Source organism: Pseudoalteromonas sp. BZK2, from assembly GCF_014349195.1.
Classification (GTDB): Bacteria; Pseudomonadota; Gammaproteobacteria; order Enterobacterales; family Alteromonadaceae; genus Pseudoalteromonas; species Pseudoalteromonas simplex.
On sequence record NZ_JACSOG010000021.1, the window covers coordinates 1 to 57,671 of the forward strand.

Consider the following 57,671-nt stretch of genomic DNA (forward strand, 5'->3'; position numbering starts at 1 on the left):
AACCTGTCGCTACCTGCGTTAAAAATTTCTGATTTAGAACAACTAAATAACGAAATTTTTGCCTTGTTATCAACGAGGTTTTATTGCCTCAAAATAGACCACTTAATTAAGCTAATTGGTATTATTTGTATATACAAGTAAAAAGGTAGTTCTTTTAATTAAAAATAAACCCCGCATTGCTGCGGAGTTTTTTGTTTTTTAACAACCAGTTAAGTATTAAAAGTCAGTCGGTGCTGGTGGCACGGTGAGTGGCTTTTTCGGGTTGTCTTTTAGCTCTTTTAAAAGCTCTTCTACGGCACGTTCAATCGATGGATCTTTACCTTGGTAGATTAACTCTGGGCGATCAACCACCTTGATATCTGGGGTTACACCTTCGTTTTCGATGATCCAGTTGCCATCGTTATCTAAAATGCGGAATGTTGCCGCGATAACTTGGCCGCCATCGACAAGGCTTGGGTTACCTGAAATACCAATTAATCCACCCCAAGTACGGGTACCAATAAGCTTACCTAACCCTGCTTGGCGGAAGTAGTAAGGAATAGCGTCACCGCCTGAACTTGAGTAACCATTGATCAGCATGGCTTTTGGACCATCATGAGCAAATTGTGGTGTTTTCGTTGGCTCAACACCGCGACGCTTCCAATAGTTAAGCGGCTTACGAGCAAGCCAAGTGATCATGTGCTCAGGAATAAAGCCGCCGCCATTGTATCGGTCATCAATAATCATGGCGTCTTTGGTGGTTTGCGGCATGTAGTTTTTGAACATGGCGCGGTTACCCTCAAACGCTGTATTTGGTAAGTGAACATAACCAATACGGCCATTTGATAGCTTATCAACGTAGGCTGCACGAGAGTTAACCCAGTCTAAATAACGCAAACCTTGCTCGCTGGAGACAGGCTTAACGGTAACTTGCCATGCACCTTTGCTGCGCGGTTTACTGTTAAGGACTAGCTCAACTTGCTCACCTTGAGTGTTCTCTAGTAATTCGTAGAAGTTAGCGACGTCTTTTACTGAGCGGCCATTTACGGCAATGATGTAGTCGCCGTTATGTGCTTTTACCCCTGTTGTGCCAAGTGGTGAGCGGAAGTCTTCATGCCAGTTTTCACCTTGGAATATTTTCTCAATTTTTACGTATCCAGATGGATCGCTGGCAAGTTTTGCACCCAATAAGCCGTGCTTTTTACGCTCTGCTTTTGGCATATCACCCGACTGCACATAAATGTGGCCTGCGTTAATTTCACCTGCGATTTCACTGAGAATGTAATCTAGGTCACTACGGTGTGAGATAGCGTCAGCCATAGGTTGATACTTGGCTAAAATAGCGTCCCAATCTTGGCCGTGATGGTTTTCGTCGTAGAACCAATCACGTAATGTACGCCAGCCTTCAACATACATTTGCTGCCATTCAATTTGTGGCTCAATTTTTAAGGTCATGTTACTAAGATCAAGCTTATTCGCTGCTAGGTCTTGTTTTGCTTTAGGCTCAATTAAGCTGTAATCGTTACCCGCATGCACTAACAGGTGCTCACCGTTGCTCGAAATAGTATAACTACGAACCCCTTTAGCCACGGTTTCAAGCTCGCTGTCGTGAGCTGTGCCTATCAATTGTAGGCCACCATTAGCCAGTGTTAGCACGCCACCTTTTACTGCCGTTAAACCACGATAATCTCCAGCTGGCGCATTTAAAGCGGTTACACGCTGCATAAAGTCACTGCTTTGCAGGCTATTTTTCGCTTTCTTGTCGTCATCTTTTTGTTTATCGCTGACGATCGCTGTTTCATCACTTTGTAGTGCGATAAGTGGTTTGATGCTGTCATTTACGGCTGCGGCATAAATACGCGTTGCACGATTAAACATGTAGTCAAACTCGTAGCTGCTAAAGGCTAAGTTAAAGTCGCGCTCAGAACTAAAATACAGGTATTGACCATCAGGAGAGAAAGTTGGGTTTTGCTCATTGGTCATTTCATCCGTTAAGCGAGTCACTTTCTTTTTATCAACATTGTAGTGCCACAGTGAGGCATAGCGGTTTTCATTGTTTTTCACATACACAATGTCTTCGCTATTTGGCGACCAAGCATATTGGCGAATGCCTTCTTCATCGTAGATGCTGGTATCAATTTTGTGTTGTTTTCCTGACTTTGCATCTATCCACCAAAGTGTGTGGTTTTTATCTGCAAATAATAGTTTTGAGCTATCTGGTGACCAAATAGGTGTAAAACGCCAAATAGTGCCGTTGCTGGTTAGCTGCTTGGTGGCATTATTTTTACTGCGGTCTTTTAAGTAAATTTCGTATTCGCCACTTTCATCGCTCATATAAGCAATATAACGGCCATTTGGCGACCAACTTGCGTCAATTTCGCGGCCTTTTGCTGTGTAAGATAAGTTACGTGTTGGGCCTTGTTTAACCGGTACGCTAAATAGCTCACCGCGGGCAGTAAAGAGTGCACGCTTACCATCATGAGAAATCGACATTGAGTCGATAAAGTCACTCACATTTTTTGTGTACGGCATTGCGTATTGACGCACACCAGCAATGTTAATGCTCAGCTTGCTGCTTTTTTGAGTTTTTGGATCAAAGCGGTAAAGGTAACCACCGTTTTCATAAACAACGGCATTTGGGCCAGCTGATGGCCACAGTACATCAAAGTCTTTATGGTTGGTCAGCTTCTTAGGCTCAGCGCCTTTTTGGTATTGATACAAGTTAAGGGTGTAATCACGGTCAGATACAAAGTAAATGTTGTCGCCAACCCAAGTTGGTTGCTGATCGGTAGCGCGGTTAGTGGTTAGCTGCTCTGAGGTATTGTTTTTTAGATCGTAAACCCAGACATCTTGTGCGCGACCGCCACGGGTGCGCTTCCAAGTACGAAATTCACGGTCAATTGGCGTGTAAACATATTTACTACCATCTGGCGAAAGCATGCCGCCACCGGTTTCTGGAATAGCCAGAGGTTGCTCAAGGCCACCGTCAGCAGGCACCATGTATGGACGACCCATACGTTTACCCCACGGTGTGCGGTTAGCACGAAATACCACATTTTTGCCATCTGGTGTCCAATCGAGAACACGATAATCAAAACCGCCGCGTGGTGGCATTGGGCCAACATCGTTGTAGTAAGTCAGTTGCTTTAAGCCAGAACCATCGCTGTTAATTACATAAATTTGGCGGCTGCCATTGTACTCGGCTGCAAAGGCAATGCGTTTACCATCAGGTGAAAACTTAGGGAAGGTTTCAAAGCCAATATGGTCGGTTAAGCGTTTGCTCTCGCCTGTTTGCGTATTAGCAATGTAAATATCGCCACCATACACAAATGTAACGTTTTGGTTATGAATATCTGGAAAGCGCAGTAAGCGCGTGTCTTTTGTTTCGTAAGCTGATGCCCAAGGTGCCAGTGTCGCAGCCATGGCCAGTGCCAACGTTGTTAGTTTTTTCATGGGATTACATCCTATTTTGGGAACTGTTACATCATAACTATTCAGTTTTAAATAGCGATGCAGTTGCGATGAAAGTCTGTTACAAAATATGAATAAAAAAAGGTTGGCACTAAATGCCAACCTTTGCGAGCTATGTCATACCATAAAACATAACTTCTTAGTGGTCGTGATCGTCAGTTTCTTCTGCAATACCTAACCAAGTGATAGCGCTTGGTGCAAAAGTCAGTTCAAGATCACCTTCAATTTCAAGATCTTCGATATGTACTTTTAGTACGTGCTGAGCGATAGGGTCAGCAACGTAAGCAAACTCACTATTTTGTGACACAGTCATGCTGAAGTTCATGCCTTCTGGCATCGTTGTTACGTCTTCTTCAGTGATATCTACTTTACCGGCAAGTTCCCAGTGCATGTGGCCGTCGTGCTCATGGGCTTCAAGCACGTTTAAAAAGCCTAAGCTATCAAGTACTAAAAAGTGCTCACCGCTTGCTGAGAATGAGTAAGATACAGCACTTGCGCCTTCATCAAGTTGCCACTCAAGTACTTCCATTTCAGCTTCACTTGGGTTGATACTTACAAATACACCCGATGCAATTGCAATGAAGCTTTCGCTACCCTCATGGCCATATAATGTGCCGATACGTGTATCACCTAGCGCATCAATATTTGCGATTTTTTCTGCATGGTATTCATCATCATGCTGGTGAGCTATTAGTACACCGTCGCCACAACCAAATGCTACATAATCATGGTTTTGCGCTGCACCGTGTAAGTCAGGGCAGGTAACTTCAAATGTTTGTTCAAGCTCATATTCACCGTCATGAAGGTGAAAAACACCCACTTGATCTGGCAGGATTTTAGCGTTTGAAGTGCTTTCGCTATCAGCACGACGCAATGTTGCAACTAGGTGCTCGCCACGAGGCTCTGCAACACCATGCATATTGATGTCGTACTGAATACCTGCAAGCGTCTCTGTTTCGTTTGTAATATCGTTATCGGTTAACACTTCTACAGAGGCAACTGTACCTGCGTCGGCATTACCATCGTAAAACACGGCCATTTGGCCATCATGTTTAACGATGTGAGTAGGGCGGCTGCCAGTTGTTAGCTCGTAGTCACTAAATGCAGGGCCTTGTTTATAGTCATGTAAATGTTCGCCATGATCTTCACGCCATAAACCGCCATCAATAAAACCTAAGTAATCTTGGTTACGGTTAGCAATAACCGCATAACGGTAGCTTGGTGAAACATTTAGTGAGCTTGATTCATGAGTAAGCGAAAACGTTTCTAGTAACGAGTCGTCATCTAAATCAAAAATATTCGCTTCGTTGCTATCTGCTGCTAAAACCGCTAAACGACCCATTGAGTCAATGGTATAGCCATCGTCATGATCGTGATCATGGTCATCACCACCGTCGTCTGGAACCTCGATAGGGTCTTTCTCAACAATATTTGTTTCTGCATCACCACATGCGGTGATCAGAGTGCTACTAATTGCCAGTGCTAATAGTTTTAATCTAAATAAGTGTGTCATGTAGGTTTCCTTTATTTGTAATTTTGTTTTAGAAGTAGCCGCGAACACCAAGCGCAAAACTGCGCCCAGGACGTGGTGCAATATCTTTTAAGAATGAGCTATGAACGCGGGCTTCTGTGTCCGTTAAGTTAGTGCCTTTTAGGTAAAGTGAGACGTCTTGGTTCAATACAGATAAGTCATAAGAAATACTGGCATCAACAAGGGTGTAGCCGTCTGTTGTGGTTTCTTCTTGTGCTATGCGGTCTTGCTCTTGGTAGCGCGTAACGTGAATATTTGCCGTTAGGTTTTCGGTTTGATAGCTAAACTCAGTACCAAAACGCAGTGGTGGAGTACGCGGTAAATCTCCGCCGTCTTTTAGGCGAGCGCGTACATAATCAGAGAATAAGTCGACTTTAAATTCGTCGGTTAACTGCCACGCAACTTGCGCTTCAAAACCATGTAAAACCACGTCATCTGTTTTAAATAAATAAACAGGTAGCTCAGATGAATGATCGTGCTCATCTTCGTGAGCATGTTCATCGCCATGGTCGTGATCATGGCCACTTTCTGCGTATAGACCTGTGTTGATCTGGTAATAATAGTTATCTACTTGGTTGTAAAACGCATTGAAGATAAAGCCAATATCACCTTCGGTTTTACGGAATGTCAGGTCGATATTATTTGCCGTTTCTAAATCGATAGCGTCTTCTGAAAGCTCAAAATGACCATCATGAGTGTCGAATAGCGCACCAACTTCATAAGTTGCAGTACCAATGTGTGGGCCAAAAGATAACAGCTCAGAAGCAGATGGAGCACGCTCAGAACGCGATACCGATATACCTAGGTTATAACCCGGTGTAAAATCCCATACCACCCCTGTTGATAAGCTTACCGGTGTAAACTCTTGGGCAACATCAAATACACGTGTGTAGTTTGATTCTTCGTGGTCATGATCATGGTCGTGGTCATCACCGTCTTCATCATGTGCATGGGCGTCGATCTCAGGTAACAGCACATTATTAGCATCAATAGTAACTCGCTCAACACGGCCACCTAATTGCACTAAAAAATCGCCAAAATGCTTTTCTTCCATAATTGCAAAAGCAATACTTTCAGTAACCGACGGAGGAGTGAAGGCTTCAGAGCCTTGTGCTTCTACATCACTTTTTTTGTAATGAAAGCTAACGCCACCATTCCACTCATCAAATTGGCTATGCAGAATGTCAACGCGCAGCTCATTGGTTTCATTTTTGAAAGTTGTGCCTACTGCGCCGTGTTCGATTTCAGCGTGTTCGTAGTCAGTGTGGCCCGCACGTAAGTTAATTTTGCTTAGCCATTCACTGTCGATATTGTATTCACCAAGCAGCTGAACTTTGGTTTGTTCAAGATCAGCAAAAACGGCTTCTTCTTCGCTGTGCTCCTCTTCATGGTCATGTCCTTCATGCTCTTCTTCTTCACCATGAGTATGGCCAGGAATACCGTATTGGCGGTTAAATTGCTCAACCGCAACACCAAGGTAACCTTGCTTAAATAAATAGCTAGTGCCTAAAGTAAAGCCATCTGAGTCTTCATTACTGTTTTCTACTACGTACTTTGAGCTGCGCTCTGTGTCGTCAATATCGGCGGCAACAGGTACTTCGTAATCGTCTGATTCACGCCAGAATGCATCAGCATAAAAGGCAAATGACTCTGTCCCTGTGGTGGCATTAAACGAAGCAACTTTTTGCTCATCTACAGAGTTATGTTCTAGGTTCCACTCACCGCGTGTTGTGCTATCTGTTGGTACGCGACTATCAACTACGTTGACGACACCACCAATTGCACCGCTGCCATAAAATAGAGTTGCTGGGCCACGTAATACTTCAATTTGCTGTGCCGTTGATGCTTCAGATGCCACTGAGTGATCAGGGCCAACACGTGACACATCACTTACATCTAAGCCATTTTGCGTAATTAAAACACGTGGGCCGCTCAAACCACGGATCACAGGCGTACTGGCAACCTTGGCATGAAAGTTTGTGTTAACGCCCGGCAGCTTTTCGAGGCTATCGCCAAGCGTTGATGCTTGTTGGCGTCTTAATTGTTCGCCAGATAACACACTAACAGGTGAGGCAGATTCCATTGCCGACATATGAATCGGCGTTGCTTCAACATCAATCACTTCAATCGGTGAGCGCTTTAGATTAAAGGTTGCGCTGTGGTCTTGGTCATTGGCAAGTGTGATATCTCGATGTAAGTGAGCATAACCTGGCGCTGAAATATGTAGCTCTTTTAAGCCGTTATTTAAGCCGCTGATTTCAAACTCACCTTTGTCGTTAGTTGTTACTTTTTGATCAGAGCCTTCAAGGTCAACTGTGGCATTTGCAACCGCTTTACCTTGGTTATTTAACACAACGCCTTTGATTGATTGCGCCAAGACACTGGCTGGTAATAACGTCGCTATGACGACAGCTATTTTTGATATGTTATTCATTAGTTACCACTCTTTTAGTACGTTATAATGTATCAATTGTGCTTTAATTGTTATAATGTATCAAGTGTGAATCGATGAATGAGTTTTATTCTTTTTTGTAACAGCATATTTATAGTGAGGTAAATGGAGTGGTTCGGGTTATGAAAGCAGCAAAGTTGGCAGTGATATGCTTTATGGTTGGATGTATTTTTTCAGCTCAAGGGCATCAACACCATCATCATTCACATGGTGAGGGAGTGCTTTTTGTGGTTCATGATCAAGACAAGTGGCAGGTTAAGTTCATTTTACCGGCTGGAGATATTTTTGGCTTTGAACATCAACCCGAAACAGCTGAACAAAAGCAGGTCATTAAACAAACGTTAGCCCAATTAGCAAATTCACAGCAGCTAGTGACATTTAACGCCGAATGTAAGCTTATTCATGCTAAATTTGAAAACCCATTTGAGCATCACACTCATCATGCACATCAAGATTTAGAAGTTGAATACTCATTTAGCTGTGATAAGCCCGTTTCTAAAGTCACTGTTACTTTATTTGCATGGGCTGAAGCGATATCTGTTATCGAAGCGCAGTGGATCACAGAGCAAGCGCAAGGGATAGCAGAGCTGACAGCAACAAAACCTTATATTGAGTGGCCGCTATGAATAAACAGCGATTAACCAGCACACTTAATAAAGCAAAGCAGGTATGCCTTGAGAATGGCAGAAAGTTCACCATTCAGCGCAAGCAAATACTGCAAATATTACTAACCACAGACGTGCCGTTATCGGCCTATGAATTGGCTAGTTGTTACAAGCTGCGCACAAGCTCTAGTGTATCTGTTATGTCTGTTTATCGAATCTTGAGCTTTTTGGAGTCGGTAAACCTTGTTCGCAGGCTTAATAGTGCTAACAAATATATCGCTTACGGTACCGACAGTGAGGTTTTTAAGCGTGAGATTTCTTTATTTTTGATTTGCCGTCATTGCCAAAAAGTTGAGACTTTAGCGGTTTCACAAAGTGATGTTGCAAAGCTTTTCCCTCACTTTGCTGATGTGGGCTTTACCTCACAAACAAAGCAATTTGAAATGATGGGAGTATGCAGTGAGTGCCAAGCTAAACTTGCTTGATGCACTTTTTATAATTCATGTGTTCTATTTTTTTAGGAATTTTTCAGTGAAATTACAATTAATGATGGATAAGTTTGCCATAGGGTTATCAGCTATGTGTGCGATTCACTGCTTAGCTGTGCCAGTATTATTAGTTTTATTACCAAGTGCCGCTGCACTGGGTTTAGGTAACGAGCAATTTCATTTTTGGATGTTAGCGGCGGTGATCCCAAGTAGTTTGCTTGCTCTATTTTTAGGATGCAAAAAGCACAAGCGTTACCGATTACTTATATTAGGCGTTGTGGGTCTGGCATTATTATTGTCGGCTGTATTGTTAGGTGAAAATGTTATCGGTGAAGCAGGCGAGAAAGTGTTAACTTTATTAGGGTCGTTATTTGTGATTGCAGGGCATTGGCTTAACTTTCGTTTATGTAATACAAAAGTAGATGAACACTGCCCTTGTCCTAGCGAACAGTGATAGGTTGCAGAATAAAATTGAGTAATGAGTGTTTAACTGATGACTTTAATTGGAGAGCTTTTTAATCGGCAGATACTTGAATTAGTGCTGATGATAACGATTGCAGCGGTGATCACCGCCTTTATTCCCGCAATAGAAGCTTATAAGCAGGCCCTACATACAAGCTTGTCGGCCAATAAGTGATTGACCAACACGCTTGTTCAGTAAAACTGATTTACTTGTAGAATACTTCTACAGTCCCTTTTACTTTTAATAGTAAAGGTTGGCCACGGCGATCAAGCGCTTTTGGTGAAGCGATTTTGATCCAGCCTTCGCTGATATTGTATTCTTCAACGTCAAAACGCTCTTTGCCGTTAAGTTTTACACCAATTTCATGCTCGAAAACTTCTTCCACATAAAATTTACTACGTGGGTTGATAGAAAGTTGGTTTGGTAATTCTGGTTTTTGTGTATCAGTCATAGTCGCGATCTGCATTGAATAAATTGTGCGCCATTGTAGGCAATAGCTGGCATTGGCTCAAGTATCTACATGGCAATTTTATTGTTTACTCGCAGGCTTGTTCTGAATGCTCTTCACGCATGGCTATGGCTTCACTCTTTTGTCGAAGTCGTATGTTGAGCAGTAGTCAAAATGACGGGTTAAAAATTAGCAATAAAATGCATTGTTATACTATAACCCATTTTTTATTTGTGTTATTTTATAACAAATCATTTTGCTTAATTTCTACAATCAGACCTTATGAAGTACTCAACACTAAGTTTAGCCTTAGCTGCGGCGTTTGCAGCGAATACACATGCAGCTGATAACAGCGATATCGAAACAATCACCATTGAACACAAACAGGCGTTTCGTGGTGATATTCCAACAAAAGATTTACCGCAGTCGATCACCACATTAAGTAAAGACATGATGACTGATAACGGTATTACTAAGTTTCGTGATGCACTGGATTTTTCTGCCAGCATTACTCGCAAGAATAATGGTGGCGCGCTGTGGGATAGCTATTCAATCCGTGGTTTATCAGGTAACGAAAATATGCCGTCTGGGTATTTAGTTAACGGTTTTAGTGGTGGTCGCGGCTTTGCAGGTCCGCGTGATGTATCAAATATTGAATACATTGAAGTATTAAAAGGACCTGGCTCAGCACTCTATGGCCGCTCAGAGCCGGGCGGTACCGTAAACATTATTACTAAAAAGCCACAGTTTTATCAGCAAGGGCAACTTCAAGCTGAGTTCGGTAGCGATGATCACAAGCGTATTCAAGGTGATTTCACTAACGGTCTAAGCGATGATTTAGCGTTTCGTATTAATGGTGCATGGCAAGATAGCGACAGCTTCAGAGACTATGTACACCACGACAAATTCGTGATTACGCCTTCGTTTTATTATCAAATCAACGATAACTCATCGCTGACTTATGAGTTTGAGTATGTTGACCAACAGCAAATGTATGACCGCGGTATTGTGGTGTTAAATGGTGATTTTGATACCGTGCCTGAGTCACGTTTTTTAGGTAACCCAAATGATGCACCAACTAAGGTGCACTCGCGCGGCCATCAATTAAATTACAGCAACGATCTAAACCAAGATTGGAGCGTGTTATTAGGTGCGAGTTATCGTACTGCAACGTTAACGGGTTATTCGTCAGATGCTGAGCTGTCACCATCGCGCCAGTCATTATTTGATGATGGCAGAACCTTAACTCGCCAACACAGATACCGTGACTATGAATCTGATGATTTATCGTTGCGCTTTGAATTAAGCGGTCACTTTGATGTTGCCGGTATTACTAACCATGTACTGATTGGTGTTGATGGTTACGACTATGAGCTGCGCACTGGGCTTTATCGCTACCGTGGTGGTAATGGCACTTACACTATTGATATTTATGAGCCAGAGTACAGCACTACTGAAGGCCCTGAAGTGGGCATGCAGTACGAAAATAACGAACAGCAAAATGCGTACGGTATTTACCTGCAAGACCAACTAGATCTAACCGATAACTTAAAAGTGATGTTAGGTCTGCGTTTTGATGAAATTGAACAAGATATTTTTGAGACTAAGTCTGGTGTGGCATCAAACAGCAAAGAAAACCGCATTAGTCCACGTTTTGGTGTGGTTTACGCACTTAATGACGACATTAACCTTTACTCAAGCTATTCAGAAGGCTTTTTACCACTGAGTGGCACTGATGCCGAAGGTAATCCATTCGGTTTTGAAGAAAGTGACTCGTTTGAAGTGGGTGTTAAATTTAGCTACGCCAATATCAGCGGTACGCTTGCTTATTTTGATGCAAGCAAGAGCAACATGCTGGTGGCAGATCCAGTAAATGTGGGTTATTCAACACCTGTAGGTAAAGCAAATAGCACAGGCTTTGAGTTAGATTTAACAGGTTCATTGGGTGACAATACCGAGTACACCCTATCTTATGCCTATGTGGATGCCGAGACTGCAACAGACAGCCTAAATGTTGATTGGTTAGTGCCAATTCCTAAGGGCAGTCCACTTGTGAACGTACCAAAGAATAACCTTTCGATTGGCTTAAACCATGATCTGAGTATATTCGCACAAGAAATAAAGATTGGTGGTCATTATCAATATGTGTCTGACCGTTTGGGCGACCCAGCTGATCTCACCTTCCGATTACCGAGTTACCAAACGGTTGGTTTATTTGCTAAATGGCGAGCGACAGAACGTACGACAGTATCACTGAATGTCGATAACGTGTTTGATGAGCAGTATATTGCCAGTTCTTACAATGCATTGTGGGCCTACCCGGGTGCGCCGACGCAATTTAAACTTGGCGTAAGCTATGACTTCTGAGCAAGTTAAAAGCCGTATTCATAGTATCGACATCATGCGTGGTGTCGTTATTCTGCTGATGTTACTTGATCATGTGCGAGAGCGGTTTTTCTTGCACATGCAGGTGGCCGATCCCATGGTGGTTGATACCACTTCGCCGGGGCTTTTTTGGAGCCGCTTTGCTGCACACTTTTGTGCGCCAACCTTTATCTTCTTAACTGGTTTGTCGGCGTGGCTTTATAGTCACCCAGCAAGTGGCGTGGCGCGTTCAGCACGCAGCTTTTTAATCAAGCGAGGGCTTTTTTTAATCGCCCTTGAAGTGACCCTAATTTGTTTTTCGTGGATGGGTTACTACCACACTATTTGGCTGCAAGTGATGTGGGCGATAGGCCTGTGTATGCTGGTGTTAGCAGTATTGATTAAGCTGCCACGCAATCTATTGCTGGTACTTGGTTTGGTTATTGTATTTGGTCACAACTTACTGACGCCAATCAGCTTTACGCCCGATGAGTTTGGTTATTCGCTGTGGACGATTTTGCATGACCGAGGCTATCTATCACAAGGTGGTTTAATTGACGTCAAAATTAGCTACCCAGTGCTGCCTTGGATTGGTGTTATCTTATTGGGTTACTGTGCAGGTCCTTTATATGCGCATACTCAATCGGCGGATTCACGTAAACGAGCATTGCTGATGTTAGCGCTGTTATGTGTGGGGTTATTTGCGCTGCTGCGTGGGTTTAATATCTATGGTGAAACTTTGCCATGGCAAACGTTTAGCACCACAACCGAAACCGTGATGTCGGTGTTTAATGTGACTAAGTACCCACCGTCACTGAGCTTTTTGTTGATCACGTTAGCAGGCATGTTTGTAGGCTTGTGGTTATTTGAAAGACCACTCAACCGCTTTACTAATGCGCTACGTGTATATGGCTCTGTGCCTATGTTCTTTTATATTTTCCACCTCTATGTACTGCTATTTATGTATCAAATAGGCATGCTGATCTGGGGGGCAAATCAAGGGCAATATTTAGGAGTCAGTGATATATCTGGTATTTGGTTTATTACTTTATTGTTGGCAATAGGGCTTTATTGGCCAACCAAGAAGTTTAGTGAATACAAGCGTAAGGCTAACAAGCCTTGGTTAAAGTATTTATAACGAAAAATGCCGATATGTTAAACATATCGGCATTACTTAACTATCCTAATTAACTCGTCCTTAGTTAATCTGAGATCTTTTACGACGAAGTGCCATCAGTGGTGCAACTGCTAGTAGTAACCAGCCGAATGAACCGCTTGATGATTTCTTGTCTTTTTCAATTTCTGTCTCTGGGATTACTGCCTCAGGGAAAGTACAGCTACCATTGTCAGTATTGGCGTTTTCATCATAGTTAGTTGCTGAGCTATCAGTACAGCCAAGCTCTTCACCATCAGACATCACTGATAATACAAATGAGCTCATTGCTGCATCAGTTGGGCTAACGTTGTCGCTAACCTTTACTGTTACATCAATATCACCATGGAAGTGCGCCGCAGGTGTAATAGTCACAGTGCTACCTGAAGTGTGACCAGATACTTCATAAGTGAAGTTTTCACCTAACACCTCGATTTGGTTGCTCACTTGGTTTTCGTCAGCATAAAGCACGTCAAAACTAATCGTTTCGTTCTCTGCGACCGACATATTAGTTAAGCCTGCCATTTCTAGGTTACCGATAACTTCAAGCTCAAGGGTGATGGTTTCATCATCTGCACCTTCTAAGCCGTTCACTAAGGTTAGTTGGTGAGTTTGGTTTGCTGCTTGTTCACCAATATAAGCCTGGAATTTTACGTCAAACTTAGAGATTTCAGGGCCTGTGTAGTCAAGACACACAACTAGGTCGTCGTGTAAGACTTCATCCATATTATTAAAGCCTAGCTTGTTACCGATATTTAAATCGATGGGTATGTCACCACTTATGAAGGCTCTGCCATCAGCGGCTTTTAGGCCAATAGAGCCCTGAGCATCGGCTAGATTAATATTGTCATACGCAAATAGTAGCTCATACTCACCTGGTTCATAATCAATCCCCATTCGCATAAACATCTCTACATCAATAAGTTGACCTTCGGTGTTGCTGCGTTGAATGTTATCCCATTCAAGTACTAACCACTCACGTGAAACTGTGTAAGTAGGGGTAATACCTGCATTGGCATCATAGTTACCATAACCACCGTCCACACGCTCTGGGATCATGTTGTCACCAACCCAGAAAGGAGCGATAAGGTATGGCGGCGGAGGCGGCTGAGTGTAACCTTCTGGTAGGTCAACATGAAATGGTGATGTGCGACCTTGCGAACCAAATGTTACTAAGCCTGCGGGGTTGAGCTTTATAGCATCAAAGTGATACTTATTAAAAAATGGAAATGACACATCTAGATCTGTGTTCATTAGTTCTTTAAACGAGTACTCAAACTCATTGTAATATTGACCTTCAACTCCCTCAAGTGTTCGCCAGCCAAGTTCTCTTAGCTCTAAATAGTGAGGATCAGGCGAATGAGCCGCGGTTAATGAGCACATTTCATCGGTGATATTGGTAGTAATATTATAATTTCGGCCTACATCTTTAGTGGTTTCTTGTATGCCTACTAACGAAAGCATATTGTTATCTAACACTGGTTCAACAGGCGTTGAGTGTGTTGCAACAAGGCTATCAGGTATAATATTGATCCCATTAGGGAATTCTGTATTGAGCGCAAATTGACGTGCTTCATCCTCATTATTGGCAATGACACTAATTTCAAAGTCGACTAAATCACCGACAAATGTTTTTTCTTTGCTCGCCTTAAAAGTAACGTCCTTATCAACTTGCTCGATGATCACTGGTACAAAACCAAGATTGCCAATATCTTCTGGATTACTACCGATATCAAAGCCACCGAAGTAGATATCTCCTACTTCCATATCAGGTAAATTGTATGCAAGGTCAAGCTCAAAGTTATCGTAACCTGCTACGCTACTTGGTCCTGTAACAGTAAGTGAGCCATTGTCAGAGGTTGTAATTGCGGTTGCAAATGAAACTTCTATTCCTTCATCTACTTCATCGTAATCGTAGTTTTGCAAGTTCATATACAGAGTAAAATATTCACCTGCTTCAGGGTCTACAATGTTACAGAAGTTAGTTAGGGTGTAGCTAGTTGACATACATAGCGTTTCTTCAAAAGACGCAATGCCATCACCATTACTATCTTTACCCATAAATACCAATACGCGAGATTGTTCATTCATAACACTGGCGCTCAGCATTTTTGCGTCTTCTGGTACATTGGTCCACTGAATGTGGTTGTTGTTTACAGCTTCACCGTCGACATCAACGCTATCGAATGGGTCGCCTGGTGTGGTGTCGTTGAATAGGTGTACGGTTTCAACTTGGCCTTTTACTAAGCCGTACGATTGTGTGGTTAGGTTGCTGATTTCACCCGTATTGAAAGGTCCTACTTTCATTGTCGCAGAGCGTCGGTGTGCGTCAATTTGAATAAATTCAGGTAAACCGGTGTCACCGGCAAATGTCCACACTGGCATCTCTAGAATCGGTGACTCAGGGTTATTAGAAGTCATGATGACTTGACCTTGATTGCCCGTGTAATCAATTAACTCTTGCGGCGTTGCTTGTTGGCTTGCTTCCACAGTAACAATGATACTTTGTGTTTCGCCAGCCCTGATATCAAAGCTGCTTGGCTCCACCGTTATTTTGCTGTTACCAATCCAATTTTCGGTATGTAGAGTCCAGCTTGCGTCTTCAGTTGCTGTAAAGGTTCTGATAAATGTACATTTAAAGCCGCAGTCATTATCAACCATGTAAGCCGTGTTTAATGCTTTTTCGCGGCCACCAAGACTTGGGTTTGCAGCAGCCATGTTAGCAATACTTTCATCAAGCAATAAGCCTGTTTTATCTGCTCGCTCAACTTGCATTTTACCCGCACCCATTTCAGCAAGTGCCGCATCAAAGCCATCGTCTGCATAGTTGTTTAAGTATTGAGCAACTCCTAGCTGATTATTTGCAGTTAACATCAATGCAGATTGAATTTGCATTGGCGACCAGTCAGGATGAGATTGTTTTAACAATGCTGCCGCGCCTGCAACGTGTGGGCTCGCCATTGATGTACCAGACATAGATTGCCAATCTGAAGTTGCAGGATTATTTGTAAACGGTTGATCGTCTGATGATGGTGCGTAAATATCGACCCCAGGGGCTGCTACATCAACGAGTAAAGTATCAAAGCCAAAGTATGATGGACCACGACCAGAGAAATAAGCAATGCGGTCTTTATCCACAGCGTCTACGGTGCCCTCGGTTGCTTCAATGGTGCCTACGTGGCTGTCGCCTACGCTCAACCATTCTAGTAAGCTTGTACCATCAACATTTTTTATATGTATTGTAGGGATTGGGTAGGAAATAGAAGGAATAGTATAGCGATCATAAAAGGCACTTTGGTTATACACGATGAGGCCTTCAGCACCGCCCGCTTGTACATTTAATGATTTAGAATATAACGGATAAGAGCTGCGCTTACATACCACAATGACATCTTGTGCGCTTTCGTCAATAGCGGTTGCAGGATCATCAACTAAATCAAATGTACCTTCAGGGAATGGTTTGTCACAGTTAGCAAGTGCATAGCTAGAACTTTCATTCGGATTTTCAAAATCAGTCGCAGCAACAATTAAACCTGTTAACTCGTTAAAGTTGACACCAGCACCTTCAAAAGGACCAGGCGCTGAATTATCACCACCAGTTAAGTTTTTAAGTTGTTTATTGCCAAAGTTAACTTTGCTTGCAGGACTATATGCTGCAACAGTGGTAACCCAAGGAGAAGAGTGATCGGCTGTTGAATACTCAGGGCCGCTGTTACCTGCCGCTACAGCGACAAATACACCACTTTCGGCTGCATTCATGAACGCTTGCTCAATTGGATCGCTCCATGGATCTTCTTCAAGACCGCCTAATGAAGCATTAAGTACATCAACATTATCAATAGCAGCTTGTTCAACGGCAGCTAAAATAGCGCTTGTTGGACAGCCTGCGTATGGGTCGCCAGAATTACCCGGCCAACATACTTGATATGAAATGATATTGGCATGGGGTGCCATACCTGATACTTGCGGGAAAGTTACATTGGTTTCTAAACCTGGTGATTGGCTTTCATACTCAGTCAGTTTGTAAGGAATATCGTATAGGATATTACCCGCTGCTGTACCAGCAACGTGTGAGCCATGGCTATGATAGTCTTCACCATTTTCTGGGCGAGTCTCTTCAAATACCGAATCCACATAAGCTGCGGTGATCTCGGGATAAGAATAAACACCAATTAGCTTGTCGTTACACAGATCAGCAAATTCAGCGGTTGCACAGTCACCTAGGTACTTGTCTCCTAGAGGGTTGGTGTGAGTGTAGCCATCGCCGCCTACTGCTGCGAATGATGGGTGATCGGTATTGATACCCGTATCGATGATACCGACAACCGTGCCTTCACCTTTGTTGCTGCTCGGGTTGCTAGCACTTGTGCTCCACAGTGCAGAAGCACCGGTTTGCTCAATGGTATTAAACGTATTTAGGCTGTAGATTTTTGAGCGAGTGATCTTCTTAACACCAGCCACTTTAGCAAGGCGCTTCGCTTCATCTTGTGTCATTTGGGTGGTGAAACCGTTTAATGTCACATTAAATGTGCGCTCAACATTTAGCTGTAAGCCTTGCTGACTCATCGCAGTACTCAGTACTGATTGGCGCTTACTTGCTAGGTGGTTAGCGTAAGTTGCGATAGCAGGCTGCGCCATATTAAGCGTTGAGCGCGTTGCTGCTTGTTGCGTCTGCATTACCACATCTTTAGTGCTCGCAAGCCCTTTAACACCACCTTGGTAAGTTGAAATTGGTGCATCGTCCAGTTGCACGATATAAGTTTGAATACCACTAATATCTTTCTCTGGTGTGAAAACGCGGCTTTGCTTTTTAACTGTGTTATTAACCTTGTCTTCCCACACAAATTCATTGGTAACGGTTTGCTTTGGCGCATAGCCTGCTGGCTGTTCTGGCCATGCTTGGTCATTTAGCGCAGCAGCAGACGTACCTACACCTAAGTAAAGTGCAGATGCGACCATCACTGATACTTTTTTCATATTGAACATGTGATCTAACTTCCCATGGATTTTATTTTTTTGGGGCAATTCCTAGCGGAATAGCAAGTTGGCTTGTAGTTATATGAATTGAAATACAAACTAAATGTTATGGTATAACAAATCTTTTTTAGCCAACAAACGAGCGGTTTTGGCGAAAAGCTATAAACATTGGGTTTTTCGCTTAAAAACCTTGCTGAATGGTTAAATATGTATGTGTTTTCATCAATAAAACGTGAATAAATGGTTCACTTTGATACAGATTGATACATTTCTATAAAGGAGAGATGGGCCTAAATAGGATACTCGCTCTTGCTCCGCTTAAGGTTTGTGCGTTATCTAAGCTAAATTTTGCGTTATTCCACAGGCATAGCTGCTTAACGATTGATAAGCCTAGGCCAACACCTTGGTAGCCTGTTTGGTGCACCGAAGCGGTTTTTGAAAATGGCTGCATGAGGCTGGCGCGCATGTGTTCTGGGATCCCTGGACCATCATCTTCAATCACTAACAAAGTGCCGTTTTCGCATTGTGAAAGCCTGATATGAATTTGCGTTTTAGCAAAGCGAACCGCGTTGCCGAGTAAGTTTTGCAATAAGCGTTGAAAGCTTTGTTTATCAACGCAAATGGCTGTTAATTCGCAGTCAAGGCGAATAGCCAAAGGGCTATAGCTTTGAAACTTAGTAATGCAGGGCTGTAATAGTTCGTCTGGGCAGTAGTCTTTCACTAGCAAGGCGGGTTCACATTGTTCAAGCTCGGCATAGGTTAAAAACTCTTCGACTAATAGCTCAAGTTCAATAATGTCTTGCAACACACTGTGCCGATAAGCATTGTTATCAACGACTGCTTCGAGGGCGAATTTAGCTCGCGATATAGGCGTTAAAAAGTCATGGGAAACAGCATTGATTAATTCACGCTGGCTTTGATTACGGTTATGAAGCGCTAATGCCATGTTATCGAAAGTATCGCCAATGCTCTTTAGCAGGCTAAAACGTGTGAAGTGCACTTGTGCTGTAAAGTCGGCGTTAGATATTTTACTACTGGCTTTGCGTAGCTTATTTAAGTCAAACAGCAGTGGACCTGTAAAAATCACCACAGCTAAGGCAAGGCTAGAGTAAAACAGTAGGCTCACTAAAGACTGATAACCCTGATCAGCAGGCTGGCTGTAGGGGCCAATGCTTAATAAGGTGTGCCTGTCATCAGCTAACTTATGAAAGTAAAGGTTGCTATTGGCATCGTTAACACTAATTACCTGACCTGCTAAAAGTGATGCCTGTAGTTGTTCACCAAGGTAAAAGTTTGCAAGAGGTGTGTGTTTAATAGCAGGATTATTGGGCGTAAGGCTTAAGATGCTTTCTGCTAATTGCTGTTCTGTACTGTAGCTCGGTGGGCTTGGAAAATAGGTTTCTAGTAACCAAGCGGCACTCCCTAGACAAACTGCTAGCGTTAAATACAAATAGCAAAATAGGCGTAGCAAACTGCATTACCCCCATGCTTGTGGAGAAAAAATATATCCTTTACCCCAAACAGTTACAATTTTTTGTGCTGGCACCGCTTCGTCACCGAGCTTTTTGCGTAAGCGGCTAATGCGGCCATCGATAGTGCGGCTTTGACCATCGTATTTACGGCCAATGGTGCCATCAAATAATTGGTCTCGACTGACCAACTGACCAGCTGATTGAGCTAGTTGGATCAGTATTTCGAACTCTGCACTGGTTAGTTCAAGTGGTTGGCTATACAAGTAAGCCTCGCGCTGAATGGTATTAATGCTTAAAGAACCAAAGCGAATGTTATGGGCGTTGTGAGTGGTACTTGTTGGCTTTACAGCTAGGCTGCGGCGAATGGTATTGTTAATTCGCGCTAATAAAATTGACGGGGAAACGGGTTTGGTTAGGTAATCATCGGCGCCTAGTTCAAGGCCAGTGATATGATCGACTTGGCTCTGCCTTGCAGTCATAAAAATAATTGGCGTATCTTGGACTTGTTTTAGTTCTTTAAATACCTCAAAACCATCTTCTGAACCTAATCCAATATCTAGCAAAATTAAATCGTATTTCTTACTGCTTGCTTGGTAACAAGCATGGCAACCACTGTCAAAATGTTCAATGATATAACCATGATTACTTAAATAATTAGAAACTAGCTGGGCAAGTTTTAAATCATCTTCAATGTATAAAATAGTATGCTGGCTCATCAAAAAATACTCCATGCGATATCACGACGACGTTTTTTTACGTGCTGGTGGAATAAACTAATTTCAGTGCTTTCTAAGGGTTCGAGCTGTTCGCTGAGTAGCTCTAACACAATGTTGCGATTGTTTTGCACTGTGATTGCAAAGTTCTGTCCTTGGCTTGGTTTATGGCAGAATAGTCTAATTTGTTGATCAGTAACGCGAATGCACACTGTTTTGCTGACTTCGGTGTACCAATTAATCGAGACATCCATCACACAGTCTTGCTCTGCCGTCACACAGTTTTCTGGTGATACTTCAATGTAGCCTGCTTTTGCGAATGTGCTGTCGATATATACGAGGCTACAGATGAGTAAAAATGAGAGAAGCTTGCTAAGTAACATCATTAGAAATTCCATGCAAAGCCAGCATAAAAAGACAGTAAGTTGCTGTCATTGATAAGGGGGCTATCGGCGATACCTGATGATAAGCGTTGGTATTTTATATCGCTTATAAATTGCCATTGTTGATTAAATTGATATTGGTAACTGGCTTTAAGGCTATATTTTTGACTAGAGCGACCTAAATAAGGGCTAAATCCAGCGCCCATTTCTTGCAACGCACTACCATAGTAGTAATCCACTAAACCAGCACTTAAATGCTGTAACTCTACGCCGAGCAAAACCAGATGTTGATCAAATAAAAACAAGCGCTGTGCAGACAATGCGCCTTGTAACCCTTTGTGATAGTTGGTGAGTTCCATTGACCAATACGCGCTAAAACGCCAGTTTTGCCAGTCAACGATTGCTTCAATACCGCTCATGGCCGACAGTTTACGTTTTGATATTTTAGTAATATCACCGCGGCGTTTTATCACCACTGGTGTTTCGACACCTGAACCGGGTGGTGGTGGCGTCATTGAGGGGCGACCGCTAGCTGTTCTAACCGCGGCTAATATAGCTGAATGCTTAGTAAAATATAGGCCATCCTCATTAAGTTGGGTGAATAACGACACTTGATAGTTATTGCCCCACACGGGGGTCCAAGCAAACTGAGTATTTGCAAATGAAAAGTCACCGGCGAATACCTCAATACGCGGTAGGGCATAAAGAGGAATGTCGTCTTTTTTATAAACCGGGTTGGCGAGCTGACCATAGCCTAAGCTTACACCAAGGCTTACTCCTTCATCTGCTAAATACGCAGAATCAGTGCTACTTGCCGTTGGTGAAAGGAAAAATGCACTAATTAGAAATAAAACTCGTAGCCCAAGCGAGCAACTACCTAGAACAGTCACAAATAAACAACCTAAATGAAAAGTCTCGTTAACATTAAGTCGTTATTAATGGCTTGAACAATGAAATAATGTACCAAATTGTAGCAAGGTCTGGCTCTTGTAATCTAAATTAGTTAAGGGAATTACTTGATAAATAAGCATATTTCACTACTTTTGCTTGGTTATTTTGAGCGGTGTTTTCATTTCTTTAGTTAGAAAAAGTTATTAACAATAAAATGGTGTTAAAACCTGCGCTTAGCGGTACAAAATGGGCCTAAATACACGTCATTACTGGCATAGCGCTTTATTAAGTTGCTATTTGGGTGAGTTTTTGCGATATTATTTATATTATAATATTAACAGGAAGCTAATAAGATGACTCTGCCTAGTTCTCAATCTGCAAATGCTATTCGCATACTTGCTGTCGATGCCGTTCAACAAGCTAACTCAGGCCACCCTGGTGCGCCGATGGGTATGGCTGATATTGCAGCTGTATTGTGGCAAAACTTTCACCGTCATAACCCATTAAACCCAGACTGGTCTAACCGTGACCGCTTTGTGTTATCGAATGGCCATGGTTCAATGCTGCAATATGCATTGTTACACCTTAGCGGTTACGACGTAAGTATTGAAGATATTAAGCAATTCCGTCAGCTTCACTCTAAAACACCGGGTCACCCAGAATATGGTTACACACCGGGTGTTGAAACAACGACAGGCCCATTAGGTTCTGGTATTGCTAACGCAGTTGGTATGGCAATCGCTGAAAAAACCTTAGCAGCGCAATTCAATAAGCCACAATTTGATATTGTTGATCACTTTACTTACTGCTTTATGGGTGATGGCTGTTTAATGGAAGGTATCTCGCACGAAGCATGTTCGCTGGCAGGTACATTAGGCCTAGGCAAGCTAATCGCATTTTGGGATGACAATGGCATCTCTATCGATGGTGAAGTAGAAGGGTGGTTTACCGACGATACACCTGCACGTTTTGAATCTTACGGTTGGCAAGTTATCCGTGATGTTGATGGTCACGATATGAATGCAATTGCGGGTGCAATCGAAGCGGCACAAAGCAATACTACGCAACCAACACTAATCTGTTGTAAAACAGTGATTGGTTTTGGCTCGCCAAACAAATCAGGCAGCCACGACTGTCACGGTGCACCACTGGGTCACGACGAAATCGCTGCAGTACGTGAGCAGCTAAATTGGCCACACCCAGCATTTGAAGTTCCTCAAGAGGTTTATAACGAGTGGAATAATCAAGCGAAAGGCCAAGAGCTTGAAGGTGCATGGCAGCAAAAGTTTGCAGCTTATAGCAAAGCACACCCTGAACTAGCAAAAGAATACACACGTCGTGTTCTTGAAAAAGCATTACCAGCTAACTTCGCTGAATTAGCTGATGAGTACATTGCTAAATGCCAAGCCGACATGCAAAACATTGCGACACGTAAAGCATCACAAAATGCGATCACTTTCTTTGCTAACCAGCTTCCAGAATTAATGGGTGGCTCTGCTGACCTTGCCGGTTCTAACTTGACCTTATGGCCAGAAGCAAAAGGTTTACAAGATGCAGCTGATGGTAACTACGTATTCTATGGCGTACGTGAGTTTGGTATGAGCGCAATCATGAATGGTATTGCATTACATGGTGGTTTCATTCCATTTGGCGCAACCTTCTTAATGTTTATGGAATACGCACGTAATGCTGTACGTATGGCAGCATTGATGAAAGCACAGAGCATTTTTGTGTATACCCATGACTCAATCGGTCAAGGTGAAGATGGTCCAACTCACCAGCCAATCGAGCAAATCGCTAACCTTCGCATGACACCAAATATGACTGCATGGCGTCCGTGTGATGAAACTGAAGCTGCGGTAGCTTGGCGCCAAGCGTTATTAAAAGAAACAGGCCCAAGTTCACTGATCTTCAGCCGTCAGGGTACAAAAGCGATGGCACGTGATGCACAGCAAGTTGCTGACATTGCTAAAGGGGGTTATGTACTTGTTGATAGCGAACAAGCTGCAGAGCTTATCCTTATTGCAACGGGTTCTGAGGTAGAACTAGCTGTGAATGCTGCTGCTGAATTAACAGCACAAGGCAAGCAAGTTCGCGTGGTATCTATGCCATCAACGAATCAGTTTGACAGCCAAGACAAAGCATACCGTCAAAGCGTGCTACCAGCGGGTACACCAAAGATTGCTGTTGAAGCTGCACACCGTGACTTCTGGTTCAAGTATGTTGGCCAAGATGGTGATGTACTAGGTATGGACACATTTGGTGAGTCAGCGCCTGGCGCAGTACTGCTTGAGCACTTTGGTTTCACAGTGGCAAACCTAGTTGCAAAAGCAAACGCATTACTTGCTGAATAATGTGACTGGCTAAAAATTATCGTAATCGCAACACGATAAGCCTGCCTTTGTGATGATGTGCAGGCAATAAAAAAGCCCGCAAACTTTGGTTTGCGGGCTTTTTGCTGCTTAAACAATCGGTTTAAACTAATTCGCTTAAGATTGACTCTAGTTTCTCTTGGTCAATTGCGAACTGACGAATACCTTGGCTTAGCTTTTCAGTTGCCATGGCATCTTCATTCATTTCCCAGCGGAAAGCCTGCTCGGTCATGGCTGCTGGCGCGTCTGCTTTTTCTGTTGCTGGTAATAGCTTTTGAGTTAATGGTGCGTCAGTTGCAGCTAGTTCAGCAAGTAATTTAGGGCTGATAGTTAAACGGTCACAACCTGCTAGTTCTTGGATTTCACCGATGTTACGGAAGCTTGCGCCCATTACAATCGTGTCGTAGCCGTGCTTTTTGAAGTAGTTGTAGATATGCGTGACTGACTTAACGCCTGGATCGTTAGCGCCGTCGAAATCAGCGCTTGCATCTTGTGCTTTGTACCAGTCAAGAATACGACCAACGAATGGTGAAATTAGGTAAGCACCTACTTCGGCACAAGCGCGTGCTTGAGCAAATGCAAATACCAGCGTTAGGTTACAACGGATACCTTGCGCTTCAAGTACTTTAGCCGCTTGAATACCTTCCCATGTTGAAGCAATTTTGATTAACACGCGCAATGTGTCGATACCTTGCTCTTTATATAGAGCAACAAGCTCAAGTGCTTTATCAATGGTTGCTTGAGTATCAAATGATAAACGCGCATCCACTTCTGTTGAAACTAAACCCGGCACTTGCTCCATTAATTTAGAGCCAATTAATACCGCTAGCTTGTCAGCTGCTTTTGTTACAACTTCAGCTGCGTCACTGCTTTGTGCTTTTGCCCATGATACGGCTTCGGCAGCAAGTGGGCGATATTTCTCAATTTGAATCGCGTTTAAGATTAGTGATGGGTTCGTTGTTGCATCTTGCGGTTTATATTCGTTGATTGCTTCAAAATCACCCGTGTCAGCAACAACGGTTGTCACTGCTTTAAGTTGTTCTAATTGACTAGACATAGTTATCCCATTCTTATCATACAAAAGTTAATGTAGTGGCTTTAACCTATTATTTGTGCTGAAAAAACAATCTAATCTTCCAGAGAAACTGCGCAATAAATCGCCCGCCAGCAGCAAATAATCCTGTTAATAATATTTTTATAATACCTTTACAATCTGGTATTGTTGATATTATCATACAAATAAAGATAATGACTAACAATGTTAGTAAGCAATTAGTGAAAGGTAATTATGTCTCGTTATACGTTGGGATTAGACTACGGGTCAGACTCGGTAAGAGCATTACTCGTTGATGTTGCGACTGGTGAAGAACTTGCCAGCCATTTAGTAAACTATCCGCGCTGGGCACAAGGTTTATATTGTGACCCAAGTAAAGATCAGTTTCGTCAGCATCCACAAGATTATATTGATAGCCTTGTAGAAGTAGTTAATGGTCTTTGGTCACAAGTTCCAGCAGGTACTGCAGACAAAGTAGTGGGTATGAGCTTTGATACGACAGGCTCAACACCTGTAGCAATTAATAGCCAAGGTACACCACTGGCATTAACTGAAGAATTTGCAGAAAACCCAAATGCGATGTTCATTTTGTGGAAAGACCACACGTCTATTAAAGAAGCAAATAAAATCACTGCAGCTGCAACTAACAACGATGTGAACTACCTTTCACATATGGGCGGTATCTACTCTTCTGAGTGGTACTGGGCCAAAGCATTACATATATTCCGCGTTGATAGCAGTGTTAAAGCAGCCACTTATTCATGGGTTGAGCACTGCGATTGGATGACCGCGCTAATGTGCGGCACAACACACCCTGAAGCATTAAAGTTAGGTCGTTGTGCAACGGGCCACAAACAAATGTGGAACGAGCAGTGGGGCGGTTTCCCACCAAACAGTTTCTTCAGCAATATCGATCCACTATTAGATGGTGTTGTTGATACGTTAAATGCAACGACAGAGCCAAGCGACCAAGTTGCTGGCAACTTAACTGCAGAGTGGGCCGAGAAGCTAGGTTTACCACAAGGTATCGTAATTGGTTACGGTGCATTTGACTGTCACATGGGCGCAGTAGCAGCCAATGTTCGCCCTGGTGTTCTAACCAAAGTAATGGGTACTTCAACCTGTGACATCACAGTAACGTCTAAAGAACAACTAGGTGATACTTGCGTTAAAGGTATTTGTGGTCAAGTTGATGGCTCAGTGATCCCTGGAATGGTTGGCTTAGAAGCCGGTCAATCTGCGTTTGGTGATTTATACGCATGGTTCAAAAACCTAGTACTTTGGCCAACTCGCCAACTTACAAATCTATCTGACGCTGAACAAGCGTTAGTTAACAAGCTAGAAGATTCAATCTTAGTTGATCTATCAAAAGCGGCGGCAGCACTGCCTGTAACAAGCAACGATGTAACTGCGCTTGATTGGGTAAATGGTCGTCGTACGCCAGATGCTGACCAAAGCGTTGCCATGGCATTAACAGGCTTAAAAATGGGCACTGATGCACCTAAGTTCTTCAAAGCGCTTGTTGAAGCAACAGCCTTTGGCGCACGTGCTATCACTGAGCGTTTCCGTAGCGAAGGCGTGCCAATCGAGTCAGTGGTTGTTATCGGCGGTATTTCTAAAAAATCAGACTACGTAATGCAAACTTGTGCTGATGTTTGGAACTGTCCAATCGACGTTTTAGAAAGTGAGCAAAGCTGTGCATTGGGTGCGGCAATTATGGCTGCGGTTGCTGCGGGTGAGCACGCAACAGTAGCAGATGCTCAAAAAGTTATGGCGTCGTCTGTATGTCATCAGTATTTACCAAACCCTGAGCGCGTTGCTGTGTATGACGAGCTTTATGCCAACTACCAAGCACTTGCAAGCTATGTAAACGGAGACAAAGCATGAGTTTTACAGAACTAAAACGTGAAGTCTATGAAGCGAACATGGAGCTTAAGCGTCGTGGCTTAGTAATTTATACCTTTGGTAACGTATCGCAAATCGACCGCGACAAAGGCGTTATTGCGATTAAACCAAGTGGTGTATCGTACGACCAAATGAAAGCCGACGACATGGTGATCGTCGACCTTGAAAACAACATTGTTGAAGGGTCTATGCGTCCGTCTTCTGACACTAAAACGCATGTTCATTTATATCGCCACTTCGATGCAATTGGCGGTGTAACACACACGCATTCGACCTATGCAACCGCATGGGCGCAAGCAAAACAAAGCATTCCTTGCCTTGGCACAACTCACGCTGACTATGTACACGGTGATATCACCTGTACTCGTGAGCTAACCGATGAGCAAGTGAATGGCGATTATGAATTAGAAACCGGTATTCAAATTACTGATGCGTATCAAGACCGCGATCCGAAAGCTGCACCTATGGTGATTGTTGCGGGTCATGCGCCTTTCACGTGGGGTAAAGATGCCGCTCAGTCTGTATACCATGCCGCGCTACTCGAAGAGATTGCACGCATGGCGTATTTAACACGCACTTTAGATCCACACGCAGCTGAACTTAAAAAAGCAGTGATGGATAAACATTATCTACGTAAGCACGGTAAAAACGCGTATTACGGTCAGAGCAAATAGCAAGAATTTAGAGGATTATTAACATGACGACGATGACGAAAGAAGTCTGGTTTGTTACCGGCTCACAACATCTTTATGGTCCTAAGGTGTTAGAAACGGTTGCCAAAGACAGCGAAGCAATTGTAGCGGGCTTAAACAGCGAAGCGAACCTACCAGTAAACTTGGTATGTAAGCCTACCGTTAAGTCACCTGAAGAAATTCACGCTGTTTGCCAAGCGGCAAATACGGATCCTAACTGTGTTGGTTTAGTATTATGGATGCACACTTTCTCACCTGCGAAAATGTGGATTGCTGGCCTAAGCGAATTACGTAAGCCTTGGTTACACCTTCATACTCAGTTCAATGCAGCCCTTCCTTGGTCTGACATCAACATGAACTACATGAATACGCACCAAAGTGCACACGGTGACCGTGAGTTCGGTTTCATCGGTACTGTAATGCGTAAAGAGCGTAAAGTGGTTGCAGGTCACTGGCAACGTGCTGACGTACAACAGCAGTTAGATGACTGGTGTCGTGCGGCAAAAGGTTGGGCAGAAAGCCAAACACTTAAAGTTGCGCGTTTTGGCGACAACATGCGTCAAGTTGCAGTTACTGAAGGTAACAAGGTTTCAGCGCAAATTACTTTTGGTTATGAAGTACACGCGTTTGGTGTCGCTGAGCTTGTAAAAGTGGTTGATACAATCACAGAAGACGAAATCGATGCACAGTTAGAGCTATATAAGCAAGACTACGTAATTGCTGACGAAACTCTACAAGACGATTACGCAGTGAAAATGCTACGTAACGAAGCACGTTTAGAGCTTGGTATGGAGCGTTTCTTAGAGAAAGGCGGCTTTAAAGCATTCACAAACTGTTTTGAAGACTTATCAGGTCTTTCTGGTCTTCCGGGTCTTGCTACACAGCGCCTAATGTCGAAAGGCTATGGTTACGGTGGTGAGGGTGACTGGAAAACAGCTGCTATGGTTCGCATCATGAAAGTAATGGGTGAAGGCCGTGACGGCGGTTGTTCATTCATGGAAGATTACACTTACAACATGGGTGAGACTGACCAAGTACTTGGCGCGCACATGTTAGAAGTGTGTCCTTCAATTGCAGCGCAAAAACCACGTCTTGAAGTTCACCAGCACACTATTGGTGTGAAATGTGATGTAGGTCGTTTATTGTTTACTGCAAAACCAGGTGCTGCAATCAACGTATCACCAATTGATATGGGTAACCGTTTCCGTATTCTAATTAACGAAGTAGACACAGTGGCTCCGCCAGCTGATTTACCTCACTTACCTGTTGCTTCAGCGCTTTGGGAACCAAAACCAAATCTATCTGTAGCATCAGCTGCATGGATCCACGCCGGTGGTGCACACCACACTGCATACAGCCAAGCAGTAACAACCGATATGATTATCGATTTTGCTGAAATGGCTGGCGTTGAAACGATGATCATCGATAACGATACGACGATCCGTGGTTTCAAAACAGAGCTTCGTCATAACGCAGCTTACTACATGCTAAAACGTGGCCTGTAAGAATTAGTACTCTATGTACTAGAACGTGCTGTGTGTGAGCACGTTCACCCCAAATTTTGTTGTCGATTAAGCCAGTGATGAGCCACGCTCTTCGCTGGCTTATGCTATTGTGAAGCGAAACTTTTTAGGAGTAGATATGATCGATTTAAGCGCCTACCAAGGCATTATTTTTGATATGGATGGCACCTTGATTGACTCAATGGGCAGTCACTTACAGGCATGGCAAAAAGCTTGCGAAGCCTATGGCTACCCATTCGATTACGACTATATGTACAGCTTAGGTGGCATTCCGACCGTTAAAACAATTGAAATGCTTAACGAAAAATTTGGTTTAGAACACGACCCTCTAGTTGTGGCAAAAGATAAACACCAGTTTTGGGTTGATTTACAGCACCAACCACTGGTGATTGACGAAACCGTCGCAGTACTTGAAAAGTACCATGGTGTATTGCCAATGGGCGTGGGCACGGGGGCTGATCGCGAACATGCAATTGATCATCTAACAGATACGAATTTAATTAATAAAATTGGTGCCTTAGTGACTGCCAGTGATGTTAGTAAAGGTAAGCCGAACCCAGAAACATTCTTAAAAGTGGCAGCGCTTTTAGGTGTTGAACCAAGTCAATGTGTGGTGTTTGAAGACACGCAAATTGGCTACCAAGCCGCCAAAAGTGCGGGGATGGATTGCATCATGGTGAAAGACGGCAAAATCCAACTTTAGCGATTAAATTTGCAATGACACCTGTATTTGTATTATAAAACTATAAATACAATTACAAAAAGGTTATTCATATGTCATTGCAATGTGTTTTCCAAGGTTTAAAAACAACTCATCAAACAGCCAGTTCGAACACGAAAAAGTCGCGCGGGCTTTATGCATTGTTGGTGACATGTGGGATTGCCCTTACACCAGCGTGTGCTCATCAAGGAGACAATATGACGACTTCCCCTTCAGCATCAATGACGGCCTATGGCGTACTTGCTGATCAGACCCCAGTTAATCAAGTAACGTTGACTAACAGCAATGGTATTAGCGTTGATGTAATTAACTACGGCGGCATTATCACGCGTATTGAAACGCCAGATGCAAAAGGCGAAATGGGTAATATTGTACTGGGTTTAGATAACCTAGAAGCATACACAAAGGCGACAACTTACTACGGTGCAATCATCGGTCGTTTTGGTAACCGTATCGCAAACGGTAAATTCACCTTAAACGGCACTGAATACCAATTAGCAACCAACGACGGTGACAACCACTTACATGGTGGTGTGCAAGGTTTCGACAAAAAAGTGTGGAACATGACACCTTTCACGACGCAAAACAGCGCTGGCGTTACTTTAAGTTTAGTGAGCCCTGATGGTGACCAAGGTTACCCGGGTGAAGTGACCACAGAAGTGACTTACACGCTAACGAACAACAACACGCTAGATATGCAGTTTATTGCTACAACAAGCAAGCCTACCATAATCAATATGACGCAACACAGCTACTTCAACCTAGCGGGTAAAGGCGACATTCTTGATCACCAAATGCAAATTAACGCAAAAGCAATTACCCCTGTCGATGGCGGCTTGATCCCAACTGGTGAGTTGATGGATGTGGCTGGCACACCGTTTGACTTCCGTACTGCTAAAGCAATCGGTCAAGATATCAAAGCAAGCAACGAACAACTGAAACTTGGTAAAGGTTATGATCATAACTTTGTGCTTAAAGACACGCCAAGCAATGAGCTTGTAGAAGCTGCGACGGTTTACGAAGCAAACTCAGGCCGTACGTTAACAGTTTACACAGAAGAGCCTGCAGTACAGTTTTATTCAGGTAACTTCTTAGATGGTAGTACTCAGCAAGCGTCTGGCTTAGTGCATAATTTCAGAAGTGGTTTTTGTTTAGAGCCACAGCATTTCCCTGATGCACCTAATCAGCCAACGTTCCCAAGCACAACATTACTGCCAGGTGACGTGTATTCAACACGCATCGTGTACGAATTTGGTACAAAATAAAGGAACACAATCGTGAAAACAACAAAGCTTAAAAGCGCAATGCAAAAGGCTGGCTTAGCCAGCGTATTTGCCTTGTCGTTTGGCGCTCTGACGGGCTGTCAGACTACGGCTGAAGACAACACAGCCAAAGCAGATATCGCAGCCACAGCAAAAGCGCCAATCCAAGATAATGGTATTTTTACTAATCCTCTTTTCCCAAATGGCGCCGATCCATGGCTTGAGTATTGGGATGGTAACTATTACCTAACTACAACAACATGGACTTCTGAGTTAGTGATGCGTAAATCACCAACATTAGCGGGCCTTGCTGATGCAACACCTATCAATGTTTGGTCTGATGCAAACCCTGAGCGTTGCTGTAACTTCTGGGCGTTTGAATTCCATCGTCTAAAAGGGCCAAACGGCTACCGTTGGTACATGATGTACACAGCCGGTACTGATGGCACTTTAGATAACCAACACTTAAACGTACTAGAAAGTGCCGGTGACGATCCTATGGGTCCATACGAATACAAGGGCGCATTAATGCCTAACGTATGGAACATCGACGGTAACTACCTAACGTACAAAGATAAGTTGTATGTGATCTACTCACAATGGCAGGGTGATCAGCAATTAAACATTATTGCTGAAATGGAAAACCCATGGACTCTGAAGAAGAACTCACCGCATACGGTGATCACGCGTCCTGAGTTAGATTGGGAAATCAGTGGTCGCAAAGTAACTGAAGGCGCTGAAATTTTACAGCACAATGGCCGTACGTTTATGACGTACTCAGCGAGCTTCTGTAATACTCCTGATTACAAACTAGGTATGCTTGAGCTTGTTGGTGACGATCCGCTTAAAGCGAGCAGCTGGAAAAAATACGACAAACCAGTATTTGAGCGTACAGAAGAAGTGTTTGGCCCAGGTCACAACGGCTTTTTCACATCGCCAGACGGCACAGAAGATTGGTTAGTTTATCACGGTAATGATTCGGTAGAGCACGGTTGTAGTGCGACTCGTTCGTTACGTGCGCAAAAATTCACTTGGAACGACGATGGCGCACCAAGCTTTGGTAAACCATTAACACCAGGCGTTGAAGTAGCTCCGCCATCAGGTGAATACGGCCCACTGGTAACGCGAGTGCAAGGTCAACGTTACCAATTAGTGAATGCAACAAGCGGTTTATGTTTAGACATTGCAGCTGATCCACAAGATGCACGTGCAGTTCAACGTCAGTGTGCAAGCACCAATGGTCAATGGGTTATTGATGCAACAACAGATGGTTTTGTTCGTTTAGCTAACCGTGAAGACAGCAAGTTCTTAGAGCTTGAAAGCTGTAATGACGCAGATAACGCTAAAGTACAATCTGCAGCATGGCGTAATAACTTCTGCCAGCAATGGAAAGTAGCACCAAGTACAGATGGTAATGTCTCTATTACCAACCGTTACACAGGCAAGCCATTAGCGGTTGCTGGTTGTTCTGCCGCACAAAACCAAGCGGTTTTACAGCAAAGCGACGCAACAGCGTGTGGCGACTGGCAATTACGCCCTATGGGCAGTGTTGTAGTATTAAGCCAACAAAGTGGTAAAGCACTTAGTGTGGCTGGTACGGTTAAAGCGGGTACCAATGTTGAGCAACAAGCTTACACGCATAAAGATGCACAGCAATGGTTCTTCACACCAACAGATACAGGCTATGTAAGCCTTAAACAAAGCGCTGACAGCGATTTCTGTGCTGCGGTGGCTGATAACGCCTTAGTACCCGGTGCCAACGTAGAGATGGCTTCTTGTGCGGCGAAAACAGCACAGTGGCGCATTGCTCCAGTAGAAGGTGGTGGTGTGATGCTCATCAACCGCTACACAAAACAAGCGCTTGGTTTAAGTAACTGTGGTTTAGCTGAAAACACTAACTTCGCACAACAACCTGATTTAGGTAACAAGTGCCAAGTGTTCCATCTGCGTGAACCAAATTAAGTTATAAGTAAAAAATCGACTCAACCAAAGCCACTTCATTTATGAGTGGCTTTTTTGTGGCTGTCAGCCTTCAGCTGTCAGTTTTTAGCTGAGCGGTGGGGTATGTTGGTGATATGTTTGTCTGCTCGTAGGGTATTGCTTTCATGACGTGCCAAGCAAGCGTGACGCCTACCATATTACTCGCCCTACTCATTCTTCGGGTAGGTTGGTTTGAGCGAAGCGAAACCCAACATAATCCATCTCAACCTTTACAAACTCCTAATTAATAAAATAACCTAAAGGTTGCCACTGGCCATTATTTTTACTCAAACTGATTGTTTCCATGGCACTGTCTTGATTAATGAATTCGGTTTTAAATTTAATAACTAAATACTCGCCATCAGGTAATCCCGAAAGTGATGAATACTCTGAAGTGGAAAAGTAAGTTCTAGACATCACTCTACCAAGAGGAACTCGCGCGTAATCTAATGCTTTAAGCCATTTTGTTTGTGGAGTCTTTGCTTTAAATTGTGGATCAGTTTGTTCCCAGCTTTTTATATATTCAGCATTGTCCACTAAAGTTAACCATGATCTTGCGGTAAGAATTGGGTTTGTTTCATCGGCTGTGGCAAAAAAGCACATCCAAAGACATGTCATTAATAAAAACCTTTGTAGCGTAAATCCATTTACAGAAAGTAATAAAATTTGACGCATAACACGCCCTCACTTCGTTGATAGGGGGAGTCCATAGTACGATTGAGTTGGCTAATTTCTATACTAATAAAGTATTGCTCAGCGGGGTTTTGATAAGGTTAAGCTTTGATTTAATTCTAGGAGAGCTTTAATTTCGAACTTATTAGAAGGTTAAATCTTTTGTTTTCTTAATGTTATGGCTTTGATTTTAAAGTTAAATGTTTAACTTTTCTCTATTGTGGTAGTGTGCCTGGATGACAGATGAGATAACTGATTTTAGCCGCAAAGGAAGTTTCGTATTTCCGCACTCGATATTTCAGAGCCCGCATATTCACTGGGTTTTGACTCGCTTTTGGGTGTTATATGAGGAGTGAGCAAGGGGAAAGTTGCAAGAGCAAATCTTGAGACTTAAAGCTCAAAGCCTTCATCAAACTAACACACTCATTAGCACTCCGGGATCGCTAATACCAGCTTCTTTTAGCGCATCGCTAATTGATTGGCTAAGAGACATTATTTGCGTTTGGATTTCCATAACCATCTTGGTCTGTGTTTCAACTTGCACTTTTACAGTTTCATCTTCTTGGTTTTTGAGTGCTTGCAGTTTGGCTAATTGCTCTTTGGCAAGTTCGAGTTGTTCTTTGAGCTTTTCAAGTTGTTCAACCATTTTGCGAATATGTGCGGGGAGTTCGCTAGATACTTCTTCTTTTTGAGCGGGCTCTACTTCACGACCAGAGAGCTTATTCATTTCTTGGTTGCTGAGTTTGTAGCCTACTTTTGAGTTGGTATTACTGCTTGCTGTATCTGCGTTTGAGTTAGTTAACGCACTTGCTAATGAGTTAATAGCCATAATGAGAGCGATGAAAGTGAATGATATGTATGTATCGGCAAAAGGTACTAAAGCTTTAGAAAAAAGCCGGGTTTTCACCCGGCCTTTCCAGACAACAAATAGTTGAGGTGAGGCAGCTCACCTCACTTTGTTACTCTTGTGCAGCAGCTGCATCAAAGAGTGCTTTTATTTCTTCAGCGCTAATCGCACCGTTGAAAATTTTCAGTTCATCGATAGCACCGTGGTATGGCGTATCCCAGTAGTTAACACCTAGAGCAAACTCATTTGTTTCACCAGGAACCGTGAATACACGTGGGAAGCCATCGGTTTCTAGCTGTAGTTCACCATTAACATACATCTTCAGTACATCACCGTTCGTACCATCAACAGTGAATGCAACATGTGTCCATTCTTTTGCTGGAATACGGCTATCTAGTTCTGCATTATCGAAGAAGGCACCGTTATTTGCCCATAAACGCGTTAGCGCTGAGCCTGCCATCGATGGTACATAACTTAACCATGCGTTTGCACTTGCGCCGGCAAAGAACGCTGTTGTGTAATCTGTGAAGCTTTCTGGTTTAAGCCACATAGATACAGAGTAGTCATTAGTCGTGATTAGGTTATCCGGTAAACGAACACCTGAACCTTCTAGGAATACTGCTTGACCAATTACACCGTCAACATAGCTTACGCTACCGCCTGTATTATTGATGAAACCACCCGTTGATTTACCCGCTGCATACGCACCGTTTAATGCAGTTAGGTCACCTTCGAAGCTGTATTCAGCAGGTGCAAGTGATTTTAAGGTTACATCGAATGACTTAGTATCCGTAAAGTCTTTGTACTTAATGGTTGCAGTTAATGTTACAACTTGGTCGCCAGCAGATGCGCTAGGTTGTGTAACAACAGCTGTGCCATTAACCGGTTTTAAGTACTCTTCGTTGTTTGACGTCCAGCTAATACCAGATACAAATGGACCTACTCGTGGTAATTCAAAGCTATCACGTACTGCAGAAACATCACCTAAATCAAGCGCATCAGTAATGAAGCTCTCGAATTTAGTTGGATCTGTCAGGTTATTGATAGCCGCACCATTAATATCTAGGCCGTTTAGCGCGTAGTCATAGACGATAAACTCATCAATTTGACCTTGGAAAGGTAAGTCCCAACCGTAGTTCACACCCAGCGCAAAGTTACCTGTTTGTGTGCTAAAAAAATCAGGGCGAGGCATAGTACCAGAAAGGACACCATCACGATAAAGTGTTGCTGTGCCATTAGCATAAGTGATGGCAATATGATTCCAATCCATTACCGCTGGTGAGTCAGAGATGATTTGGTTCCACATATCTGTGCCATCATCAGCTAAATAGCGGCTCCAAAGCATTGGTGTTGTTGTAAAGTGTGTACTACCTGGGATCAAGCTCATCCAACGTGCATCAGACGTTGATGCGAAGAATGTAGGCGTGAAGTTAGTCAGTACTATTGGCTTAAACCAGTACGAAATAGTGTACTCATCACCTGTTACTAACTCATCAGGTAAACGTACGCCCGTTGCACCGTCAAAGTTAAATGCTTTACCTGTTTTACCTTCTGCGTATGCAGCTGTACCAGCACCCACATTTAATAGGTTGTTATCTGTTACACCCGCATCATCCAGGTTACCTAAACCATCACTGAGTGAGTCTTCAAATGCATAGTGTGCAATCGCATTTTTAAATTCTGGGCGCGCTTCTAGGTTTACATTAAATGTTTTGGTTGTGCTCTCGCCGTTTAAAGAGATATTAGCCGTTAAAGTAACCGCTTTATCACCGCGATCTGGGGTTGGAATGAATACTGAGCCTTCACTGGTGATGTAGTATTCATCACTACTTTCCCAGTTAATTGCAGCACCGTCTTTACCTTTGGTTGGTAATGAGTAGCCTTCGTCAGCGATTGATAATTCAGTTTTGATATCAAGTGCTTCTTGAACAGTGCCCAGAACGTTTGCTGTATCTGTGATTTCATCTCGTTTACTTGCCCAAATGGTAGCGCCTTCGCTTGATGTAGCTGATACAGTAACAGCCATTGCTTTAGTTGCATCATCCCATTGCCATTTAGCCACGCCAAAGTAAGTACCTGAATCTAACTCAAGTTTAATATTTGAGTCATCAATCATGTACCAGATGCCTGGATCATCACCGGTTACTGAGTGATCTTCATTTAGTGCAATATGCATTGAACGAATAGCATCTGTATTTACATCGTTACCATGGTTGATAAATTTGTAATAACCATAAAGTTCATCCGCCACAACCATGTTGTCGCCTTCAAGCGGCACATAGCGCTGCGGTGAAGCCATAGGCCAACCTAATGAGTTTATAAACATTTCATGTACGCGAACTTGGTGCGCTTCTGAAATGGTTGGGAACTCAGTCGATGTTTGCGGGAAGCGCGTATGCGTAACTAAGATATGACGACCTGTCGCTTCATCGTAGTAAGCTGAGTTATGACCTGGTGATTGGTAGCCCCATGCTGGTGCTGTTTCGCCAAGTTCTTGCGTGTACTCAAAGCCGCCCATTAGTTTTTCACCAACTTCTAAGCCGCCCAATGTTGAAATATCGTTGCCTGCGTTATCTAGGTAAGGACCATCTGGTGTTTTAGAACGAGCAACACGAATGTTGTAACCATCATTTAGCGCAAAACCAGCTACTGAGTAGAATAAGTAGTAGTATTCACTTTCTGGGCTGTACATAACAAATGCACCTTCCATTGCACGGAAGTCGCCGCCTACTAGCTTTTTACCATAGCCTTGGCCAGCTTCTGGCATACCCGTTTCTTCGTCCATTGCTAGCACGAAAATACCGCCAGAGTATGAACCGTAAACCATCCAAAGTTTGCCGTCAGCATCATAGAATGCCGCTGGATCGATTGCGTTAGGATCAACGGCACCATTCCATGTTGTTTGGCCGTTATCAAGTGGGTAAGCTGTAAATTCAGCTTCTGAGCGATAACCACTGCGTAAGAAAATACCTTTGTTTTTATATGGGCCTTCAATATTGTCAGCTTCAGCTAAACCAAGGTAAGAGCGGTTCCAGCATACTTCATCAACCACATCTGCGGTATCTGGGTTGTCTTGTGCACAATGGTTATAGTAGAACCAAAATTTACCATTTGGTGCTTTGATTACATCGGCAGCCCAGTTTCCTGTGAAGCCGTCTGTCCACTCAATACCTTCGGCAATTTCACCTGTGTAGTTGTAATCGAATAATGGGCTTTCATTAACGGCTGCGTTAGCTGAAAGGCTCGAAATCATTTCCCAGTTCAAGAGATCAGTTGATTTAGCGGCAGCAAGGTGTGAACCAAAAATATAATAAGTGTCGTCAACTTTAACGACAGAAGGATCGTGCACGCTTACATTGGTAACCATTACGCTACCTGATTCAGTGTATTCAACACTGCTGCTTACTGTCGGTTTTGCACTTTGCGGGTCGGCAACCGCTGGTGCTGTGTCAAGCTTAGTACCATCTTCTTTGCCACAACCTGTAACAGCCAAAGAGCAGGCTATGACCATGGCTAATTTATTTAATTTCATTTTATGTGTCCTCTTGAAACTGGGATTCATTTTTTTATTCGATTGTTGTCAATAAAATTGCCGCGTGCCTATATCAAACTAATAAGAACGTAGTATTGTAATTTTATAGTATGATTTAAAATGTGCAAATACTTTTGCAAAGGTAATTGGTATGTAAACATGAAGTATCAGTGTTTACAATATGTACAGTGTGATTTTAATTTTCTCAAGTTGTCATTTTTGGCGTTTTTTTCGGTATTTTTGCGCTATTAGGGAAGTTTTTTACTTATCTGAAAGAGAGGATTTTCCGTTAAATTTGTTTATTTGTATTACATTTAAACATTAAAAAGGGCTCTTAAAGAGCCCTTTTTGATATTACTTGTCTTGTTTACTTAGACCTTCAGTGGTCATGATAATACGTTTAAGTGTGCCATCTTCGTTGTAGTAAAGTGGCTCAATCGCCACTGAGCGACGAAAACGCCCGCCACTTGGTTTGCCATCAATCGGTGGTACAGCACCAGTATGGTAAATAAAGTAGTCTTTACCTTTGTACTCGATGATTGATTGGTGGTTGGTTTCGCTGTTACCTGCGATTTCATTCAAAATACCTTTATATTCCCACGGCCCATGAATGCTTTTACTCATGGCATAACAGATCTTCTCAGGGAACTCACATGCGTACGATACATAGTAGTTGTCGTTTTTCTTATGAACCCATAACGCTTCGGTAAAGTTTGGTAAATCTAGCGTTTTAATTTCACCATCAAGAGACAGTAAGTCGTCGCTTAGCTTTACGTATTTTGGCATTAGGTTACCAAAGAACATGTAAGTATCGCCGTTTTCTTCTGTATAAATAGCAGGGTCGATGTCGTCCCAATCATTTGGCGTATGCTTGGTCATATCATCGGTAACCAATGCATGGCCAATCGCGTCTTTAAATGGACCTGTTGGTGATTTAGACGTCGCAACACCAATTGCAAAACCTGGTTTTGTGTCGTTGTGACGAACGGTTGTAAAGAAATAGAAAGTGCCATCACGCTCAATCATGTGTGAAGCCCATGCTTCGCCCTTAGCCCATTTAAAGTCGGTTGCTTTCATGATTGGGCCGTGTTTTTTCCAGTTCACCATGTCTGTTGATGAAAAGACTAACCAGTCGTGCATTTCAAAAAACACATCATTATTAGGTGCTTCATCATGACCTGTATAAAGGTATACGGTGTCATTGTGAACAAGTGCTGCTGGATCTGCAGTAAATACATCGGTGAATAATGGGTTTTGTGCAACGGCTAAGCTGCTCGAAAAAAGCAATGGCAGCGCTAACGCTTTCAATTTCTTCATGAGTGTCCTCTGTGACTAATAATTGTTGTTCGAACTGCAGCTTTTGTACTTAGAGCTCGCTCTGAATGACCAGATAATACACAGTGTATGCCTGATTATACTGAGTAACTGATTGTTTACATCGAAACAAACCAGTAAAAGTGCAGCAAAAAATAACTCTATATTGTATTATTGTATTTTTATCATAGTAGCACCAAAAAACGCCAGGTAAATAACTTGTTAGCCCTTTTTTGTTGCTCTGGATGAACAAAAGACAAATAAAACAAGCAAACAAATAAACGCTAAGTGACTGATAATAATGGGTCTACATAAATTCCCAAGATAAAAACGCAGCCCTTTTTTAGTTTGTAACGTGTTATAATTACAACGTTTTTTGTAAACACTATGGCACTAATTTTAATTTGGCTTTTTGAGTTGACTGTTAAATAATCATACAATATGATTAAAGTTCAGGCAGCAATGTATTAACATAATAAATGTAGACACACTCGCGCACCGTTTTGACAACACACGATGCACAATGCAGTGGTCACTCTTCGGTAACTGAATGGGGAAAGTTCAGCGGACCGATATAACTATAATTTGGAGAACACCGCTTATGTTTAAAAGAACACACATAGCCAGTGCTGTAGTTATGGCATTTACCTGTCAATTTGCTTTTGCACAGGAGGAAGCACCAAACACTCCTGAGAATAACGTCGATGAGATGGAAGTTATTCAAGTATCAGGTATTCGCGGCAGTTTAAACAAAGCGCTAGATGAAAAACGTGCAAGCGTTCAAATCGTGGATGCAATTGTTGCTGAAGATATTGGTAAATTCCCTGATAACAACGTAGTTGAAGCACTACAACGTGTGACAGGTGTACAAACAACAGGCCGTGGTGCTGGTGAAGTAAGTGCGGTTTCAATCCGTGGTCTTACTGATGTTAATACCACAGTGAATGGCCGTGCTATCTTTACAGGTGCGGGTCGTGATGTGGCGCTGCAAGACATACCTGCAAGTTTACTTTCGGGTGTAACAGTTTATAAAACCCGTTCGGCGGATCAAATTGAACGTGGTATCGCAGGTGCGATCGATATCAAAACCCACCGTCCTTTCAACTTCGAAGGTGAAAAAGTTGTTTTAGCGGCACGTGCGATTTACTCAGATCAACCAGATGAAGTTGATCCAAATATCAGTGCGTTACTTTCTAACCGTTGGGAAATCGACGGCGCTGGTGAGTTTGGCGCACTTTTCAATATTTCTTATGCTGAAACACATTACCGCGATGACACCATCACAGCGGGTGCAGCGTTCCCATTCTTTACTGATAAACCACAGTACAACTACTCACCGTACTCACGTGTACCAAATGAATTTTGGACTCAAGGTACTGAGTTAGGTCTACCGACTGCGGCAGGTTCTACTTTAGACGTAAATGGTGAGCCAACTGAATACTTACTTGCACGTGATGCTATTTTTGGTACTTCATTCACTGGTCTTCGTAAGCGTCCAGCTGCGTCTGTCTCTTTACAGTGGGCACCTAATGAAACACTCGAAATCACAGCTGAAGGTTTCTACACAGGTTACGAAAACGAATCGCAAAACGCGATGTGGTTCTCAAATACATTCGAAAACGGTAACGGCTTCATCGAAACACCAACGGTGTTTGATGGCACTAACGTAGTTAAAGAAAAGCAAGCGATTGGTGCTGGCGGTTTCCAAAGTGGTGACTTTTCATATGGTAAAACAGATAGCTACTTATATGCATTAGGTGCCGAGTGGCAAGCAAGCGATTACCTAACCATCAACACAGAAGTTGTTTACCAAGACAGTGAGTACGAAACAGATTTCTTCGCAATGCGTTTTGACCGCACTGCATATGGCTTAGATGTAGACTTTAACGATAAAGACGGCGTACCAGGTATTGCGTTTTGGGATGATCCAAACACAGCGGTAAACGAAGCAGATATGGCTGCTATCGAAAACTGGAATGCAGGTACTGTTTATGACAATGGCGGCGGTAACGCGGGTGACGCATTAACTTTCACATTTGATGCTGAATACCTAATTGGTGGTACTTATTTTGATAAAGTGAAGTTCGGCGGTCGTTACGAAAAACGAACTGCGCAAGAGTACACGCGTGGTCAAGAGGCTGGTATTGCTAACACCTCTGTGGCTAGCTTAATTGAACAGCTAGCAGCGGCGGGTGCATCTGGCGATGGTACAGGCATTGTGTTCCAAGTTGATGACTATTTCGATGGCCGTGCTGATGTATTCAATAGCTTTGTAACTGCTGACGGTGGCTACATGCTAGATAACGGCGATGCTGTCCGTAGCGTATATGGCCTTGAAGCTGAAGACGTATACAAAACATTTGATATCGAAGAAAACTCGTACGCGCTATATGCAACAACTAACTTTTTCTTAACGGAAGATATCAGCGGTGAGTTTGGTTTACGTTATGTAAGCTATGAGCAAGACATGGACTTTGTTGCTGAGTCTGGCGGTATGAACTCAAATGTATTTGAAGAAAGCTCAGCAAGTGCTGATAGCAGCGCATTACTACCAAGCTTAGTACTAAACTGGAACATCACTGATGATGTAGTGGGCCGTGTCGCGTACACAGAAACACTACGTATGCCTAACTTTGCTGACTTAAACGCGCTGCAATACTGGTATGATCCTTTAACAGAAGGTGCTACCTACGGTACAGGTAATGGTGGTAACCCAGATCTTAAACCAACAGAATCAAAGAACTATGATGTATCACTTGAATGGTACTTCGCAGATACAAGCTCACTTTACGCTGCTTACTTTTACCGTGAAATTGAAGGCTTAGTTGTTGCGGGTCGTAAGCAAGTTGTGCGCGAAGGCGATGATGGCGTAACACGCCCATATGTATTAAGTGCACCCGTGAATGCTTCAAACGGTGAACTGTCTGGTTTAGAAGTTGGTTTAGTTTACTTCCCAGAAAACTTACCAGAGTACTTAAATGGTTTTGGTGTGCAAGCAAGCTACACGATGCTTGACTCAGAGCAAGATACACCTGAATTCAATGAGCTAGGTGAAATCTCTGGGTATGTTGATTCGCAAATGGCCGGTGTTTCTGATGAATCGTACAGCATCGTAGGTATCTACGAGCGTGATTCATTCGATATGCGTTTATCATATGTATGGCGTTCTGAGTTCTACACAGGTAACGAAGCGGCAATCTTTGCTAACCCAATTCAGTTCTGGAATCGTCCTGAGCAAAGCTTAGATTTCCAATTTAGCTACAATGTGAATGATGACTTTGTCGTAACCTTTGATGCAACGAACATCCTAGATGACGTATATCAAAGCTACTACGGTGAAGGTAACGACAACCTATTTAACTTTGGTAACGGTATCTACTCACGTACATTCGCACTAGGCGCACGTTATTCTTTCTAAATTTCTTTTATAGACCTAAAAACCCCGGCTTTGCTGGGGTTTTTTATTGGTTTTTATAAACCAAACCATCGGTCGAAAAGAGTTGCGATTTGATAAGTATGATAATACTATTAATTGGATTAGCATTAAATTTACAAAAATAACGAACGCAATGGCCAAGCTGTGTAATATCTAAGGCTGTAAATTTATTTGATACGCAGTGTTGAAAACTTTTTAGCATTGCTTGAAATAGTGAGCGGCGGCTCATTATTGACCAATTAGGGTGTTGTTGTATGGAATCTCAAAAGTTATCCGTTGTAGAAAAGGTCGGCTTTGGTGCCGGCGACATGGCAGTAAATGTCATGGTTGCAGCGTTATTCTATTTTATGTCTTTCTTTTACACCGATATCTACGGGCTTGATCCGGTTGATATGGGTGTGTTGTTTTTAGTGGCGCGTTTTGTTGATGCCTTTACCGACCCTTTAATGGGGGTGATCACCGATAAAGTGAAAACCCGTTGGGGTCAGTTCCGTCACTGGTTCTTATTTTTATCTGTGCCATATGGTTTGTCGGTCGTACTGTTATTTACCACGCCTGATTTCGACTACAACATGAAGTTAGCTTGGGCTTATGCCACATACTTGTTTGCGACCTTGATGTTTACCGGTGTTGCTATCCCTTATATCTCTTACATTGGTGTATTAACTGCCGATCCTAAAGAGCGTTTGTCAGCTAATGGCTACCGTATGTTCTTCGCTAAGATTGCCAATGTGGTGATCGTATTTTCAGTACCGCTGCTTGCCTCATATTGGGGAGATGGCAGCTTGTCGTATGGTTATAAACTGGCAATGGCATTAGTATCGGCTTGTGCCGTAGCACTATTTTTGTTTTGCTTTTTTACTACTCGCGAACGTATTACCCATGAGCCACAAACCGAAGGTGTACTTACACAATTAAAAGTACTTATTAAAAACGACCAATGGTTACTCCTGTGTGCAGCATGTGTGCTTGGTACGCTTGGCTATGCGATTCGTGGCAGTGTTGCTATGTATTACGCAACCTATTACTTAGGTGTACCAGATTTAGCGGGTGCCTTTACCAGTGCGGGTATTGCAGCATCTATTGTCTCTATGGTGGCAAGTACGTGGATCACCCAGCGTTACTGTAAAATGAAGCTATTCCGTCAATCACAAATCGCCGTGCTATTCATCTCATTGCTAATGTATTTTGTGGTGCAACCGGGTGATGTAATGATGGCGTTTGTGCTTTATATCATCTTGTCATTTGTTGTTGATTTACATGCACCAGTGTTCTGGTCTGCCATTGCTGAAGCTGTAGATTACGGTGAAATTAAAGACGGCGTTCGTGCATCGGGCCTATCATTTGGTGGTATTTCATTCTGCCAAAAAGCAGGGGGTGGCTTAGCTGGCTTAGCAGGTGGTTTATTACTGGCATTCTTTGAGTACAAGCCTAACGTTGAGCAAACTGAATTTACCCTTATGGGCTTAGCACTGATGCTAACTATCATTCCGGGTGTATTCCACGCCTTACTTGGTTTGATTTTGAAAAAATACAAAATTACCGATGAGTACTATACGGATATGGTTATTCATAAACGCCTACCAAAATAACCACCCTTTAAACGCACACACTAACTAAGTGTGTGCGTTTTGCTCTTTAAAATAACAATTCGCTGGGAGACAACAGTATGAACACATTCAAAGTTAGCTATTTAGCAAGCGTTTGCGCTGCAATTTTAACTGTGACCGGTTGCAGTGAGCTGCCAACAGACAGTAAACAAACTGCTGCTGTGGAGCATGCTGAACATACCAGCGAACAACATTTATTTGCCCTAAACCAAGTAAGTTTAAGCGCCAGCCCGTTTTTACATGCGCAGCAAACGAATGTGCGTTATTTATTAGCACTTCATCCTGATCAGCTGCTTGCTCCTTATCTGCGTGAAGCTGGCCTTGAGCCAAAAGCGCCTAACTATGGCAACTGGGAAAGCACAGGCCTTGATGGCCATATTGGCGGTCATTATCTTTCAGCCTTGAGCCTTGCATGGGCAGCCACAGGTGACGAAGAATTAAAGCAGCGTTTAGATTATATGCTGAGTGAGCTGGCTCGCGCCCAGCAAGCTACAGGTGGTTACTTAGGCGGTATCCCAAATGGCGATGAAATGTGGCAGCAGATTGAAAAGGGTGAAATCAAAGCCGACTTATTCAGTTTAAACGACCGCTGGGTACCGCTTTATAACATAGATAAAATTTTCCATGGCTTGCGTGATGCATACGACGTAGCCGGCAGTGATAAAGCCAAACAAATGCTATTTAAGCTAGGCGAATGGTTTTTAGCGACCACTGCCAAGCTAACTGATGAACAAGTTCAACAAATGCTGTATTCAGAGCATGGTGGCTTAAATGATGTTTTTGCTGATATGTACTTTATTAGTGATGATGAGCGCTACTTAAAACTAGCCCGTCAGTTCTCTCATAACATCATTATTGAACCCTTATTACACAAAGAAGATAAGTTAACGGGCCTGCATGCCAATACGCAAATTCCAAAAATTATTGGTATGTTGAAGGTCGCAAATGCCAGCGATGATAAAGCATGGCAGCAAGGTGCTGACTTTTTCTGGAAAACAGTCAGCCAAGAGCGCTCAGTATCAATTGGCGGTAACTCGGTACGTGAGCATTTTCATGATAAAAGTGACTTTACGCCGATGGTTGAAGATGTTGAAGGCCCAGAAACCTGCAACACTTACAACATGATGAAACTGAGTAAGTTATTATTCTTAAAAACCGGTGATACGCGTTATTTAGACTATTATGAGCGCGCCACATATAACCATATTTTATCTTCACAACACCCAGAGCATGGTGGTCTTGTTTACTTTACCTCAATGCGCCCTGGGCATTACCGCATGTATTCGTCAGTGCAAGATTCAATGTGGTGTTGTGTAGGCTCAGGTATTGAGAATCACAGCAAATATGGTGAGCTGATTTATAGTAATACCGGTAAAGAGCTATGGGTAAACTTGTTTATTCCAAGCACGTTAAACTGGCAACAGCAGGGCTTACAGATCACGCAAGACAGCCAATTCCCAGATGATAACAAGGTCTCACTGACCGTGAATCGTTTGTCTGAGGGGCAAAGCACTGAGCCGGTAATTCATATTCGTAAACCGTCTTGGCTGCAGGGTGAGCTGAGTTTTACTTTAAATGGACAAGCTGTAAGCGCAACCGAAAAAGACGGTTACTACAGCATCAGCCATGCATGGCAAAGTGGTGATAAGCTTGCTTTTGAACTTAGTCCTAAGCTTTATACTGAGCAGCTACCTGATGGTCAGCATTATTACTCTGTGATGTACGGGCCTGTTGTTATGGCTACCAAAGTACAAGCATTTGCAAATGAACAGCTTAACTTTGTTGCCGATAATAGCCGCATGGGCCACATCGCCGCGGGGCCGACTTGTCCGCCTGAAGCTCTGCCAATCATGCTGAGTGAGCCAGAAAAATTTATTGCTGATCTCACTCGTAAACCGGGCCAAGAGCTCGCATTTATCGCCGATAAAAATGTGGCGATTGCCAAGCAAGGTATCGATAACACAAAGAGCACAGAGCTAATTCCGTTCTTCCGCTTACACGATAGTCGCTATCAAGTGTATTGGCCGCAGCAAAGCGAAGCTGAGTTCACGCAATTTGTTGCCGATGCAAAAGCGGCTGAGCAAGCGAAAGAACAGCTTCGTTTATTAACCGTTGATCAAATTACACCGGGTGAGCAACAACCTGAAGTCGAACACGACTTTAAAGGTGAGGGAACCCGCGCAGGTGTTAATAATGGTCATCATTGGCGCGATGCGACAGGTTGGTTTGAGTATCAGCTTAGTAACCCAGAACAAAAAGCGGTCGCTTTGCGTATTCGCTATTTTATTGGCGATGTGAACCGTCATTTCTCAATTAATTTAAATGGTGAGCAATTAGCTGGAGTTAGTTTGCCTGTAGGTAAACCAACGGATGAGTTCTACACCATTGATTACCCATTAACAGAAGCAATGAAAAAGTCGAAAACGCTTACTTTACGTTTTGCTGCCGACAAAGACTCTGTTGCCGGTGGTATCTATGGTATTCGTTTAATCAACGCACAATAAAGAGTTGGCTATGTTAAGCAACAATGTGTTTGCGACGGCTAAAGAGCATGTTTTACCGTCGCTTTTAGATAACAGCGCTGAGCAACACAGTTTTTACCAAACACCGACAGGGCTTGGTTATCGAGTAATTGAGCAAGGTCAGGGAGATAAACCTAGTTGGGATGCCACGGTGATTGTACATCAACGGGTTACCCTTACAAATGGTCGGGTGTTATTTGATACTCGCAAGCAAGGCGCCGCTGTAGAGTACGAAATTGCAGAGGCGATAGTGGGCTTGCAAGAAGCATTACAACTAATGAATAAAGGCAGCCGCTTTGAAGTTTTAATCCCTGCACATCTGGCACGCGATGTGTACAGCGCATTTATTGAAGATAAGCATCAACAAGGTTGCCAAAGCCCCATGCTCGTTGATATTACCTTGGTTGATTTCGTATAGCTGGAATATTACTTCATGAAAGTGCTATCCCAAAAAGGATAGCACGCAATATCTTTCACTAAACCAGCTCTTAATGGGTTGGCAATTATATAACGTGCATTGCTGAGTAAGTCATCTTCATCTCTAATTTGATGATCATAAAACCCCTTTTGCCATAGCCTTTGTTGATTGAACTTCCTAAAAATGGACGCGGTTCGCCCTTTGAACCTTCGAACAAATTCACTTAATGAATACACATCAGATAATTGAATTAACCAGTGCATGTGGTTTGGCATCAACACGAAGGTATTTGAATTAATTAGGCCTTCAGTCTCAAGTTGCCGCATTTGATGGATAATCTGACGGTTAACGAAGAAGTTATTTAAATGATTTGCTCGGTTGTGGCAAACAAACGTTAGCGCATAATAATGATTTGCTACAGAAACTCTGCCTTTTCTGAGTAAGTATGATTTGTTCATCGGCTTTCCTTAGCTTTGATAAATCAATTTATAAAGCGTAGCAGCGATTTTATATCGCGTATATTTGTTTCTTTTGTTGAGGTTTAACGTTGGGTTCGACGCGCGGGTCAACGCGGGGTAAACCCGCTGCTACAAGGGTCGTAGCAGCGATTTTATATCGCGTATATTTGTTTCTTTTTGTTGAGGTTTAACGTTGGGTTTGACGCGGGGTTCAACGCGGGGTAAACCCGCTGCTACAGGAGTCGTAGCAGCGATTTTATATCGCGTATATTTGTTTCATTTGTTGAGGTTTAACGTTGGGTTCGATGCGTGGGGGCAACATGGGGTAAACCCGCTGCTACAGGGGGCGTAGCAGCGATTTTATATCGCGTATATTTGTTTCTTTTGTTGAGGTTTAACGTTGGGTTCGACGCGGGGTTCAACGCGGGGTAAACCCGCTGCTACAAGGGTCGTAGCAGCGATTTTATATCGCGTATATTTGTTTCTTTTTGTTGAGGTTTAACGTTGGGTTCGACGCGGGGTTCAACGCGGGGTAAACCCGCTGCTACAAGGGGCGTAGCAGCGATTTTATATCGCGTTTGTTTGTCGTTTTTGATAGTACGGGTCAACGCAGGGTAGACCCGTTTCTACAGGTTTGAATAATTACTTTTTCAGCTTGGTTTTAAGCTTATTTAGGTCGGCTGGGTTAACAACCGGCCAATCGTTTTTCCAACTCATAGGTAAAATACGTAGCTTTTGCACGCCGTTATCGGCTGTTTCGTAGGCGTGTAATACTAAATAGTCTTTGCCATCAAAGGTGTACGCAGCATTATGACCAAGGGCTGCCCAATCTTTATTACCTTCAATAACTAAACTACCACCGCCATCAACCATAGAGCGACCTTGTTGATCTAAGTATGGGCCTTCGATGTTTTTACTGCGGCCTACGCGCACGTTGTAAGTACTCTCTACGCCACGGCAGCATTTATCAAACGAAACAAACAGGTAGTAATAGCCATTCTTTTTAAAGATATAAGGGGCTTCAATTGGGCCATGTTCCGTGTTTGGGCGACTCGCAATGTGATGCCATTTTTCAGGTTTTGCTAAGCGCACCATGTCATCATCAAGTTGTACTAGTTTAAGGCCGCCCCAGAACGAACCAAAGCTCATCCACGGTGTACCATTGTCATCTTCGATAATGGCAGGGTCGATAGCGTTCCAATCGTCACGCTCAGGCACAGATTCAACCACTATGCCGTAGTCAATCCACTTGTAATCAGGTGATGATGGGTCAAGGGTTTCATTAACCGTTACACCAATTGCTGAGGTGTTTTTGCCAAATGCAGAGACTGAGTAATAAAGATAAAACTTACCGTTTTTCTCGTACACATCGGGTGCCCATAAGTGGCCATCAAAACTTGGTGAAATACGCTTTGCCCAACTTGGCTCATCTTTAAAAACGCGGCCGGTAAGTTTCCAGTTGGTTAAATCTTTCGATTCATAATAGGTAATGCCTGGGCCTGTGCTAAATACATAGTACGTGTCGCCCTCTTTGGTCATTACCGGGTCGTGAACTTCAACTTGCTTTGCAGATACGGCTGCGGCAGAAAAAAGTAGCCCTGTTGAAAGCCACTTCATTGCGTGTGTCACCTTACTTACGGGTCTCATGCTTGAATACCTTTTGTTGTTTTAACTCTTGTGTTCATTCAGCTACTATATAATATGTAATACAATATTAACAATAAAATCGAGACGAAATACAGGACACATTATGCTCAAAAAATTATCTCGGCTAACGCTTCTTAGTGCGTTAAGCGCCTCGCCATTGTCAGCCTTTGCTGATGCTAATAGTAGCAAGACTTTAGCGCCAATTGATAACCCCATTGTACTCAAACGTGCTGATCCTTGGTTAGTTCGCGATGATAAAAGTGGCTGTTACACGTTTATAGGTAGTTCGCCGAAATTTGATGAAATTGAACTACGCCAAGCTTGTCGTTTAAACGATTTAAAATTAGCTGAGCCGAAGGTTATTTGGCAAAAGCGCGATAAAGGCCCAATGAGTGTCAACATTTGGGCCCCTGAGCTACATCAGATTGATGGCAGTTGGTATATCTATTTCGCCGCAGGTGATATCGAAAAACCGTTTAGTATTCGTATGTATGCACTTAAAAACGACAGTGCTAATCCGATGCAAGGTGAGTGGCAAGAAATGGGGCAAGTAACTAGCCACCTTGATAGTTTTTCGCTTGATGCCACAAGTTTTACGCACAAGGGGAAGCGTTACATGATTTGGGCGCAGCAGAACCAGCCTGCAACTTATAACTCAGCTTTATGGTTAGCTGAAATGGACTCACCAACATCAATTAAAGAACCCATTATCGCGATTACTGAGCCAACCCTTGATTGGGAAGTGCAAGGCTACAAGGTGAACGAAGGTGCTGCAGTCATTACCCATGGCGATAAAATATTTGTCACTTATTCAGCCAGTGCCACCGATCATCGATATGCGATGGGCTTGCTATGGGCTGATGTGAATGCTGATTTACTTGATCCTGCTAGTTGGCATAAAAAGGCTGAGCCGGTGTTCACCACCAATGCTGAGCTAGGTCGTTTTGGCCCTGGGCATAACAGTTTTGTAAAAGCTGAAGATGGTGTAACCGATTTAATGATTTATCACAGTCGTGACTATAAAGAGTTGAAAGGCACACCGCTTACAGACCCAAATCGCCATGCGCGAGCACGCATTATTACGTGGGATAAAAACGGTTTTCCAGTGTTTTCACCAGAACTCGCTGATTAAAAAATGGCGCCAATTGGCGCCCTACAACTTTGGGAACGAACGATTACCAGAAGCGGTAGTAAATAAAGGCAGTAATACCAATAATACCCGCGGTATGAATGTAATCCCACTTATCTAAGCCGGCAGCTACTTCTTTCATAGTTGCTTTATCTAGGCTTGAGAAAGTAAGACCTTTCAATTGTTCTTCGTCTGCTTGTTTGGTGAAAATACTCACCACAATCATAATCGCAACGACCACGACAAATAGCAGAATACAGTAATATAACCAGTTCATTGTGGTGATCCACGCAAATGATGAACCTGTTAAATCATCTTTAAATGGCAGTAACACTAAGCGGATCATACCAAGCACAAAACCTGATACTAAGCCCACAAAACCCGCTGTTGGAGTGATGCGTTTACTACATAAACCGAGTAAAAATACCGCAGCAATACCCGGTGCAATAAGAGACTGAACACTTTGCAGATATTCATAAAGCACATCGGCAATTAAGCTCATGACGGGTATCCACAGAAGACCTAATACAACAATCACGATAGTGGCAATACGGCCTACTTTCAGAAGGTGCTTCTCAGATGATTCTGGTTTGAATTTCTTATAAAAATCAATGGTAAATAAGGTTGCTGATGAGTTAAATAATGATGCTAAAGAGCTCATAAGAGCCGCTACTAAACCACCGATTACAATCCCCTTAACACCTGCTGGCAATAGCTCAGCAACTAACGTTGGGAAAGCTTGGTCAGCACTTTCATAGCTAATAATACCTTTAACATTCAATGCGTATGCAATCATGCCTGGTACTAAGAAGATAAATACAGGAAGTAATTTTAAGTAACCAGCAAACATGGTACCGCGACGGGCTTCTTTAATGCCTTTTGCGGATAAAACACGTTGTACGATGTATTGGTCTGTACACCAATACCAAAAACCAATAATGAATGAACCAAAAATAATGCCTGGCCAAGGGAATTCAGCATCTGAAGCACTGCGAATAAGGTGCATATTAGCATCGTTGATACGCTCAACTTCTGCCCAGCCACCTACTTTATCTAGTCCAACAACTAATATGACCAAGGAGCCAATAATGAGCACAGGGGTCTGCAACACCGAGGTCCACATAATGGCTTTCATACCGCCAAGTACCGTATAAATACCGGTGATCACCACAAGCCCAATCGCTGAAATCCAGAAGAAGTCGATGCCCCAAATGCTCTCGATACCTAAGATTGTTTTAAATGCGATACCGCCGGCATAAACCGTTACCGCAACCTTGGTTAATACATAACTAATCAATGAGATAACAGATAAGAAGGTACGTGATTTAGAGTTAAAACGGCGCTCTAAGAATTCAGGCATGGTGTAGACTTTACTACTCCAATAGAAAGGCACGAAAATCCAACCGAGTAGTAGAATGATCCACGATTGCATTTCCCAGTGAGCCAGTGCCATACCCGATTGTGCGCCTGAACCTGAAAGGCCCACTAAATGTTCCGAGCCAATGTTCGATGCGAAAATAGAGGCACCAATCACTAACCAACTTGCATTACGACCCGCTAAAAAGTAATCAGCGGTGTCTTCTTCTTTTTGTCGCATAGACATCACGACAACGCCTAGTAACAGGACAAAAAATCCTGCTAGCACTGCCCAGTCTAAGGTACTTAGTTCGACCATCGTGTGTTCCACCTAATTTTGAAAGAGAATTTTGCTTTTTTAGTTGTTGAATAAAAATATTATATTATAAATAAGGTAAGTGAAAGAGATTTGTTAAAATAAGGTGACAGTCTGTAGGTAAAATGGTGACTGCATTGTTTGAAATATAGACACTTGTATTAGGCTGTTTTTTGCTTGTTATTGATTTTAATCAATTATTTCCAGGATGACGGAATAGCTTTATAGATGTATCATATTACTCAGATCTTTTGAGGAACACACATGGCGCGTTTAGAAAATTTAAACCTATCACAACAAGTTACCAATGAGCTTGGTAAAGCAATAATTGTTGGTGATTATAACACTGAAACGGGGCTACCAACCGAAGCACAACTTTGTGAAGTGTATGGTATTAGCCGCACAGCTGTTCGTGAAGCAGTGAAAATGCTTGCTGCAAAAGGACTGATTTCTTCTCGTCCACGACAAGGTATTCGTGTTGAGTCGGCGGAGAACTGGAACTTATACGACACAAGCGTATTAAAATGGTTGTTAGAAAGCAGCCCATCGCTTTACGTACTTAAAGAATTCTTACAAGTGCGCTTGGCGATTGAGCCGCAAGCAGCAGCACTTGCAGCCAGAAAAGGTGACCAAGCAGCCATTGCAGAAATTAAAATGGCACTCGATAAAATGCAAGCGGCAGCAGAAGAGCCAGAAGGCGTAATGCATGAGCCAGACCTTGCCTTCCACACGGCAATTTTACATGCCAGTGGTAACCGTTTTTTCTATCAATTACGTGATTTTATTCGCACTGCATTACACGTAAGTATTCAACATACTACACCTGCTAAGGGTAATAAAAAGGCGATCGCTGAAGAGCACTTTAAAGTGTATAACGCGATTGCAAGCGGCGATCCTGAACGTGCTAAAAACATGATGACGTACATGATTGATGAAGCAATGGCGTTTATTGAAAAAGAAATCGCTGATAAAGAAGCGGCTCAATAAGTATCGCTTCTTGACGTTGTAATTACTTTAAAACAAAAGGTTATCATGCCAAATTCAAACGAGCTAAAAACAGTTTACCCAAGCCTTGCTGGTAAGAGTGTGTTTATTACTGGTGGTGCATCGGGAATTGGTGAAGTAATGGTAACGCGGTTCTGCGAGCAGGGCGCGAAAGTCACCTTTGTTGATATTGCAACCGAGCAAAGCGATGCGTTATGCGCAAAATTAGCGGGTAAATATGAGTTTGACCCGCAGTTTATCCATTGTGATATTCGTGATGTTGAAGCCTTAAAAGCGGCCATTGAGCAAACGCGTCAGCAACAGGGTGACATTGGTGTGTTAATTAATAACGCAGCCGATGACACCCGTCATGCCGCTGAGAATATGGATGTGAAATATTGGGAAGATAAGTTTGCTGTTAACTTGCGCCCGTGTTTCTTTTCATCGCAAGCTGTAGTTGAACACATGCAGCGCTTGGGCGGCGGTAGCATTATCAATATGGGGTCGGTAAGTTGGCGTATTAAGCAAACAGGCATGCCAGCCTACACAACCGCAAAAGCGGGAATTGAAGGTTTAACCCGTTCATTAGCTGCTTCATACGGTAAAGACAATATTCGTGTGAATTCACTGGTTCCGGGTTGGGTGATGACAGAGCGCCAAATGACTCATTGGCTAACCCCAGAAATGATTGAAGATGTTCGTTTAAGTCAGTGTATTAACGAAACAATACAACCAGACCATATAGTGAATGCCGCGTTATTTTTAGCTGCTGATGACAGCCGCATGATGACAGCACAATCACTGATAGTGGATGCAGGTTGGACTTAATTAAATTGTTAGTTGCTTTAAGTTAAATTAAACCAAAGAAAAAATTTTACACGATCCAAATAGTACTATAATAATAAATAATTATTTTAAACATTTGAATCTAATAGTTAGGAAGGTGGTAAGAAAGTTTGACCGACTTTGTACTTGTTTATTTAATTCTGATTATTGGCGCTTGCCTGCAAAGTGTTATTGGCTTTGGTTTAGGCATGCTATGTGTGCCTGTACTTTACTGGCTGATGCCAGAGCTGGTGCCTGGGCCAATGATTTTGAATGCGCTGTTTTTAACGTCGGTGTTAATGATTAAACACCGCGGTGCGATAGACATGAAACAGACGGGCATTTCCATTATTGGTGGTGCAGTGGGAGTTATTCTTGCTGCTGTGGTGATGTGGTATGTCAATGCGAAGCAGTATCAACTCTTGCTAGGAGTGAGTATTTTGATAGTGGTGGCATTGTCTATCATAGGTATGAAACCAAAAATTTCTACCATTACAAGCTTACTTGCGTCAATGTCGTCGGGCTTCTTAGGCACCACAACGTCTGCCGGTGGGGCACCGATGGGGCTTCTCTATCAAGCTGAAGATAAAGACAAAATTAAAGCAAACCTGAGTGCCTTTTTTGTATTTATAAACTTGTTTGGCATAATTGTATTGATGCTAACAGGCTCTGCCGATATGGGCGATGTAAAGCTGTTCTTTTTTTGCTTACCCGCCATTTTAATTGGCTGGGGCTTATCGTTTGTGATCAACAATAACCTCAATGAAAAGGCCATTCGCGGTATCATCTTGCTGGTTGCGGGTTTATCTGGTCTAGCACTTATTTTCATACACAGATAGAATGAGAATAGTTCAGCTTTTTGTGTAGTGAAGAAAATGCTCGATGACACCATTAAAATAATCATTTCTAGCCAATGCCAATTGGGCGAAGGTGCCTATTTTGCTAAGGCACATAACTGTTTATTTTGGGTCGATATTTTAGGGCAGCGTTTGTTTCGTTTACAGTGTCAATCGATGCGCGTTAGCCAGTTTACTATGCCAGAACCGATTTGCTGGGTGATGGAAACCGAGCAAGCTGAATTAATCGCAGGCTTTGCCAAAGGCATTTATAAACTAAATAGTGAAGACTTTAGCCGCGAACTTCTTTACTCAATCGACCACGAACCCTCACAAAACCGCTTAAACGATGGTAAAACGTCTCGCCAAGGCTTTGGCTTTTTTGGCTCAATGGACTCTCAAGAGCAAACCGATAGTGGCAAGTTATACCGTTTTGGTCATGGTCAGGCTCCGACAGCGGTTGATCATGACTACACAATTAGTAATGGCCCTGCGGTAAGTAAAAATGGTCAGTTTTTATATTCTACAGACTCAGATAAACAAACAATCTACCGCTTTACTCTGAATGAGCATGGCGAGCTTGCTGATAAACACGAGTTTATTCGCTTTACTGACAATATGGGTTTTCCTGATGGCATGACTGTTGATAGCGAAGATCATCTGTGGGTTGCTGCATGGAATGGTTATGGCGTGTATCGTTTTGCTCCAAACGGTGAGCAAGTACAGTTTATTCGCTTACCCGCACCGCGTGTTACGAGTGTCGCATTTGTAGGTGAAGAGCTCACGCATCTGGCGGTGACAACAGCGGCAGTAGGGCTCGAAGACTCCGTGCTCGCTGATTACCCGCACAGTGGTGGCGTGTTTATTCTTGAGCCGGGCGTTAAAGGTATTGCTGAAACGCCCTTGAAGCTATAGGTTTTTCATTACTTGATAACGCAACTCGCCAATAAACGAGCGTGCTGCAGGACCCAGTTTGTCACCGTCTTTAAAGAGCAAATGTAACTTAGCGCTGCGACTGCTGTTATGAGTTAAATTAAGTGCTTTCATTTGCCCTGTCGCAAGTTGTGTTTCTATCGCGACTTTTGGTAACCACGCAAAGCCCAATCCATTACTGATCATATCAATCGAAGTGCGCATATGAGTGACGGTCCAGCGCTGATCGGCACCTAACCAGCCACCATCTTGTTTGTGCTTATTCGCTGAATCGCGAACAACAATTTGGCGGTGTGATTTTAAATCTTCGAGGGTAATTTCACGCTCTATCGCATGCAAGGGATGATCTGGGTGGGCGACGGCAATAAACTCGATATCACATAACTCTTCGTGAAAGCTTGCCGCAATTGGAAAGCCGGTAATAGCAATATCAACCTGATCGTTTTCGAGCAGTTCATTGCCCCCCATTAGTACAGACTCATGCAGCTCAATACGCAGCTGCGGGTATTGCGATGAAGTGTCGTTAAGTACCTTATAAAGCAGTTGCTGTGGGAAAATAGCATCAACGGCAATGCGTAACTTACTTTCGATACCTTCACCCAAAGTTTGCCCAATGGCCTCAACTTTAGCGGCTTCATCGAGTAAGTAATTGGCGCGCCGTAGCATCATCTCGCCGGCTTCAGTGAGCACGGTTTTACGGCCTTGAATGCTGAATAATTTTACATCGAGCGCAGATTCAATTTTGCCAACTGCGTTATGAATACTCGATTGGCTTTTATGAATACCTTGTGAGGCTTGGTTAAAGCCTCCAAATTCAACAACAGCACGAAACATGCGCCACTGTTCTAGCGTAATTCTTAGCATGATGTTCCTTTGCTTACTTAACTACCTAATAGTACCTGTAAATGCTGAAAAAGTTTACTTTTTAGGTGAGGGCAACTCAATATACTCAAGATCATCACCGGGGATTTTAGCAAAACGCTGTGCTTGCCAATCTTGTTTTGCTTGCTCGATGCGCTCTTTGCTGTAAGCAACAAAATTCCAGTGTAAATACGGGACTTTATTGAATTTACTGCCACCGAGTAAAATAAAGCGGCTGTGCATTAGAGTCGTTATTTCGTGTTCGCTGTCATCAAGTAGCACAAAGTCACCTTGGGTATAGCGAGTATCACCCACACTAATTTCACCGTAAATAACATACACGGCGGTTTCATGATGAGGATGAGGTTTAGTAATTTGGCTGCCTTGCTCTGCTACTGTATCGACATAAAACATCGGAGAGTAGTTTTTCACTGGGGAGCTTAAACCATATGCATCACCGACAATGAGTCGCATCAGCACGCCTTTTTCGATTTTCTCAGGCAGCTGCTGTTTTTTGATATGCTCAAAGCGTGGTGCTATTTCGGTCATGCTCTCAGGTAAAGCAACCCAGCATTGCAGACCATTAATTTCGTGCTCGCTCGCCCGCACTTCAAGGCTTTCTCTTTCTGAGTGCACTATACCGCGACCTGCGGTCATCCAGTTAACATCGCCGGGTTCTATTTGCAGGCTATTACCTAGCGAATCGCGATGGTAAATACTGCCAGTAAATAAATAAGTGAGCGTTGATAGGCCAATATGAGGGTGAGGCCTCACATTTATGCCTTCACCGCGAGGAAAGTGATTCGGCCCCATGTGGTCAAAAAAGATAAATGGTCCTACCATTTTTTTGTCAAAATGCGGCAAGATGCGTTTTACATCTAGCCCACCAATATCGTGGCTGGTTGCTGTTAATAACGTTGCCATTTTCGCGCTCCCTTAAAAACAAATTCAGCCAACAACTTAGGTCATTGGCTGGTAGAAATATTACGCCTGACTACGTTTTAACACTAGTTGATCTAGGCTGATTTTGCCTGCACCAACACTGGCTAATGCTAAAAAGCCGCCTGCCATCGCAA

42 protein-coding genes (1 of these 42 running past the window's edge) are annotated in these 57,671 nt (G+C 43.1%); 22 read left to right on the forward strand and 20 right to left on the reverse strand.

Going from position 1 to position 57,671, the window contains the following annotated elements:
- Positions 1-216: 216 nt before the first annotated feature.
- The 3 genes from BIZ38_RS13560 to BIZ38_RS13570 form a co-directional block, all read right to left on the reverse strand.
- On the reverse strand, positions 217-3,432 hold the full coding sequence (locus tag BIZ38_RS13560) for a S41 family peptidase (RefSeq protein ID WP_187490501.1): 3,216 nt from the start codon (positions 3,430-3,432) through the stop codon (positions 217-219).
- A 157-nt stretch (positions 3,433-3,589) separates the two neighbouring features.
- Entirely contained in the window at positions 3,590-4,963 is a 1,374-nt protein-coding gene (locus BIZ38_RS13565; RefSeq protein WP_187490502.1) for a 5-methyltetrahydrofolate--homocysteine methyltransferase, read from the reverse strand.
- A gap of 28 nt (positions 4,964-4,991) precedes the next feature.
- A complete protein-coding gene (locus BIZ38_RS13570; RefSeq protein WP_187490503.1) occupies positions 4,992-7,415 on the reverse strand; it encodes a TonB-dependent receptor in 2,424 nt (807 codons plus the stop codon).
- Positions 7,416-7,555: 140 nt separating this feature from the next.
- On the opposite strand from BIZ38_RS13570, the gene BIZ38_RS13575 reads away from it, so the two are divergent.
- The 4 genes from BIZ38_RS13575 to BIZ38_RS13590 are packed head-to-tail and all read left to right on the forward strand — an operon-like array spanning position 7,556 to position 9,163.
- Positions 7,556-8,059, forward strand: coding sequence for a ZrgA family zinc uptake protein (locus BIZ38_RS13575; protein WP_187490504.1), 504 nt, complete (start codon positions 7,556-7,558; stop codon positions 8,057-8,059).
- Entirely contained in the window at positions 8,056-8,523 is a 468-nt protein-coding gene (locus tag BIZ38_RS13580) for a Fur family transcriptional regulator (RefSeq protein ID WP_187490505.1), read from the forward strand. Before BIZ38_RS13575 ends, BIZ38_RS13580 begins: the two co-directional genes overlap by 4 nt.
- Positions 8,524-8,569: 46 nt before the next feature.
- Complete coding sequence (locus tag BIZ38_RS13585; RefSeq protein ID WP_316247581.1) at positions 8,570-8,980, forward strand: MerC domain-containing protein; 411 nt, start codon at positions 8,570-8,572, stop codon at positions 8,978-8,980.
- 39 nt (positions 8,981-9,019) lie between these two features.
- Positions 9,020-9,163, forward strand: a complete 144-nt coding sequence (locus tag BIZ38_RS13590; RefSeq protein ID WP_187490506.1) for a hypothetical protein — start codon at positions 9,020-9,022, stop codon at positions 9,161-9,163.
- 31 nt (positions 9,164-9,194) lie between these two features.
- Here BIZ38_RS13590 and BIZ38_RS13595 read toward each other — a convergent pair whose 3' ends face one another.
- Positions 9,195-9,440, reverse strand: a complete 246-nt coding sequence (locus BIZ38_RS13595; protein WP_171040424.1) for a DUF3297 family protein — start codon at positions 9,438-9,440, stop codon at positions 9,195-9,197.
- Positions 9,441-9,719: 279 nt separating this feature from the next.
- Here BIZ38_RS13595 and BIZ38_RS13600 point away from each other — a divergent pair, with 279 nt between their 5' ends.
- Positions 9,720-11,804, forward strand: a complete 2,085-nt coding sequence (locus tag BIZ38_RS13600) for a TonB-dependent siderophore receptor (protein WP_187490507.1) — start codon at positions 9,720-9,722, stop codon at positions 11,802-11,804.
- Positions 11,794-12,939 (forward strand): DUF1624 domain-containing protein, encoded by a 1,146-nt coding sequence (locus BIZ38_RS13605; RefSeq protein ID WP_187490508.1) that lies wholly within the window; start codon positions 11,794-11,796, stop codon positions 12,937-12,939. Before BIZ38_RS13600 ends, BIZ38_RS13605 begins: the two co-directional genes overlap by 11 nt.
- A gap of 60 nt (positions 12,940-12,999) precedes the next feature.
- On the opposite strand, the gene BIZ38_RS21970 is transcribed toward BIZ38_RS13605, so the two are convergent.
- From BIZ38_RS21970 to BIZ38_RS13630, 5 genes are all read right to left on the reverse strand, one after another.
- Positions 13,000-17,931: a S8 family serine peptidase gene (locus tag BIZ38_RS21970; protein WP_316247582.1), complete on the reverse strand. Its 4,932-nt coding sequence runs from the start codon at positions 17,929-17,931 to the stop codon at positions 13,000-13,002.
- A 271-nt stretch (positions 17,932-18,202) separates the two neighbouring features.
- The gene (locus tag BIZ38_RS13615; RefSeq protein WP_187490510.1) at positions 18,203-19,402 is read right to left on the reverse strand and encodes an ATP-binding protein; all 1,200 of its coding nucleotides are present in this window, start codon (positions 19,400-19,402) and stop codon (positions 18,203-18,205) included.
- A 6-nt stretch (positions 19,403-19,408) separates the two neighbouring features.
- On the reverse strand, positions 19,409-20,119 hold the full coding sequence (locus tag BIZ38_RS13620; RefSeq protein WP_166341275.1) for a response regulator transcription factor: 711 nt from the start codon (positions 20,117-20,119) through the stop codon (positions 19,409-19,411).
- On the reverse strand, positions 20,119-20,502 hold the full coding sequence (locus BIZ38_RS13625) for a DUF3019 domain-containing protein (RefSeq protein WP_171043862.1): 384 nt from the start codon (positions 20,500-20,502) through the stop codon (positions 20,119-20,121). Before BIZ38_RS13625 ends, BIZ38_RS13620 begins: the two co-directional genes overlap by 1 nt.
- On the reverse strand, positions 20,502-21,389 hold the full coding sequence (locus BIZ38_RS13630) for a MipA/OmpV family protein (protein ID WP_187490511.1): 888 nt from the start codon (positions 21,387-21,389) through the stop codon (positions 20,502-20,504). The genes BIZ38_RS13625 and BIZ38_RS13630 overlap by 1 nt, the downstream gene beginning before the upstream one ends.
- 354 nt (positions 21,390-21,743) lie before the next feature.
- Between BIZ38_RS13630 and tkt the strand changes: the two genes are divergently transcribed.
- Positions 21,744-23,744 carry a transketolase gene (tkt, locus tag BIZ38_RS13635; protein WP_187490512.1) on the forward strand — a complete coding sequence of 667 codons (2,001 nt, stop codon included), beginning with the start codon at positions 21,744-21,746 and terminating at the stop codon, positions 23,742-23,744.
- Positions 23,745-23,865: 121 nt separating this feature from the next.
- On the opposite strand, the gene tal is transcribed toward tkt, so the two are convergent.
- On the reverse strand, positions 23,866-24,819 hold the full coding sequence (tal, locus tag BIZ38_RS13640) for a transaldolase (RefSeq protein WP_187490513.1): 954 nt from the start codon (positions 24,817-24,819) through the stop codon (positions 23,866-23,868).
- Positions 24,820-25,050: 231 nt separating this feature from the next.
- Between tal and BIZ38_RS13645 the strand changes: the two genes are divergently transcribed.
- From BIZ38_RS13645 to BIZ38_RS13670, 6 genes are all read left to right on the forward strand, one after another.
- Entirely contained in the window at positions 25,051-26,703 is a 1,653-nt protein-coding gene (locus BIZ38_RS13645) for a ribulokinase (RefSeq protein ID WP_187490514.1), read from the forward strand.
- Positions 26,700-27,395 (forward strand): L-ribulose-5-phosphate 4-epimerase, encoded by a 696-nt coding sequence (locus BIZ38_RS13650; protein WP_166341265.1) that lies wholly within the window; start codon positions 26,700-26,702, stop codon positions 27,393-27,395. Before BIZ38_RS13645 ends, BIZ38_RS13650 begins: the two co-directional genes overlap by 4 nt.
- Positions 27,396-27,418: 23 nt before the next feature.
- Complete coding sequence (gene araA, locus BIZ38_RS13655; RefSeq protein ID WP_166341263.1) at positions 27,419-28,918, forward strand: L-arabinose isomerase; 1,500 nt, start codon at positions 27,419-27,421, stop codon at positions 28,916-28,918.
- Positions 28,919-29,054: 136 nt separating this feature from the next.
- Positions 29,055-29,639 (forward strand): HAD family hydrolase, encoded by a 585-nt coding sequence (locus BIZ38_RS13660; RefSeq protein ID WP_187490515.1) that lies wholly within the window; start codon positions 29,055-29,057, stop codon positions 29,637-29,639.
- Between the two features lie 71 nt (positions 29,640-29,710).
- Positions 29,711-30,922 carry an aldose epimerase family protein gene (locus BIZ38_RS13665; RefSeq protein ID WP_063700834.1) on the forward strand — a complete coding sequence of 404 codons (1,212 nt, stop codon included), beginning with the start codon at positions 29,711-29,713 and terminating at the stop codon, positions 30,920-30,922.
- Between the two features lie 12 nt (positions 30,923-30,934).
- The gene (locus tag BIZ38_RS13670; protein WP_316247583.1) at positions 30,935-32,881 is read left to right on the forward strand and encodes an RICIN domain-containing protein; all 1,947 of its coding nucleotides are present in this window, start codon (positions 30,935-30,937) and stop codon (positions 32,879-32,881) included.
- 258 nt (positions 32,882-33,139) lie between these two features.
- Here the strand turns inward: BIZ38_RS13670 and BIZ38_RS13675 are convergent, their stop codons facing one another.
- The 4 genes from BIZ38_RS13675 to BIZ38_RS13690 form a co-directional block, all read right to left on the reverse strand.
- Positions 33,140-33,574, reverse strand: coding sequence for a DUF4019 domain-containing protein (locus BIZ38_RS13675; RefSeq protein ID WP_082389222.1), 435 nt, complete (start codon positions 33,572-33,574; stop codon positions 33,140-33,142).
- 406 nt (positions 33,575-33,980) lie between these two features.
- Positions 33,981-34,478: a hypothetical protein gene (locus BIZ38_RS13680; RefSeq protein ID WP_235372522.1), complete on the reverse strand. Its 498-nt coding sequence runs from the start codon at positions 34,476-34,478 to the stop codon at positions 33,981-33,983.
- A 52-nt stretch (positions 34,479-34,530) separates the two neighbouring features.
- On the reverse strand, positions 34,531-37,950 hold the full coding sequence (locus BIZ38_RS13685) for a LamG-like jellyroll fold domain-containing protein (RefSeq protein ID WP_187490516.1): 3,420 nt from the start codon (positions 37,948-37,950) through the stop codon (positions 34,531-34,533).
- 354 nt (positions 37,951-38,304) lie between these two features.
- Positions 38,305-39,267, reverse strand: a complete 963-nt coding sequence (locus tag BIZ38_RS13690) for a glycoside hydrolase family 43 protein (protein ID WP_138599117.1) — start codon at positions 39,265-39,267, stop codon at positions 38,305-38,307.
- Between the two features lie 598 nt (positions 39,268-39,865).
- Between BIZ38_RS13690 and BIZ38_RS13695 the strand changes: the two genes are divergently transcribed.
- The 4 genes from BIZ38_RS13695 to BIZ38_RS13710 all read left to right on the forward strand — a co-directional run bounded on the left by BIZ38_RS13695 (position 39,866) and on the right by BIZ38_RS13710 (position 47,250).
- The gene (locus tag BIZ38_RS13695; protein ID WP_187490517.1) at positions 39,866-42,682 is read left to right on the forward strand and encodes a TonB-dependent receptor; all 2,817 of its coding nucleotides are present in this window, start codon (positions 39,866-39,868) and stop codon (positions 42,680-42,682) included.
- Positions 42,683-42,954: 272 nt separating this feature from the next.
- Positions 42,955-44,292, forward strand: a complete 1,338-nt coding sequence (locus tag BIZ38_RS13700) for an MFS transporter (RefSeq protein ID WP_054552279.1) — start codon at positions 42,955-42,957, stop codon at positions 44,290-44,292.
- 77 nt (positions 44,293-44,369) lie between these two features.
- The gene (locus tag BIZ38_RS13705) at positions 44,370-46,814 is read left to right on the forward strand and encodes a glycoside hydrolase family 127 protein (protein ID WP_187490518.1); all 2,445 of its coding nucleotides are present in this window, start codon (positions 44,370-44,372) and stop codon (positions 46,812-46,814) included.
- 10 nt (positions 46,815-46,824) lie between these two features.
- The gene (locus BIZ38_RS13710; RefSeq protein ID WP_187490519.1) at positions 46,825-47,250 is read left to right on the forward strand and encodes an FKBP-type peptidyl-prolyl cis-trans isomerase; all 426 of its coding nucleotides are present in this window, start codon (positions 46,825-46,827) and stop codon (positions 47,248-47,250) included.
- A gap of 8 nt (positions 47,251-47,258) precedes the next feature.
- On the opposite strand, the gene BIZ38_RS13715 is transcribed toward BIZ38_RS13710, so the two are convergent.
- Both BIZ38_RS13715 and BIZ38_RS13720 read right to left on the reverse strand, forming a co-directional pair.
- A complete protein-coding gene (locus BIZ38_RS13715; protein WP_187490520.1) occupies positions 47,259-47,708 on the reverse strand; it encodes an REP-associated tyrosine transposase in 450 nt (149 codons plus the stop codon).
- Positions 47,709-48,350: 642 nt separating this feature from the next.
- The gene (locus tag BIZ38_RS13720; protein ID WP_105173865.1) at positions 48,351-49,355 is read right to left on the reverse strand and encodes an arabinan endo-1,5-alpha-L-arabinosidase; all 1,005 of its coding nucleotides are present in this window, start codon (positions 49,353-49,355) and stop codon (positions 48,351-48,353) included.
- 103 nt (positions 49,356-49,458) lie between these two features.
- Here BIZ38_RS13720 and BIZ38_RS13725 point away from each other — a divergent pair, with 103 nt between their 5' ends.
- Entirely contained in the window at positions 49,459-50,487 is a 1,029-nt protein-coding gene (locus BIZ38_RS13725; protein WP_187490521.1) for a family 43 glycosylhydrolase, read from the forward strand.
- 43 nt (positions 50,488-50,530) lie between these two features.
- Here the strand turns inward: BIZ38_RS13725 and BIZ38_RS13730 are convergent, their stop codons facing one another.
- Entirely contained in the window at positions 50,531-52,159 is a 1,629-nt protein-coding gene (locus BIZ38_RS13730) for a sodium:solute symporter (RefSeq protein ID WP_187490522.1), read from the reverse strand.
- A gap of 261 nt (positions 52,160-52,420) precedes the next feature.
- On the opposite strand from BIZ38_RS13730, the gene BIZ38_RS13735 reads away from it, so the two are divergent.
- The 4 genes from BIZ38_RS13735 (at position 52,421) to BIZ38_RS13750 (ending at position 55,716) form a co-directional block, all read left to right on the forward strand.
- Positions 52,421-53,143, forward strand: coding sequence for a FadR/GntR family transcriptional regulator (locus tag BIZ38_RS13735; protein WP_054552285.1), 723 nt, complete (start codon positions 52,421-52,423; stop codon positions 53,141-53,143).
- 45 nt (positions 53,144-53,188) lie between these two features.
- Positions 53,189-53,968, forward strand: a complete 780-nt coding sequence (locus BIZ38_RS13740) for an SDR family NAD(P)-dependent oxidoreductase (protein ID WP_138599112.1) — start codon at positions 53,189-53,191, stop codon at positions 53,966-53,968.
- 128 nt (positions 53,969-54,096) lie between these two features.
- The gene (locus BIZ38_RS13745; protein WP_054552287.1) at positions 54,097-54,804 is read left to right on the forward strand and encodes a sulfite exporter TauE/SafE family protein; all 708 of its coding nucleotides are present in this window, start codon (positions 54,097-54,099) and stop codon (positions 54,802-54,804) included.
- 36 nt (positions 54,805-54,840) lie between these two features.
- On the forward strand, positions 54,841-55,716 hold the full coding sequence (locus BIZ38_RS13750; protein WP_187490523.1) for an SMP-30/gluconolactonase/LRE family protein: 876 nt from the start codon (positions 54,841-54,843) through the stop codon (positions 55,714-55,716).
- Here BIZ38_RS13750 and BIZ38_RS13755 read toward each other — a convergent pair.
- The 3 genes in view from BIZ38_RS13755 to BIZ38_RS13765 are tightly spaced (at most 60 nt apart) and all read right to left on the reverse strand, a layout consistent with a single transcriptional unit that may run on beyond the window.
- Positions 55,711-56,598, reverse strand: coding sequence for a LysR family transcriptional regulator (locus BIZ38_RS13755; RefSeq protein ID WP_138619607.1), 888 nt, complete (start codon positions 56,596-56,598; stop codon positions 55,711-55,713). The genes BIZ38_RS13750 and BIZ38_RS13755 overlap by 6 nt on opposite strands.
- A gap of 54 nt (positions 56,599-56,652) precedes the next feature.
- Positions 56,653-57,519 carry a pirin family protein gene (locus BIZ38_RS13760; protein WP_187490524.1) on the reverse strand — a complete coding sequence of 289 codons (867 nt, stop codon included), beginning with the start codon at positions 57,517-57,519 and terminating at the stop codon, positions 56,653-56,655.
- A gap of 60 nt (positions 57,520-57,579) precedes the next feature.
- Positions 57,580-57,671, reverse strand: partial view of a DoxX family protein gene (locus tag BIZ38_RS13765; RefSeq protein WP_054552291.1) — the 3' end only. 334 nt of this gene lie beyond the right edge of the window; 92 of the gene's 426 nt are visible here — the last part of the coding sequence; the start codon falls outside the window, past its right edge; its stop codon occupies positions 57,580-57,582.

Excerpts from the sequence above, each read along its gene's own strand:
- BIZ38_RS13560 (WP_187490501.1), bottom strand. The coding sequence starts at position 3,432 with ATGAAAAAACTAACAACGTTGGCACTGGCCATGGCTGCGACACTGGCA.
- BIZ38_RS13565 (WP_187490502.1), bottom strand. The coding sequence starts at position 4,963 with ATGACACACTTATTTAGATTAAAACTATTAGCACTGGCAATTAGTAGC.
- BIZ38_RS13570 (WP_187490503.1), bottom strand. The coding sequence starts at position 7,415 with ATGAATAACATATCAAAAATAGCTGTCGTCATAGCGACGTTATTACCA.
- BIZ38_RS13575 (WP_187490504.1), top strand. The coding sequence starts at position 7,556 with ATGAAAGCAGCAAAGTTGGCAGTGATATGCTTTATGGTTGGATGTATT.
- BIZ38_RS13580 (WP_187490505.1), top strand. The coding sequence starts at position 8,056 with ATGAATAAACAGCGATTAACCAGCACACTTAATAAAGCAAAGCAGGTA.
- BIZ38_RS13590 (WP_187490506.1), top strand. The coding sequence starts at position 9,020 with ATGACTTTAATTGGAGAGCTTTTTAATCGGCAGATACTTGAATTAGTG.
- BIZ38_RS13595 (WP_171040424.1), bottom strand. The coding sequence starts at position 9,440 with ATGACTGATACACAAAAACCAGAATTACCAAACCAACTTTCTATCAAC.
- BIZ38_RS13600 (WP_187490507.1), top strand. The coding sequence starts at position 9,720 with ATGAAGTACTCAACACTAAGTTTAGCCTTAGCTGCGGCGTTTGCAGCG.
- BIZ38_RS13605 (WP_187490508.1), top strand. The coding sequence starts at position 11,794 with ATGACTTCTGAGCAAGTTAAAAGCCGTATTCATAGTATCGACATCATG.
- BIZ38_RS21970 (WP_316247582.1), bottom strand. The coding sequence starts at position 17,931 with ATGAAAAAAGTATCAGTGATGGTCGCATCTGCACTTTACTTAGGTGTA.
- BIZ38_RS13620 (WP_166341275.1), bottom strand. The coding sequence starts at position 20,119 with ATGAGCCAGCATACTATTTTATACATTGAAGATGATTTAAAACTTGCC.
- BIZ38_RS13625 (WP_171043862.1), bottom strand. The coding sequence starts at position 20,502 with ATGATGTTACTTAGCAAGCTTCTCTCATTTTTACTCATCTGTAGCCTC.
- tkt (WP_187490512.1), top strand. The coding sequence starts at position 21,744 with ATGACTCTGCCTAGTTCTCAATCTGCAAATGCTATTCGCATACTTGCT.
- tal (WP_187490513.1), bottom strand. The coding sequence starts at position 24,819 with ATGTCTAGTCAATTAGAACAACTTAAAGCAGTGACAACCGTTGTTGCT.
- BIZ38_RS13645 (WP_187490514.1), top strand. The coding sequence starts at position 25,051 with ATGTCTCGTTATACGTTGGGATTAGACTACGGGTCAGACTCGGTAAGA.
- BIZ38_RS13650 (WP_166341265.1), top strand. The coding sequence starts at position 26,700 with ATGAGTTTTACAGAACTAAAACGTGAAGTCTATGAAGCGAACATGGAG.
- araA (WP_166341263.1), top strand. The coding sequence starts at position 27,419 with ATGACGACGATGACGAAAGAAGTCTGGTTTGTTACCGGCTCACAACAT.
- BIZ38_RS13660 (WP_187490515.1), top strand. The coding sequence starts at position 29,055 with ATGATCGATTTAAGCGCCTACCAAGGCATTATTTTTGATATGGATGGC.
- BIZ38_RS13665 (WP_063700834.1), top strand. The coding sequence starts at position 29,711 with ATGTCATTGCAATGTGTTTTCCAAGGTTTAAAAACAACTCATCAAACA.
- BIZ38_RS13675 (WP_082389222.1), bottom strand. The coding sequence starts at position 33,574 with ATGCGTCAAATTTTATTACTTTCTGTAAATGGATTTACGCTACAAAGG.
- BIZ38_RS13685 (WP_187490516.1), bottom strand. The coding sequence starts at position 37,950 with ATGAAATTAAATAAATTAGCCATGGTCATAGCCTGCTCTTTGGCTGTT.
- BIZ38_RS13690 (WP_138599117.1), bottom strand. The coding sequence starts at position 39,267 with ATGAAGAAATTGAAAGCGTTAGCGCTGCCATTGCTTTTTTCGAGCAGC.
- BIZ38_RS13695 (WP_187490517.1), top strand. The coding sequence starts at position 39,866 with ATGTTTAAAAGAACACACATAGCCAGTGCTGTAGTTATGGCATTTACC.
- BIZ38_RS13700 (WP_054552279.1), top strand. The coding sequence starts at position 42,955 with ATGGAATCTCAAAAGTTATCCGTTGTAGAAAAGGTCGGCTTTGGTGCC.
- BIZ38_RS13705 (WP_187490518.1), top strand. The coding sequence starts at position 44,370 with ATGAACACATTCAAAGTTAGCTATTTAGCAAGCGTTTGCGCTGCAATT.
- BIZ38_RS13710 (WP_187490519.1), top strand. The coding sequence starts at position 46,825 with ATGTTAAGCAACAATGTGTTTGCGACGGCTAAAGAGCATGTTTTACCG.
- BIZ38_RS13715 (WP_187490520.1), bottom strand. The coding sequence starts at position 47,708 with ATGAACAAATCATACTTACTCAGAAAAGGCAGAGTTTCTGTAGCAAAT.
- BIZ38_RS13720 (WP_105173865.1), bottom strand. The coding sequence starts at position 49,355 with ATGAGACCCGTAAGTAAGGTGACACACGCAATGAAGTGGCTTTCAACA.
- BIZ38_RS13725 (WP_187490521.1), top strand. The coding sequence starts at position 49,459 with ATGCTCAAAAAATTATCTCGGCTAACGCTTCTTAGTGCGTTAAGCGCC.
- BIZ38_RS13730 (WP_187490522.1), bottom strand. The coding sequence starts at position 52,159 with ATGGTCGAACTAAGTACCTTAGACTGGGCAGTGCTAGCAGGATTTTTT.
- BIZ38_RS13735 (WP_054552285.1), top strand. The coding sequence starts at position 52,421 with ATGGCGCGTTTAGAAAATTTAAACCTATCACAACAAGTTACCAATGAG.
- BIZ38_RS13740 (WP_138599112.1), top strand. The coding sequence starts at position 53,189 with ATGCCAAATTCAAACGAGCTAAAAACAGTTTACCCAAGCCTTGCTGGT.
- BIZ38_RS13750 (WP_187490523.1), top strand. The coding sequence starts at position 54,841 with ATGCTCGATGACACCATTAAAATAATCATTTCTAGCCAATGCCAATTG.
- BIZ38_RS13755 (WP_138619607.1), bottom strand. The coding sequence starts at position 56,598 with ATGCTAAGAATTACGCTAGAACAGTGGCGCATGTTTCGTGCTGTTGTT.
- BIZ38_RS13760 (WP_187490524.1), bottom strand. The coding sequence starts at position 57,519 with ATGGCAACGTTATTAACAGCAACCAGCCACGATATTGGTGGGCTAGAT.